This is a genomic window from Pseudomonas oleovorans subsp. oleovorans, from assembly GCF_002197815.1.
Taxonomy (GTDB): domain Bacteria; phylum Pseudomonadota; class Gammaproteobacteria; order Pseudomonadales; family Pseudomonadaceae; genus Aquipseudomonas; species Aquipseudomonas oleovorans.
The window spans coordinates 1-55,421 of sequence record NZ_NIUB01000032.1 but is presented as its reverse complement, the minus strand read 5'-3'; the positions used below and the strand labels follow the sequence as shown (position 1 = coordinate 55,421).

The window sequence follows — 55,421 nt, the reverse complement described above, 5'->3', positions numbered from 1 at the left end:
GAAGGCCGAGTTCACCAAGTCCGGACGTAACAGCGCCATCGTCAAGATGAAGCTGAAGAACCTGCTCAACGGTTCCAAGACCGAGACCGTCTACAAAGCCGACGACAAGATGGAGCCGGTGATTCTCGAGCGCAAGGAAGTGAATCTGTCCTACATCAGCGGTGAGGACTATGTATTCATGGATCCGGAGTACAACTCCTACGAGCTGCGCGCCGAAGATCTGGAAAGCGTTCTGCCGTTCATTGAAGAAGGCATGAACGATGTCTGCGAAGCCGTGTTCTTCGAAGGCAAGGTGATCTCCGTCGATCTGCCGACCACCATCGTGCGTCAGGTTGTCTACACCGAGAACGCTGCTCGTGGCGACACTTCCGGCAAGGTCATGAAGCCTGCCAAGCTGCGCAACGGTACCGAGATCAAGGTTGCCGAGTTCGTCGACATCGACGACTGGATCGAGATCGATACCCGTGACGGTTCCTACAAGGGCCGCACCCAGGCTCCGGCCTGAGCGTAAACTGTACGAGAAACCCGGCCTAGGTGCCGGGTTTTTTGTGGCTGTCACGCGGCGGTTTTCGTGGTGCGCGCGGCGCGCCCTAGGGTCATGATCTTACTGCTGTGGGATGGCCAGGCTGGTTTGCAGTGCCTGATCCCAGGGCGGCGGAAAGCCGAAGCGCTGCTTCAGGAAACTCAGCAGCAGGCGTGTCCGCGGGCTGGCCTCGCGCTCCAGGCGCAGGGCGTAGATGCTTACCGGCTCGATGGGTGGCAGGCCCTGTTCGCAGAACAGCGGGATCAGCTCGCCACGTTGCAGATGCTCGCTGCTCATCCAGGTGGGCAGGTGGGCGATGCCCAGGCCGGCGAGGGCGCTGAACAGCAGGGTTTCGGCGTTGTTGCTGGTCTGGCGCAGGCGCTTGGGCTTGCACAACTGCAGCTTGCCGTCGACTTCAAAGCGCCAGGCGTAGGGGGGCGCCAGGCTGTCCCAATCGAGGCCGTCGTGCTGTTCCAGTTCCAGTGGGCTGCGCGGAATGCCGCGTCGACGCAGATACTCCGGGCTGGCGCAGACGATGCGCGTCATCGACGCCAGCGGCGTGGCCACCAGGCGGCTGTCGGGCAGGGGGCCGATACGCACGACGATATCCACCTCACCCAGGTGTTCGCCCTGCAGGTCGATGAAGCTGTCGATCAGGCGTAGTTGCACGTCCAGGCCGGGGTTTGCGCGCAGGAACTCGGCAATCGCCGGAGCCAAGTGGCGGCGCCCAAAGGGTGAGGGGGCGTCGATGCGAATCAGGCCTTCCGGTGCACTGCTCAACGACACCGCTTCGGCGCGGGCCAGGTGCAGCTCGGCAAGGATACGCCTGGCGCGCTCGGCGAACGCCAGGCCCGCCGGGGTGACGCGTACCGCATGAGTGGTGCGACTGAACAGACTGCTGCCCATGGCGCGCTCCAGGGCGTCGATGCGCCGTGCCACTGCCGAGGGCGTGAGCGGATGGCGCCTTGCCGCTGCGGAGAAGCTGCCGGTCTCCAGCACGTCGAGAAAGAGCTCCAACTGGTCGGTCAGTGCATCGGGGTTCATGGCAGCCTTCTTATGTGAGATAAGCAAAGCCATTGTGCGCTGCTGTGCGTTTCCACGCTAGCCGTGGCTGCTTAACATGCGCCCACTGTCTGGAGGTGTCATGAATCTGTTCGACCTGTTGCTCAATCTATTGCTCGGCCTGGGCCTGGGGACTCTGGGCGGGTTATTTGGCATTGGCGGCGGGCTGATCGCCATTCCGGTGTTGGGCATCGTTTTCGGGCTGGATCAGCAGTTGGCTCAGGGCACCGCGCTGGTGATGGTGGTGCCGAACGTGATGCTGGCGATCTGGCGATACCATCAGCGCAATCGCATCGATCTGCGCTATGCGTTGCTGCTCGGTGTCACCAGCTTCTTCTGTGCCTGGCTGGCCTCGTTGTATGCAGTAGAAGTGGACTCGCGCACCATGCGCTGGGCTTTCGTCGGTTTCCTGCTGGCCCTGGCGGCATACAACCTGCTGCGCATGCTGATGGCTCAGGGGCCGGCCAGTGGCGAGTTGCGTCATCACTGGGGCTGGTTTGGCGTGCTGGGCGGGGTGTCCGGTGCGATGGGCGGGCTGTTTGGTGTGGGCGGCGCGGTGGTGGCGACGCCGGTACTGACCAGTGTGTTCGGCACCACGCAGGTGGTGGCGCAGGGGCTCTCGCTGTCGCTGGCATTGCCCAGTACCGGCGTCACACTGTTTACCTACGCACTGCACGATCACGTCAACTGGTGGATGGGTGTGCCGCTGGCGGTTGGCGGCCTGCTTAGCATCAGTTGGGGGGTGCGCCTGGCGCATTCGTTGCCGGAGCGTCTGCTGCGCAGCCTGTTCTGTGGCTTCCTGCTGCTCTGTGCGCTGCTGCTCGCGCTGGAGTCGGGTGGCCGCCTATAGGCGAAAACCATAGACGATATGCTCGGCCAGGCATTCGGTGACGGGTGACTGGCTGCTGTCGTTGCTCAGCAGCACGATGCTGGTCAGCGGCAGCAGCTGCAGGCCTTCGGCTTCGCCGAGGATGCGCAGGTCGGGGGTGATCAGGCTTTGCAGTTGCGCAGTGACCGCGAGGCCCGCGCGCACCACGGCGAAGATCGCCGAGAGGCTGGGGCTGGTGTAGGCGATGCGGTAGGGACGGCTCATCGCATCCAGCGCGTTGCAGGCCCATTCGCGGCAGAAACACTCGGCGTTGAACATGGCCAGTGGCATGGGGTTCTGTTCATGTGGGCAGAAGCCCTGGGCCACGGCCCAGGCGAAGCGCTCCTGGCGCAGCAGTTGGTCGATCTCCTTGCCGGGCTGGCGGGTGACGATGGTCAGGTCCAGATCCTGGCGCAGCAGCAGTTGTCCCGAAGGCTCGCAATGCACTTCCACCTGCACCAGCGGATAGGCCTGGGCGAAGCGCGAGAGAATCTCCGGCAGAAAACGCATCACGTAGTCGTCCGGCGTGCCGATGCGCACGACACTGACCATATGCGGCTCGCGCAGGGTGTTGAGTACCTCGCCATGCAGCTTGAGGATGCGCCGCGCATAACCCAGCAGCACCTGGCCCTCGGGCGTCAGCCGCACCTGACGGCCGTCGCGCTCGAACAACGGGCGTTGCACCACGTCTTCCTCCAGCCGCTTTATCTGCATGCTCACGGCTGACTGGGTGCGATTGACCGTTTCTGCGGCGCGGGTGAAACCGCCGGTGTCGGCGATGGCAACGAAGTTGCGCAGCAATTCGGCATCAATACTGGGGTGGAAGGCCATTCATCAATCCTCGAGATGGATGCCATAAGAAACATTCGCTGGATTGATCTAAAGCTGGGCCCGACACTGACGCCAACCCCACAGGGAGGGCGAAAAGATGAAAGGTCAGAAAGGTTATGCGTTGGCTCAGGCCATCCACTTCGAACGGTTGCCGTCACTGGTCGGCGTATGGCGTATGCTGCGGCGCTGGCGTCAACTGGCTCACAAGCGGGCACAGCTGGCGCAACTGAATGATGCTGCATTGAAGGACCTGGGACTGTCCCGCGCCGATGTGTTGCAGGAGGCCGAACGGCCGTTCTGGGATGACCCGCTGAGAAAGAGAGTGGTACATGACAGGAGTTGCTGAATGACCGCGGTACGCAAGGGCGCCGATTTTTTCCTGTTCCAACTGATGCTGTTGTTATGCGCCATCTGGGGTAGCCAGCAGGTGGCAATCAAGCTGGCGGCGGGCGATATCGCGCCCATGCTGCAGGTGGCCTTGCGCTCCGGCATCGCCGCCGTGCTGGTCGGCTTGCTCTTGCTGTGGCAGCGCGGATGGCGCGAATGGGTCAGCTCGACGTGGCTGGCTGGACTGCTGGCGGGCGTGTTGTTCGCACTGGAGTTCTTCTTCATCGCCCTTGGCCTGCGCTACACCACGGCTTCGCATATGGCGGTATTTCTCTACACCGCGCCGATCTTCTCGGCGCTTGGGCTGCACTTTCTGTTGCCCAGCGAGCGCTTGCGACGCCTGCAGTGGCTGGGTATCACCTTGTGTTTCGGCGGTGTAGTGATGGCATTTGGTGTCGGTGGCAATTGGGCTGAGGTCGATGCCGGTATGCTGCTGGGCGATGCGCTGGGGCTGTGCGCCGGCATGGCCTGGGGCGCGACCACGGTAGTCGTGCGGGGTTCGCGCCTGTCCGAAGCGCCGGCCGGGTTGACCCTGTTCTATCAGTTAGCGGTGGCGTTCGTGCTGCTGCTGGCGTACGCGCTGGTGGTGGTGGACTTGTCCCAGCTGCGTTGGACGCCTGTGGCCATCGCCAGCATTCTGCTGCAGGGCGTGGTGGTGTCATTCTTCACCTACTTGACCTGGTTCTGGCTGCTGCGCCGCTACCTGGCTTCGAACATGGCAGTGTTCTCCTTCATGACCCCGCTGTTTGGCGTCACCTTCGGCGTGCTGGTGCTGGACGAACCGCTGACCCTGAACTTCATCATTGGCGCGGCGCTGGTGCTGTCGGGCATCACCCTGGTCAGCAGCGAGGCCTGGTTGCGTCGACGTCTGTCCGGCTGGCGTGGCCTGCCGCAGCAACCCTGACGCATGGAGGCTGGAAATTGTCCGCTTATCACTTGGCCCAACTGAACATTGCCTGGATGAAGGCGTCGCTGGAGTCAGCGGAGATGGCTGACTTCGTCGCCAATCTGGAGCGTATCAATGCACTGGCTGAAGGCTCGCCCGGCTATGTCTGGCGTTTGCAGGACGAGGCGGGCGATGCCACGGCAATCCGTCCGTTCGGTGACGAGGTGTGGGTCAACATGTCGCTTTGGCAGGACGTGCAGTCGCCCGGCGATTACGTCTACAAATCGGCACATACCGAGATGCTCAAGCGCCGTCGCGAATGGTTCGAGCGTGTCGAGCAGGCGCACCAGGTGCTGTGGTGGGTGCCCGCCGAGCATCGGCCGAGCGTGGTCGAGGCCGCCGAGCGCCTGGCTCATCTGCGCGAGTATGGCGCGACGGCGCAGGCCTTCACCTTTCGCCACGCGTTCGCCGCGCCGGCCTGAACTCGTCGGCAGCCAAACTGCCTGATAGGCTGTCGCCATGACGCTTTCACTTTCTCTCGCCGAAGCCCGCCGCCTGGCCCTGGCTGCTCAGGGGTTCGGCCGTACTCCACGCGGCGCCATCGCCCACAAGCAACTGCAGGCGCAGATCGAGCGCCTTGGCGTGGTGCAGATCGACTCGGTCAATGCCCTGGTGCGCTCGCACTACCTGCCGGCTTTTTCCCGTCTTGGTCATTACCAGGCCGAGCACCTCGATGAACTGGCCTGGGGCCGGCTGCGGCGCAGGCGGCTGTTCGAATACTGGGGGCACGAAGCCTCGCTGTTGCCGCTCGAGCTTTATCCGCTGCTGCGCTGGCGAATGCGCCGAGCCGCGGATGGGCAGGGCATCTACAGCCAGCTGGCGAAGTTCGGCGTGGAGCGGCGTGACGCGATAGACAGTGTGCTGCAGGCCGTGCGCGAGCGCGGTGCGCTGGGCGCCGGCAGCCTTTCCTCGCGTACCGAGAAGGCCGGCCCCTGGTGGGACTGGAGCGCGGAAAAGATGGCGCTGGAATGGCTGTTCGCTGCAGGTCTGGTCACTGTGGCCGGGCGCCGCGGCTTCGAAAGGCTGTACGACCTGCCGGAGCGGGTCATTCCCGCGGATATGCTGAATCACCCGGATCTCGATGAGGACGAGGCGCAGCGCCGCCTGTTGCTTCGTTCTGCCGATGCCCTTGGCGTCGCGACCGAGCGCGATTTGCGCGACTACTACCGGCTGGACGTCAGTGACAGCAAGCGCCGTATTGCCGAATTGGTGGAGGCGGGCGAGTTGTTGCCCGTCGCGGTGCAAGGCTGGCGGCAGGTGGCCTATTGCCGTGGTGAGCCGCGCATTCCCCGGCGTGTTCGCCATAGCGCCTTGCTGTCGCCGTTCGATTCACTGATCTGGGAACGCGAGCGCACCGAGCGGCTGTTTGGTTTTCGCTATCGCCTGGAGATCTACACCCCGCAGGCCAAGCGCGTGTATGGCTACTACGTGCTGCCGTTCCTGCACCACGAACGCCTGCTGGCGCGGGTGGATCTGCGCAGCGAGCGCGCTACCGGGCGCCTGGCGGTGCATGCCGTGCATCTGGAGGACGCGGTGTTGAGCGAGGAGGCGCGCCTGGCGCTGGGCGATTCGCTGCGCGCGCTGGCCCATTGGCTGGGCCTGGAAGAGGTGTGGCTGGCGCCGAACGTTAATCTGCGGGGCTTGCTCGGTTAGCCGCCGTTTTCCAGCAGGAACCTCAGTTCCTCAACGCGCTGGATATTCAGCTCCATCGGGCAGGTGTAGTACATCGGCGAGCCGACGTGCTTGCCCTGCAGGTCGCACTGGCCGTTGCGGTAGATCAACCAGGCCTTCTGCGCCGTTTCCAGCTGTTCGGCGTCCGCTGGCTGGCTTTCCTGCAGCTTGAGGAACAGCTGCTGGTAGATGCGGTTCATCTCCTTCTTAACCGTTTCCGATACGCCTTCGGCGCAGCCGGCGACGCTGGCATTGTTGATCATTCCACTGGCGTCCAGGCAGGCCTGGTACTGCTTGTCGTAATCACCCCAGGCGCCGAGCGGCAGCAGCAGAGTGAACGGTAGCAAGCCGTTACGCAGTATCGACATGGCAATCTCCCAATGAAACAGGGGCTGCACTGCAGCCCCTGAACATCACCTTTACTTGGCAGCCAGACGGGTGCGCATGTTGGCGGCGCGGTCGCTGGAACCCGGGTGCGAGGAGAACATGCTGCCTTCGCCGCCGCCCAGTTTGGCCAGCTTCTCGAACGCGGTGACCAGGCCTTCACGGGGGATGTTGCGTTGGGTCAGCAGGTCGAAGGAGAAGTTATCGGCGGCGTTTTCCTGGCTTTGCGAGAACTGCGCATTGACCAGTTGCTCACCCAGGGCGCCGAGCTGCGATGCGGACAATGCGGCGATGGTGCCGTTGCCCGACGCGGCTGCCGCATTGCGCGCGGCGGTGGTGGCGTAGGCGGTCTGCATGGCCTTCTTGCTGTGACCGAGGGCGACGTGGCCGATCTCATGGCCGAGCACGCCTTCCACTTCGTTGTCGGTCATCAGGTCCATCAGGCCGCTGTATACGCGCACGCAGCCGTTGGCCATGGCCCAGGCGTTGACCTCATCGGCCTGATACACCTTATAGGTGATCGGCGTGCCGTTGATCTGATGGCCGAGGTTGTTGGCGATCTTGTCCAGGCGCTTGCTGTACGGGCTGTTCGGGCCGGCGATATTGGCTTCGGCATCCATTTCAGCGCAGGCCTGGTCGGACATGCTGCGTACTTCGGCGTCGCTGAGGGTCGCGGCCTGCACGGCCATCAGGCCGGATTGCAGCATGGCGTCGGGGGACATGTTCTGGCAGCCAGTCAGCAAGACAGCACTGGACAGGGCGAAAGCGGAGAGGGTGGTGCGCAGTTGCATGGTTCATCGTCCTTGTTGGGGGGGGGTGGCCGCGAGTCCTTTCCGGCTGGGTGTAACTGGGGCACCTGTCCGGTGCTCGCGATGGGGCAGCATTATGCCGGATACCGCACAGAAGATGTGCGAGCCGGTTCGCGCCCTGGCCACTGGCCAGGGCGCGGCTCGTCAGCGGCGTACCTGCTTCAGCGTTTCGGCGATCATGAACGCCAGTTCCAGGGACTGGTCGGCATTCATGCGCGGGTCGCAGTGGGTGTGGTAACGGTCGGACAGGCCGTCCTCGGTGATCGGGCGCGAACCTCCAATGCACTCGGTGACGTTCTGCCCGGTCATCTCGATATGGATGCCACCGGCGTAGGTGCCTTCGGCCTGGTGCACGGCGAAGAACTGCCGGACTTCGCTGAGGATCTGCGCGAAATCGCGGGTCTTGTAGCCGCTGCTGGCCTTGATGGTGTTGCCGTGCATCGGGTCGGAACTCCACAGCACCTGGCGGCCTTCCTCCTTGACCTTGCGCAGCAGACGCGGGAAGTGCGCTTCGACCTTATCGGCGCCCATGCGCACGATCAGGTTAAGGCGACCGGGATCGTTGTCCGGGTTGAGGGTGTCGATCAGGCGGATCAGCTCGTCCGGGTCCATGCTCGGGCCGACCTTGACACCGATCGGGTTCTCGATGCCGCGCATGAATTCGACGTGCGCACCGTCCAGTTGGCGGGTGCGGTCGCCGATCCACAGCATGTGCGCGGAGCAGTCATACCAGCGGCCGGTGAGGCTGTCGCGACGGACGAAGGCCTCTTCGTAGTTGAGCAGCAGCGCTTCGTGGGCGGTGAAGAAGCTGACCTCGCGCAGCTGCGGCGCGCTGTCCATGCCGACGGCACGCATGAACGCCAGGGTTTCGTCGATGCGATTGGCCAACTGGTGATACTTCTCGGATAGCGCCGAGTTGGCGATGAAATCGAGGTTCCACTGATGCACCTGATGCACGTCGGCAAAACCGCCCTGAGCGAAGGCGCGCAGCAGGTTGAGGCTGGCGGTGGCCTGGTGGTAGGCCTGCAGCAGGCGCTCCGGGTCCGGTACGCGACTGGTGACGTCGAAACCTATGCCGTTGACGATGTCGCCGCGGTAAGCGGGCAGGGTAACGCCATCGATGGTTTCGCTGCCGGACGAACGCGGCTTGGCGAACTGGCCAGCCATGCGTCCGACCTTGACCACCGGGCAGCCGGCGGCGAAGGTCATGACGATGGCCATCTGCAGCAACACCTTGAAGGTGTCGCGGATCTTCGCGGCGGAAAACTCGGCGAAGCTCTCGGCGCAGTCGCCGCCCTGCAGCAGGAAGGCGCGGCCCTGGGTGACCTCGGCGAACTGGCGACGCAGCTCGCGCGCCTCGCCGGCGAATACCAGCGGCGGGTAGCCGGCCAGGGTTTGCTCGACGCGATTCAGGTGCGCGGCATCAGGGTATTCAGGCTGCTGCTGGATGGGTTTGGCCCTCCAGCTTTCGGGGCTCCAGGCGTTCGACATGCTGCGTCTCTAGCGGTTGATCAGGCGGAGACGCATGGTAACCGATAAGCCCCGCAGCTCGTACGTGTATTGGCTCATGACGCCGGAGCGGGCTCGAATGCGCGCGCAGGCCGCATGCGCGGCGATACATCGCGCGCCGGCAGGAAGCGCCCGTAGCGCTGCGCCTTGCCCAGGTCATCCGGGTATTCCAGGCAGCAGTGATAGGCGATGCGACAGTTGATCATCGTCAGCGCGACCGCTGCATCGTTGCGTTTGACCACTCGCATCGCGGTACTGGCAGGCCAGTTCGAAGTAGGCGTCTACTGCATCCAGGCCGCGCGACTGGCCCAGTTGCTTGAAGTTATTACCGACCAGGCTGGGGGCCAGGCATTCGGTCACCCAGCAATCGGAGAAGTCGCGGTGCCACAGGTCCTTGGTCAGCACGGCCTTTGCCTGCTTCTTGAACAGAGCGCGAAATTCCGGCTCCTTGACCTTGGCATAGGGCTCGTCCGGGTCCTTGAAATTGCGCAGGATCTCGCCGGCACCGAATTCCTCGAAGGCATTCACGTTGAGTCCTTCCAGGCGCAGGATGAAGGGCGCTGGCAAGGTCTGCCAGCGGAAGTGGCCGCGCAACACCCTGTTCGCCAGCCAGCCGGAAAGGCGGGTGAAACGGTGCAGCAGCGGCTGCAGGCGGTAGTCCGGGTCGGGCAGACCGTACTGCGAGGGTTTGCCGACCAGGGCGCGCACCAGCAGACCGTCGACCAGCTGTTTGAGACGCGCGGTAGCTTGATCGCTCCGCCGAAGGTATCGGTGGGTTTGCCGAGGATGAACTTGGGCAGGAAGTGATAGCCACGGCGTACCGAAAGGTCGACCGAGGCGGCGCGATGCACTGCATCGACGGCGATATCGCAGGCCGAGTTGCCGCAGCCGACCACCAGCACCCGTTTGCCGGCGAAGATATCCGCGCTCTTGTAGGCATTCGAATGCAACAACTCTCCGCAGAAATCACCGGGTAGGCGCGGCAGGTTGGGCGTATGCAGGGTGCCGTTGGCGATCAGTACACCGTCGAAACGCCATTCGCCCTGCTCGCCGTTGCGCTCGCTGATCAGTTTCCAGCCATCTTGCTCGCGTTGCACCTGCAGCACGCCGGTGTCGAATTGATAATGCTCGTAGATACGAAACAGCCTGGCGTAGTCGCGAAAGTAACGGCGCATCTCGCTGTGGTGCGGGTAGGGCGCCACCTCGGCGCACATGAGGAACTCGCGGAACTCGGTGGTGCCCTTGGAGGAAATCAGATGCGCCGAGTGATACATGCTGCTGTGCGGGTTATCGATATCCCACAGGCCGCCAACGTCGCTGTGCGGCTCGAAGCCGACGAAATCAATGCCGTACTTCTTCAATTGCCGTGCCGTGCACAGGCCCATGGGGCCGGCACCTATGATGGCGTACATGGCGAACCTCGTTATTGTTATGAGTGCAGCGCAAGTGTTGGAATTATTGCGTGACCGGGGGCGGCTGCTTCAATGACAATCGGCGCCTTTAGCCCGGTTGTTGTGGTACGGGATGTCACTGTGGGAGAGGTATCGATGCCAGGGTTGCCACCAGACGACGAATTGCAGCAGCAGGACGAGGTTCTGCTGGCCGAAGTGCGCGATGCCTTCGGGGTGATCCGTGTGGTGCAGATTGGCGCCTATCGCTTTCTCGAGTTCGGCGATGCCATCGAGCAGAGCTGCGTGTTCCAGGGCGATCCGAGCTGGCTGGAATACGACTACACCCGCGCCATGTTGCTGGGTGCGTTGTGTCACGATGCGCCGGAAACCGCACTGTTCCTTGGCCTGGGCGCCGGCAACCTGACCCAGGCCTGCCTGAAGTTCCTGCCCTTGGAGGACGTCGAGGCCATCGAGCTGCGCCCGGACGTACCGCGCCTGGCCATGGAGTTTCTCGGCCTGGACGATGACCCACGGCTGACCATTCGTATCGGCGACGCCACCGAACTGCTCGACAGCGCGGAAACCGCCGACCTGATCTTTCTCGATCTGTACACCGACCAGGGGCCGGGTGTCGGGCATCTGGCCTGGCGCTTTCTCGAGCGCTGCCGCGAGAAGCTCAATCCAGGTGGTTGGCTGATCATCAACCAATGGGCAGGCAACGACGGCAAGCCGCTTGGCGCGGCACTGCTACGTGGCCTCTACCATCGTCATTATTGGGAGTGCCCGGTGAAGGAGGGCAACGTGGTGTTGCTGATCCCTGCCGACCTCGAGCAGCGCTTGAACATGGGACGCCTGCAGATGCGTGCGGGCGAGCTGGCGCCGCGCCTGGGTTATTCGCTGCAGCCGCTGATCGCGGCCTTGCGCCCGGCTACCTGATGCGCCGCCCGGCGTAAAAACTGCGCAAAGCTCTAGAAAAGCCCCTGCAGGGTGACATGTAAGGATAAAAAACAGCACCTTGGTCAGGAATTTCCGGTATGATGCGCGCCGGCCAATTTTCTGGCCACGTTCAGGTAGTGCAACTCGCCCGGGAAATTAACTTCCGGCAGCCAGTCCCCAGCGGACTATCCTTGACGATTCACTTTCATCACGTTTTCGCAAATCCCCGCCGACCAGGCTGCCAGGGTGACCCACAAGGTCTTACACGGCATGCGCAGTTTTGGAACATGGGTCTTTGCGGATGCACTTGAGGCAGACCCATGACCCAGGAAATCGGCGGCTTCGCCGCGCTCGGACTTCACCCCAATATTCTCGCCGCTCTGACCGCCGTCGGTTACGAAGAGCCGTCTCCCATCCAGTCGCAGGCCATTCCGGTGATCCTCGCCGGCCAGGACATGATCGGCCAGGCCCAAACCGGCACTGGCAAGACCGCAGCCTTCGCGTTGCCGATCCTGTCAAAAATCGACCCGACCAAGCGTGAACCACAGGCGCTGATTCTGGCGCCGACCCGCGAGCTGGCCCTGCAGGTCGCTACCGCCTTCGAAACCTATTCCAAGCAGATGCCTGGCTTGAACGTCGTTGCCGTATACGGCGGCGCGCCCATGGGCCCGCAGCTCAAGGCCATTCGCCAGGGCGCTCAGGTCATCGTCGCCACGCCTGGTCGCCTGGTCGACCACCTGCGTCGCGACGAGAAAGTACTGTCGACCATCCAGTACCTGGTACTCGACGAAGCGGACGAAATGCTCAAGCTGGGCTTCATGGATGACCTCGAGGTGATCTTCGAAGCCATGCCGGAAAGCCGCCAGAGCGTGCTGTTCTCCGCCACGCTGCCGCATTCGATCCGTGCCATCGCCGAAAAGCACCTGCGCGAACCGCAACACGTCAAGATCGCGGCCAAGACCCAGACCGTCTCGCGTATCGAGCAGGCGCACCTGATGATCCATGCCGATCAGAAGACCAACGCCGTGCTGCGCCTGCTGGAAGTCGAGGATTTTGACGCGCTGATCGCTTTCGTTCGCACCAAGCAGGCCACTCTGGACCTGGCTGCTGCCCTGGAAGCCAAAGGCTTCAAGGCCGCTGCGCTGAACGGCGACATTGCCCAGAACCAGCGTGAGCGCGTGATCGAGTCGCTCAAGGATGGTCGTCTGGACATCGTCGTCGCGACTGACGTTGCTGCTCGTGGTATCGACGTACCGCGCATCACCCACGTGTTCAACGTCGACATGCCGTACGACCCGGAGTCCTACGTACACCGTATCGGCCGTACCGGCCGCGCCGGTCGCGATGGCCGTGCGCTGCTGCTGGTAACCCCGCGTGAGCGCCGCATGCTGCAGGTGATCGAGCGTGTCACCGGGCAGAAGGTCGGCGAGGTCAAGCTGCCGAACGCCCAGCAGGTGCTCGATGCGCGCATCAAGAAGCTCACCAGCAGCCTGGCGCCGCTGGTGGCTGATGCCGAAGCCAGCCATGGCGATCTGCTCGACCGCCTGACCGCCGATATCGGCTGCAGCCCACGTGCCCTGGCCGCTGCGCTGCTGAAGAAGGCCACTAACGGCCAGGCCCTGGATCTGGCCACTGTCGAGCGCGAGCAGCCGCTGGTGCCGGGCGTTGGTGGTGCTCCGCGTGAGCGTCGTGAACGTGACGGCGAGCGTGGTGGTGAGCGCGGCGAATATCGCGAGCGCCGTGCGCCGGTACCGCTGACCGAAGGTCGCGTGCGTTGCCGCACCGCCCTGGGCACGCGCGACGGCATTGCTGCGAAGAACCTGCTGGGCGCTATCCTAAATGAGGGCGGTCTGGCTCGTGAAGCCATCGGCCGAATCCAGATCCGTGAGACCTTCAGCCTGGTCGAGCTGCCGGAAGATGGCCTGGATCGTCTGCTCGGCAAGTTGAAAGACACCCGCGTCGCTGGTAAGGCGCTGAAGCTGCGTCGCTATCGCGAGGATTGATCCAGCCGGCTGATTGCCGAGGATCAAAAAACGCCGCGCCCCTCACAGGGCGCGGCGTTTTTGTGTGTGCGCTGGCCGCACGGGCTGCCGAACGCCGGCGCCTGAAAGCAAAACGCCCCGAACCAGTCGGGGCGTTTGCGTCGTTCTCGCTGCGATCAGGCGCGGCGGCGGAACAGGGGCAGCGGTTGGTCTGCCGACGCCTGGTAGACCTCACTGTAATCCTCGAAGGCCTTCAGTGCATCGTACGGATCCTTGTCGGCACGCAGGGCGAAGGCATCGAAGCCGACACGCCTGAGGGCGAACAGCTGGTCGCGCAGCACGTCGCCAATGGCGCGTACTTCGCCCTTGTAGCCGTAACGGGTGCGCAGCAGGTAGGCCGTGGAGGAATGACGGCCATCGGTGAAGGCCGGGAATTCCAGGGCGATGACCTGAAAATGCGCCAGGTCATCGGCGATTTCCTCGATCTCGTCACTGGCCTCAAGCCAAACGCCGAGGCCACCGTCGCGAGCCTTTAGGGCGTGAGCATGCTCGCGCCACAGGGCCAGCGGGACGATGATGTCATCGCAGTTGGGAATGACGTCCAGGGTCACGTCCTTGGCCAGCAGGTGCCAGGTTTCGTCGACCACCTGACCGTTCTTAATGATTCGCTGCATAGACGCGCTCCTTGAACGGGTCGATACCGATGCGGCGGTAGGTATCGAGGAAGCTTTCTTCTTCGGTGCGTTGCTCGACGTAGACCTTGATGATCTTATCGATCACATCGGCCATGTCCGCCTCGGCGAAGGATGGGCCGAGGATCTGCGCCAGGCTGGCGTCACGGCCGGCGCTGCCGCCGAGCGATACCTGATAGAACTCCTGGCCTTTCTTGTCGACGCCGAGGATGCCGATGTGGCCGACGTGGTGGTGGCCGCAGGCGTTCATGCAGCCGGAAATGTTCAGGTCGATGTCGCCGATGTCGAACAGGTAGTCCAGATCATCGAAACGACGCTGGATGGCTTCGGCGATCGGGATCGACTTGGCGTTGGCCAGCGAGCAGAAGTCGCCGCCCGGGCAGCAGATGATGTCGGTCAGCAGGCCCACGTTCGGCGTGGCGAAGCCTTGTTCGCGCAGCTCACCCCACAGGGTCAGCAGCTGACGCTGCTCGACGTCGGCGAGGATGATGTTCTGGTTATGGCTGTTACGCACCTCGCCGAAGCTGTAGCGATCGGCCAGATCGGCGATGGCATCGAGCTGCTTGTCGGTGACGTCGCCCGGCGCTACGCCAGTTGGCTTGAGCGACAGGGTCACGGCCACGTAGCCAGGCTTCTTGTGGGCGAAGGTGTTGCGCTGGCGCCAGCGGGCGAAGCCAGGATGCTCGGCGTCCTGCCGGGCGAGCAGGGCATCTTCGTCCTGCAGGGGCAGATAGGCCGGATCAACGAAGTGTGCGGCAACGCGGGCGACTTCGGCTTCGGTCAGGGTGGCCGGGCCATCCTTGAGGTGCGCCCATTCGGCGTTCACGCGCTCGGCGAACACCTCGGGGGTCAGCGCCTTGACCAGAATCTTGATGCGCGCTTTGTACTTGTTATCGCGACGGCCATAGCGGTTGTACACGCGCAGGATGGCGTCGAGATAACTGATCAGGTGTTGCCAGGGCAGGAATTCGTTGATGAAGCTGCCGACGATCGGGGTACGCCCCAGGCCGCCGCCGACGGAAACACGGAAGCCCAGCTCGCCGGCCTCGTTCTTCACTGCTTCCAGGCCGATGTCATGCACTTCGATGACGGCGCGGTCGCTCACGGCGCCGTTGACGGCGATCTTGAACTTGCGCGGCAAGTGGCTGAATTCGGGATGAAAGGTCGACCACTGACGGATGATTTCGCACCAGGGGCGCGGATCGACGATCTCGTCCTTGGCCACACCGGCGAACTGGTCGGTGGTGGTGTTGCGGATGCAGTTGCCGCTGGTCTGGATGGCGTGCATCTGCACGGTGGCCAGCTCGGCAAGAATCTCCGGCACGTCTTCCAGCTCCGGCCAGTTGAACTGCACGTTCTGCCGGGTGCTGATGTGCGCGTAGCCCTTGTCGTAATCGCGGGCGATGCGCGCAAGCGCACGAACCTGAGCGGACGACAGCAGGCCGTAGGGCACGGCGACGCGCAGCATGGGCGCGTAACGCTGGATATACAGACCGTTCTGCAGGCGCAGCGGACGGAATTCCTCGCCGCTCAGCTCTCCGGCGAGGTAGCGGCGGGTTTGATCGCGGAACTGCTTGACGCGATCCTCGACGATCTTTTGATCGTACTGGTCATATACGTACATGAAGGGTCCTGTTTTCAGGCTACTTACTGCCAATCAGCGCGCACGGCCGCGCACTCCCCGAGGAGCCGGGGCACGATACCAGCTCAGGTTTATGCGTAAAAGTGATGTTTGAATATATAAACCTTGGTTTAGGGAATAAGACCGCCCCAGAGCATAACCATATGGTTTGAGCGAAGGCCAAGGCTGGTCTTAAATTCAGTGTGCATCACCCAAAAGCACAAGAAGAGGGGGGAACCATGACCGAGCACACTGAAGTGGAAAGTTCCGACAGCGTTATCGATGCTTGGGCGATCTTTTGCCTGATCCTGATTGCGGTAGGTACGGCGGTCTTCTGGGTCAGCGGACAGTGAGGGCGAAGGCCGACACGCATTAGCGGTCGGCCTTTTGCCATTAACACCTTATACTGCGCCCCGATTATCGAGGAGGGGCGATGTGAGCAGGTGGATGCTGGGTCTGGGACTGTTGTTTTGCTGCGCGTTGGCGTCGGCACAACCGCGCGTGCCGACCATGGTTTTTCTCAACCCTGGCTACGCCAATGAGCGTTTCTGGAGCGATTACAGCCGCTACATGCAGGATGCCGCTGGAGACCTGGGCGTCGAGTTGGAGGTGCTGTACGGCGAGCGCGATCCTGAAAGGATGTTGCGCAATGCCCAGCAGGTTTTTGCAGGTAAGCACCCCGATTATCTGATTTTCACCAATGAACTGTTCCTGGGGCCGGCATTGTTGCGTCTGTTCGAAAACAGCGATGCCAGGCTGTTTGCCCTGCACAGTACCTTGACCCAAGAGCAGCAGGCCCTTATCGGTGGCAGCCGCGAGTACCACCGAAACTGGATAGGTAGCCTGGTGCCCAACGATGAGGAGGCCGGTTATCTGATGGCGCGTGAGCTGATCGCCCTGACCCATGGCAAGCCTGCCGAGTTGCTGGCGTTTGCCGGGGTCAACCGTACGCCTTCGTCAACTCTGCGTCAGGCCGGCTTGCAGCGTGCCTTGAGTGAAGCACCGCATATCAAGCTGATGCAGGCGGTTCATGGTGAGTGGCAGGAACAGCGGGCATACGAGCAGGCGATTGCTCTGTTGCCGCGTTATCCGGCGGTCAGCCTGATCTGGTCTGCCAACGATGAAATGGCCTTTGGTGTATTGCGTGCAGCCAATGAGCTGGGCAGAACCCTGCATTACACGGCCCTGAACAACTCGGAGCGCGTGCTAAAGGCGCGTATCGACGGACGTATCGATATTTTGGCCAGTGGTCACTTTCTTTTGGGCGCCTGCGCTTTGGTGATGCTCAGCGACCACGCGCGGGGGCTGGATTTCGCCGAGCGTGGAGGCAAGGATCAGGTGGCGTCGCTGTTGCGTACTGTCGACAGGGCGCAGTCAAAACAATTGCTCGAACGCCTTGCACAGCCGGATATTGGTATGGACTTTCGCCAGTTCAGCGTGCTGTCGCAGCCTCAGCGTCAGCGTTACCAGTGCTCGATTGCCTCCCTGCTGGAGTGATCAGCCAGTCGCCAGGTGCAGGATAAGTTTCACCACGCCCAGCAATACAACCACGAACAGCGTGGTGAACAGCACGCCGAGCAGAATGAAATGGCTGGGCTTGCCGCGGCTGAAATCACGGCTGCGATTTTTCCCGCTCTGTACGCCAAGGGCGGCGGCCAGCACGCTTTGCAGCATTTCGCGCAGGGTCAGAGGCGCTTGGGGGTCTTTTTCCTGATCGGTCATGGTCGGTCTCTCCTTTGATCCTGCAAGCATAGACTTTGTTGTGCATTCGCCATCCTGAAAAACAAAACGCCGCAGACCTTTGCAGGTTGCGGCGTTTTCTATTGTGCTGAATCGCTCTGCGGCAGGAGCCTCAGACCTTGAAGCGCCCCAGCAGACGATCCTGCTGGCCGACCTGTTCCACCATCGAGGCGCACTGCCGGACCTGTTGCTCGGCACCGCCAGCCAGCTCGTGGCTGATGTCGCGGATGTTGGTGGTGTTGCGGTTGATTTCTTCGGTGGTCGCGCTCTGCTCTTCGGCTGCGGTGGCGATCTGCAGGTTCATGTCGTTGATGCGGGTGATCGCCTCACGGATGCGGCCGAGCATGTCGTTGGCTGCGATTGCGTCCTCGGCGGTCTTGCTGGCGGTATCGCGGCTCTGTTGCATGCGGCTTTCGGCCTGGCGCAAACCACCCGCGGACCTTTCGTCGTTGCTGGTGATCGCCAGGTGGCGCGTCAGGTCACCTTCGCCGCTGTTGATCTCACGCAACGAGGTGCTGAGCAGGCTCAGTGGTTTGAGCAGGCTGTTCATCAGTAGGCCCAGCACCACGAGGCTGATGGCCACGCCGACCACGGTACCGACCACGGCAAGCCAGGTCAGGCGGTTGGCTTCGGCCATCACCACGCCGATGTACCAGTCCATGCCAAGCAGGTTGGGTAGCGGGGTGAAGGAGACCAGCAGGTTCTTGCCGCTGGCCTCGACTTCGTGCAGTTCCTTGCTCAGCGCCGGGCTCTGGCCGTCGAACAGTTCGCTGTAGGACTTGCCGTTGTACTCGGCATTGGGGTGGGAAATGATATTGCCCGAGCGGCTGAGCAGGAAGGCATAGCCGGCGCCATTGAAGTCCAGGGTGTTGATCGCATCGGCCACCGATTGCAGGCGGATATCGCCACCGAACACGCCGAGAAACTGACCCGCGTCGCTGATCCGGGCGACAGCAGAGATGAGGATTTCATTGGTGGTGGAGTCGACGTAGAGTCCGGTCTGCACTGCCTGGTTGCCAGCCTTGCCGGTCGCATACCAGGGGCGTTTACGGCCGTCCCAGTCGGCGCTGGGTTTCCAGTCGTCGCTGTTCTTGATTGGCTTGCCGTCCGCTTCCAGCGCACAGTGGCGCATCGAATACACGCTGATTTTCTTCAGGGCTGTAGCTGCTGTCGATGGTTTGCGACATCAGGTCAATCAGACGCAGTTTGGCGTTTAGCCAATTCTCGATCTGTCTGGCCAGGGCATTGCTCGATTCGACCTGACTGCGCAGGGTGTCGCGGACCTAGCTGACCTGGGATAGCGACAGCAGGCTGGTGGTAAGGAACAGCACGGTAGCGGCCGCGATACCGACCTTGTGGGCGATTTTCATGAATGGGCTCCTGGGCACCAAGACGACGGGGCTGCATCCATGCAAGGCAGTTGTCTGCAAGGCAAATACAGTGCTGGCTTTCGCCAGCGGGACGTGTGGTCTCTCTGTACGCTTTTGTATCGGCTCTTGGTGCTGTTCTTGAGCCTCAGCCGCGCTTTCTGTGCAAGCGACTGGTATTGACCGCATCCACTGCGCGGGCGCGCAGTTGACCGCAACCGCCGTCGACATCCTGGCCGGCCGAATTGCGCACCTTGGTCAGCACGCCACGGCTGTGCAGATAACGCACCATCTCGACGATGCGCTTGCCTTCGGGACGCTGGTAGTCGTCGGCTTCCAGGCTGTTGTAGGGGATCAGGTTGAGCACGGCGAACTTGCCCTTGAACAGGCGCAGGATGTTGTCCATCTCTTCCTGGCTGTCGTTGATGCCCTTGAGCAGGGTCCACTGGTACTGGATCGGGTAGTCGATGGTGCGCGCGTAGGCTTCGCCCAGTTCCACCAGCTCTTCAGGATCGATGCGCGGCGCCTTGGGCAGCAGGCGTTGGCGCAGCTCGGCGTCAGTGGTATGCAGCGACAGCGCCAGGGCAGGGCGCACGCGTTGCTTGGGCAGACGCTCGAACACCCGCGGGTCACCAACGGTGGAGAACACCAGATTGCGCTGCCCGATGCCGCCCTCGGTGCCAAGCAGATCGATGGCCTCAAGCACGTTGTCGAGATTGTGCGCCGGCTCGCCCATGCCCATGAATACCACTTTCTTCACCGGACGAAAGCGCCGCCCCAGGGCGACCTGGGCGACCATCTCGGCGCTGCTGAGCTGGCGCAGCAGGCCGCTCTTGCCGGTCATGCAGAACACACAGGCAACGGCGCAGCCCACCTGGCTGGAGATGCACAGGCCATCACGTGGCAACAGTACGCTTTCCACCATCTGTTTGTCCGCCAGCTCCACCAACAGGCGAGCCGAGCCATCTGCGCCGGGATGCTCGGAGCGCAGCCGGGCCAGTGCGTCTAGTTCGCTGGCGATGGTCGGCAGTGCTTCACGTACCGTCAGGGGCAGGAAGTTCTCGGTCTTCTGATGCTTGGTGCCGGTGTCCAACGGCTTGCCCTGCAGCCAGGCACGGGTAATGCGCCCGATATGCTGGGGTTTGGCGCCAAGGTCGGCGAGGCGTTGGTTGAGTTCGGTGAGCTGCATGGGGCGCGCATGCTATCACTTGGCCGTGGCAGCGACCACGTCGAAGCGCAGTACGCCGATCATCTGCCCGGCTTCGGTGACGACCCGCACCTGCCAGCGGCCTTCGGGGGAGGCCGGGAAGTTGAGTTTGTGCGTCCAGGCGCGATAGCCCTCCTTGCGCCCGCCGTTGATGTCCAGCGCAATGCGGTCGACTTCCCGGCCGTTGTGCTGCCAGACGTGGTAGATGCGTTCGTTGAGGCCGCGTGGGGCGTTGATCGAGGTGTAGGCGTAAAGCCCATCATCGCGCAGCTGTTCCGGGCTGATCTGTTGCAGGCTATCGCCTGGCATGCGTTGTTCGCCATCGAAGCGATCGCTGATCGCCACCTCGGTCAGCCATAGCGTTGCCGGCGGCACCCAGGCCCGCGCTAGCCAGCCGGCGCTGGCCATCGCCAGAGGCAAGGCGGCCAGCAGCACAATGCGTCGCCAGCCGGTGAAGCCGATCAGGCCGGGCAGGCTCGGCAGCGCCAGCAGCGTGGCGATCAGCAGGGCAATGCGGTAGGTCTGCGGGGTGCTGAGGTGAAAGATGATCGGCAGCGCGGTCAGCATCACCGCGAACAGCGCCAGGCTGTGAAAGATCAACAGCAACCAGCGCCTGGGCGCCAGCCAGCGGTAGTAGATCGGGTCGGTGATAGAGGCCAGGGCGGCGAGCGCCAGCAGGCCGCTGAACAGTAACTGCCCACTGTTCCAGGTGGTGGTGATGAAGAAGAACGGCAAGACGAAGAACAGACTTTCCTGGTGGATCATCTGTGTGCCGTAGCGCAGCAGCGGCAATGGCAGTTCGAAGCCGAAGCGCCGGGCAATACGCTCGCGAAGCAGATTTTCCAGAATGAGCCAGACCCAGCTGACTACCAGCACCACGCCCAGGACCTTGGCCAGATGCGCCTGGCGGTCGACCAGCAGAAAGCTGGCCACACCCGAGCAGAAGCCGAACAGGGCGACCAGGCCGGGATAGCGCTTGAGCAGGGTAATCAGGATGGGAATGCGGTCGAGCAGGGCTTTCATGGAAGCAGCGCGGTACTGTGATGGGCGCGCATGCTAGGCAGTGCTGACGGCGTACGCAAGTGACTCGTCGGCGCTGCTGGCGATGAAGCGCCGCTTACGGCACTATTGCGCCCCCGTTTCACCACCGAGTCCGAAAACGATGAAATTCATCCATCAACGCGAGCATCTGGAAGAGGGCGATCTGGTGGTCATCCAGTGTTCGCAGCCCTGCAACATCCGCCTGATGAACGATGCCAACTTTCGCGCATTCAGGAACCGTGGCCGGCACAGTTACCACGGCGGCGCCTTCATCAAGTTCCCGGCGAAGATCCGCGTGCCCTCCAGTGGTTTCTGGAACATCACGCTGGATACCGTCAGTCGTCGTGCGGTGAGCGTGACGCGCAAGCCGCAGATGGAGTACAGCATCAAGATCGTCCGTCGCCCGGGCGCCTGATGCTTGCCGCTGCAGGTGAAGAAAAAAGCTAAACGCTGACTGCCAGGCCGAGGTCACAACTGGTGAGCCTCGAAAAAGGAGAGTCAGCATGCTGAAGTTTCTGGGCGGTACCGTCGGTATCATTTTCATCATCGGCCTGATCGTGGTGGTGGGATTGCTCTCACTGATCTTCTAGCCAATGAATGGCCCCGCTGCGTGCAGCGGGGCTGATCGCATTCAGAGCCTCTTGCGCTGGTTGCCCTGGTGCTGCTCGCAGGTCATGAAGCCCTTGCTGTCGACCCGGCCGTTGACGTCGAAGTCCACGTAATAGGGCTGTTCCAGGCCGTCGACATTCAGCACATAGTTGTTGCAGGTGCCGCCTGTGACGCTGTTGCGCACGTCCGAAGAGGGTGGCCCACCGAGGGTGCGTACCTGTTCCTGAGTCATGCCGTGGTCGACCTGCTTGACCAGTGGCTCATTGCGGAAAGTCAGGTAATCGGCCGGGTTCTCGAAGGTCGAGCAACCGCTCACCGCGGCCGCTACGGCCAGTACTGCAAGGCTGTGCTTGTACATGTCATCGCTCCGTCGATTGAGCCGAAATGGCTCGACATGTTTTGGAGCCGCGCCCGTGCATGAGAGTTCGAGTTTTTCGATGATCGGCGCTAGTCGCGCCTCGTTCGTCGCTGCATGAATGAAAAGAGCCCGCGATTGCGGGCTCTTTCGCATCAGTCGTCGTAGCCCAGGTTAGGCATCAGCCAGCGTTCGCTGACGGCGATGTCCTGACCCTTGCGCTTGCTGTACTGCTCGATCTGATCCTTGTCCACCTTGCCCACGGCGAAGTACTGCGCCTCGGGGTGGGCGAAGTACCAGCCGGACACTGCTGCCGCCGGGAACATGGCGTAGTGCTCGGTGAGGAACACGCCGCTCTTGCCGGCCTTGTGGTAGTCAGCTTCGGGGTCGAGCAGCTTGAACAGTGTGGCTTTCTCGGTGTGATCCGGGCAGGCCGGGTAGCCCGGGGCAGGGCGGATGCCCTTGTACTGCTCGCGGATCAGCGCTTCGTTGTCCAGTTGCTCATCCCTGGCGTAACCCCAGTAGTCCTTGCGCACACGTTCGTGCAGCCACTCGGCACAGGCCTCGGCCAGGCGGTCGGCCAGAGCCTTGACCATGATCGAGTTGTAGTCGTCGCCCTTGGCCTCGTAGGCCTTGGCCAGCTCCTCGGCACCGATGCCAGCGGTGGTGATGAAGCCGCCTATGTAGTCGGTTACGCCGCTTTCCTTCGGCGCGACAAAGTCGGCCAGCGACAGGTTCGGCTTGCCGTCGGGCTTGATGGTCTGCTGGCGCAGGTGGTGCAGGGTGGCCAGGGGCTTGCCGTCGCTACCATAGACTTCGATGTCGTCATGGGCGACCTGGTTGGCCGGCCAGAAGCCGAATACCGCGCGGGCCTTGATCAGTTTCTCGTCAATCAGCTTTTTCAGCATCGCCTGGGCATCGGCGAACAACGCGGTGGCGGCTTCGCCGACCACTTCGTCGGTGAGGATGCGTGGGTACTTGCCAGCCAAGTCCCAGGAGATGAAGAAGGGCGTCCAGTCGATGTACTCGGCCAGGGTCGCCAGGTCGATGTCGTCCAGCACCTGGGCACCGGTGAAGCTCGGCTTGGGCGCGACGTAGCCGTTCCAGTCGAAGGCCGGCTTGTTGGCGATGGCGTCGGCATAGCCCAGGCGCTCGGTGCGCGAGGCGCGGGCCGAGGTACGCTCGCGCACCACCACGTATTCCTCGCGGGTCTTGCGCACGAAGTCGGCCTTCAGCTCCTTGGACAGCAGCTGGGTGGCCACGCCCACGGCGCGCGAGGCGTCGGTCACGTAGACCACCGCGTCGTTGCTGTACTGCGGGTCGATCTTCACCGCGGTGTGAGCCTTGGAGGTGGTGGCGCCGCCGATCATCAGTGGCAGGTTAAAGCCCTGGCGCTGCATTTCCTTGGCGACATGCACCATCTCGTCCAGCGACGGAGTGATCAGGCCGGACAGGCCGATGATGTCGCACTTCTCGGCGATCGCGGTCTGCAGGATCTTCTCCGTCGGCACCATCACGCCGAGGTCGACGATGTCGTAGCCGTTACAGCCCAGCACCACGCCGACGATGTTCTTGCCGATATCGTGTACGTCGCCCTTGACCGTGGCCATGAGGATCTTGCCCTTGGCTTCCGGTTTGTCGCCTTTCTCCGCTTCGATGAAGGGAATCAGGTGGGCAACGGCCTGCTTCATAACGCGGGCAGACTTGACCACCTGGGGCAGGAACATCTTGCCCGAGCCGAACAGGTCGCCGACCACATTCATGCCGCTCATCAGCGGGCCTTCGATGACCTCGATGGGGCGCGCGCATTGCTGGCGGCATTCTTCGGTATCTTCGACGATGAAGGCGGTGATGCCCTTGACCAGGGCATGCTCCAGGCGCTTGCCGACCGGTAGCGAACGCCATTCTTCGTTTTCCACTTCCTTGACCGCGCCGTCGCCTTTGTACTTGTCGGCGATGGCCAGCAGGGCTTCGGTGGCGTTGGGGTTGCGGTTGAGCACCACGTCTTCGACGGCGTTGCGCAGCTCTTTCGGGATCTCGTCGTAGATTTCCAGTTGGCCGGCGTTGACGATGCCCATGGTCAGGCCGTTCTGGATCGCGTAGTAGAGAAATACCGAGTGGATCGCCTCACGTACCGGGTTGTTGCCGCGGAACGAGAAGGACACGTTGGAGACGCCGCCTGAGCTCAGCGCATAGGGCAGGTTGTCGCGAATGAAGGCGCAGGCTTCGATGAAGTCCACGGCGTAGTTGTTGTGCTCCTCGATACCGGTGGCGACGGCGAAGATGTTCGGGTCGAAGATGATGTCTTCCGGCGGGAAGCCCACTTCGTTGACCAGAATGTCGTAGCTGCGCTGGCAGATTTCCTTCTTGCGCGCGGCGGTGTCGGCCTGGCCGACCTCGTCGAAGGCCATCACCACCACCGCGGCGCCGTAGCGCTTGCACAGTTTGGCGTGGTGCTTGAACTGCTCGACGCCTTCCTTCATCGAGATCGAGTTGACGATGCCCTTGCCCTGGATGCACTTCAGGCCGGCTTCGATCACTTCCCATTTCGAAGAGTCGATCATGATCGGCACGCGCGAGATGTCCGGCTCGCCGGCGATCAGGTTGAGGAACCTGACCATGGCGGCCTTGGAGTCGAGCATGCCTTCGTCCATGTTGATGTCGATCACCTGAGCGCCGGCTTCCACCTGCTGCAGGGCGACTTCCAGTGCCTCGGTGTAGTTCTCCTCGCGGATCAAGCGGGCGAACTTGGCCGAGCCGGTGATGTTGGTACGCTCGCCGACGTTAACGAACAGCGAGTTGCGGTCGATGGTGAAGGGCTCGAGGCCCGACAGGCGGCAGGCCTTGGGAATGTCCGGAATGGCGCGGGGTTGGTACTTGGCGACCGCCTCGGCAATCGCCTGTATATGCCCCGGCGTGGTACCGCAGCAACCGCCGATGATGTTGAGAAAGCCGCTGGCTGCGAACTCTTCGACCACCGCAGCCATCTCGGCAGGCGATTCGTCGTACTCGCCGAAGGCGTTGGGCAGGCCGGCGTTGGGGTGCGCAGAGACGTGGGTGTCTGCCTTGTTCGACAGTTCTTCCAGGTAAGGGCGCAGGTCTTTGGCGCCAAGGGCACAGTTCAGACCGACGGAGATGGGGTTGGCGTGGCGCACCGAGTTCCAGAACGCCTCGGTGGTCTGTCCGGACAGGGTACGGCCGGAGGCGTCGGTGATGGTGCCGGAAATCATGATCGGCAACTCGACGCCGTCTTCATCGAACACTTGCTGCACGGCGAAGATCGCCGCCTTGGCGTTGAGGGTGTCGAAGATGGTCTCGATCAGGATCAGGTCGGCGCCACCGGCGATCAGGCCGCGAGTGGCCTCGGTGTAGTTGTCTACCAGTTCATCGAAGGTAACGTTGCGGTAGCCGGGATCGTTAACGTCAGGGGAAATCGAGCAGGTGCGGCTGGTCGGGCCAAGCACGCCGGCGACGAAACGCGGGCGATCCGGGGTTTCCAGGGTCTTGGCGTCGGCCACTTCACGGGCTACCCGGGCACCGGCGACGTTCAGCTCATAGGCCAGGCCTTCCATGCCATAGTCGGCCTGGGATATTTGGGTGGCATTGAAGGTATTGGTTTCCAGAATGTCGGCGCCGGCATCCAGGTAGGCTTTCTCGATGGCAGCGATGATCTGCGGCTGGGTCAGCAGCAGCAGGTCGTTGTTGCCTTTGACGTCGCTCGGCCAGTCGGCGAAGCGCTCGCCGCGGTAGTCGGCCTCTTCCAGCTTGTAGCTCTGGATCATGGTGCCCATGCCGCCATCGAGGATCAGGATGCGCTCCTTCAGGGCTTGCTGGAGGGCTTGGAGGCGGGCGCTGCGATCGGACATGAGAACTACCTGAGCAAAGCAGAAACAAAGGTGGGCGATGATAGCAAAGCTGCAGGGTTCTGGAGCACTAGCGGGCTTTTCATGAATTTCATTCATGTTGCTGGAGGCGCCGTCTCGTTAGAATTGCCAGCATCGCACTCAAGGACGTGGTCATGCTCAAGCCCGCTGCTCTGTTTCTTCTTTTTTTCGCAGCTGGCCTGGCCCGTGCGGAAGCGATTTCCTATGTCGATGACGTCCAACCGATCCTCACCCACAAGTGCGTGGCCTGCCATACCTGCTATGACGCGCCGTGCCAGCTCAATCTGGGCAGTGGCGAAGGCATTGCGCGCGGCGCCAGCAAGCAACTGGTGTACGACGGTACGCGCAGCAAGGCGCAAGCGACCACTCGGCTTTATCTGGATGCACAGGGCGAGACGGCCTGGCGCCAGCGCGACTTTCATTCGGTGCTCGATGGCGGCAACGGCCAGGCTGCGCTGATCAAGCGCATGCTGGAGCTGGGTCGCAGCCAACCGCTCGAGCCCAATGCCAAGCTCCCTGACAACCTCGACATAGCCATCACCCGCAGCAACAGCTGCCCATTGCCGGGTGAATTCGCCGCCTATGCGCAGAAGAATCCCCATGGCGGCATGCCGTTCGCCGTGACGGGGCTGAACGATGACGAGTACGCCACCCTGGAACAGTGGCTGGCCCAGGGTGCGCCGGTCGCCGAACAGGCGCTCAAGCCCAGTGCAGTCGAGTTGCGCCAGGTGGAGCAGTGGGAAAATTTCATGAACGCGCCCGGTGTGCGGCAGGATCTGGTGTCGCGCTGGCTCTACGAGCACCTGTTCCTCGCGCATTTGCACTTCGAGGGCGGTGAGCCTGGGCATTTCTTCCAGATGGTGCGTTCTCGTACCCCTAGCGGCAAACCCATCGACCCCATCGCCACGCGCCGCCCTAATGATGATCCGGGCACCGAGTTCTATTACCGCCTATGGCCGATCCAGGGTGTGATCGTGCACAAGACGCACATCACCTATCCGCTGGGCGACGCCAAGCTGGCGCGGGTGAAGGAGATGTTCTTCGGTGAGGACTGGACGCTGGATGCTGTCCCCGGTTATGGCGCACAACGCCGTGCCAACCCCTTCGAAACCTTCGCCGCGATTCCGGCGCGTGCGCGCTATCAGTTCATGCTGGATAACGCCGAGTACTTCGTGCGCACCTTTATCCGTGGTCCGGTGTGCCGCGGGCAGATCGCCACTGACGTGATTCGCGACAACTTCTGGGCCGTGTTCCAGGCGCCGGAGCACGATCTCTACATCACCGATGCCAATTACCAGCGCGAGGCCACGCCGCTGTTGGCCATGCCCGGCCAGTTCGACGATATCGGCGATCTGCTGGGCTTGTGGCGCAACTATCGCGACAAGCGCAACGACTACGAGAACCTGCGCAAGGACGCTTACGCCGACGCACCTCCTGCGGACTGGGCACATATCTGGAGCGGTAATGACAACGCGCTGCTGTCGATCTTCCGCCAGCACGACAGTGCCTCAGTGCGCAAAGGCCTGCTCGGCGAGATCCCGCAGACCCTCTGGTGGATGGATTACCCGCTGCTGGAGCGCACCTACTACCAACTGGTGGTCAACTTCGACGTGTTCGGCAACGTTTCGCACCAGGCGCAGACGCGCCTGTACTTCGACCTGATCCGCAATGGCGCCGAAGTGAACTTCCTGCGCCTGCTGCCGGCGCGATCACGCGAGGCTTACCTGGATGACTGGTATCAGAACAGCGGCAAGTTGAAGATGCTGCTGGACTACACCTCAATCGATCATCGTTCACCGAGCGCCATTGGCCTGACCGGTGACGATCCGAAGAAGCAGTTCGCCGAACAGCTGCTGCAGCGCTATGCCAAGCTCAACGCGCGTCCTGACCCGATCAACCGCTGCACGGGCGCGCAGTGTTATCGCGACGGTTTGCCCAGGGAGCTGCAAGATGTCGAGCAGACGTTGGCGCGCCTGGCCAGTCGTCCGGCGGGCGGCTTGCGGGTGATCGATCAACTGCCAGAAGCGACGATATTGCGGGTAGAGCTGAGCGATGGCTCGCGCGAGATCTACAGCCTGCTGCGCAACCGTGCGCACAGCAACGTGGCGTTCATGCTGGGAGAGGAGCTGCGCTATCAACCGCGCCTGGACACCCTGACCATCTACCCGGAAGTGCTGAGCAGCTATCCGAATTTCCTGTTCACGGTCAAAGCGGGGGAGGTGGATGCCTTCGTCAAGCAGATGGAAGGTGTCAGCGACGCAAAATCCTTCGAGCAAATAGTCGAGCGCTGGGGTGTACGGCGTAGCCACCCTGAATTCTGGCGCTATTTTCACGATCTCGCCGAGCATGTTCGCGAAACCCAGCCGTTGGAGACAGGCGTGCTGGATATGAACCGCTATCAGAACCTCTAAACGCACCGGAGCGCACGTGAAGTGCGCTCCAGATTGCTTGTTGCATGGCGGCTATGGCTGCGATCAATTCCTACTAATTTAGTTGGGCTTTAACCGGGCGGCGCTCTGGCGTACACTGCGCCCATGTTCGCGAGGAGTTGCCATGAGCGCCATCATCATTACCCAAGCTGCCGAAGATTACCTGGCCGAGCTGCTGAGCAAGCAGGATACTCCGGGTATCGGCATCCGAGTTTTCATCACCCAGCCAGGTACGCCTTACGCGGAAACCTGCATTGCCTACTGCAAGCCGGGTGAGCAGAAGCCTGAAGACACCGCCGTTGGCCTGGCCAGTTTCACCGCCTGGATCGATGGCGTCAGTGAGCCTTTCCTGGAAGACGCAGTCGTCGACTACGCCACCGATCGCATGGGCGGCCAGCTGACCATCAAGGCGCCGAACGCCAAGGTGCCGATGGTCAACGAAGACAGTCCGCTCAACGAACGCATCAACTACTACCTGCAGACCGAGATCAATCCCGGCCTGGCCAGCCATGGCGGCCAGGTGACGCTGATCGACGTGGTCGAAGAGGGCATTGCCGTGCTGCAGTTCGGCGGTGGTTGCCAGGGCTGTGGCCAAGCCGATTACACCCTCAAGGAAGGCATCGAGAAAACCCTGCTCGAGCGCATTCCAGAGCTCAAGGGGGTGCGTGACGTGACCGACCACAGCAATCGCGAGAACGCCTACTACTGATAGGCGTCTTGCACATGAAAAAGGGGCGACTGGAGTCGCCCCTTTTTCATTTCAGGCCTTGAGTACACGTTTGCTGGAGGCGGGGAAGCGTTCGAGCTTTTCGGCCGGGCGAATCGGCCGTTTTACCAGTTCGCCACCGCAGTTCGGGCAGCGTAGCGCCAGGATGGATTCGGCGCAGGAGCGGCAGAAGGTGCACTCGAAGGAGCAGATCAAGGCGTCAACACTGGACGCAGGCAGATCGCAGTCGCAGTTCTCGCAGTTGGGGCGCAGTTCAAGCATGGCGCGAGGCTCGGCAAAGTGGGTGATCGCAGCAGTCTGCAATCGCTGGCGGCCAAGCGCAACGGGCAAATCTGGGGGCGCGCAAGGCGCCCCGACGGGGTTTATTCCGGCATGCTCCAAGGTGCCAGGTCAAAACCCTGGCTGCGCAGCTCATCACGGGAGCGCTGCAGCGCGTCTTCCAGCTGTTGCGGGTCGCTGTAGGTGGCGCTGGACAGCTGGGTGCGGCCGAGCAGGCGGGTGTTGGTGCGGTCGATGACGCTGATGCTGACGACGCCGGTGCCGTCCTGCGGAGCCCAGGCCACGCACTGGAACGGGCGGAAGGCACGATCGGCAATCAGCAGGGCTTCGTTAAAACGCAGCGGTGTGTTCATGGGGTCGGTTTCTCCGAGTTGTTCCCAACAATCAATGGCGGCCAACAGGTTATTGATGTTGGCCTTTCAATCTTGTTGATGAACTCAGCAGACCCCTAAGTCACACATGGCTGAAAAAGGTTTTATTACCGGCGTAGTGTGCCTTGATAAAAACTTTTGGCGTCTCGCCGGCTACAACTTTCTACTGCGAAAGTTCCACCTCTGTTTCTTGCGTAACTGGCCGCCCTGCATACTGTTGGCAAGATGCCATCGCGTTGATCATGAAAACTCTGCAATAACCAGTAGGAACAATGCATATAGAGAAATGATCCATGAAGCGTCAAAGTTCTTGCTAGCTTTACGCTTGCGAGCGCCAAATTGTTGTTTTTATTGGAATTACAAAATAATGGCGCCAAGGATGGAGTATGTTGGAGGCTGTTTCCGTCGCATCCCGGCAATTACTGATGCTCGATCCTTTCGATGCATGCGAAGCGCTGCTTCAACCATTGCAGGCCGCTGGCTGGTCAGTGCGGCACTGCACGCCAGAAACGCTCAATGGCCATGCAGGTGATGCACTCCTGCTTCACCTCGATCAGCGACCGAGTCATGCATTGCTCAAACAGCTGCAACTGACGGGACTGGGTTGCATCGTGCTGGCGGATGCCGAGCGATTGAGGCAGATCGGCAGCGAAGAGCTGATCGGCGAATGGTGTTTCTCCGCGCTGACATTGCCGGGGGCAATGTCCCGCTTACTGGAAACCTTGCAACAGGCGCAGGCAGCCACTCGCTTGCGCAGATTGAAAAGCGGACGACAACTGCCGCAGTACTTGGGCAATTGCGGTGCAGCGCGCAGTCTGCGTCGGCAGCTCGATCGCCTGAGTAGTATCGAAGGGCCGCTACTTGTCAGCGGGGAACGTGGTAGCGGCAAACATCTTCTGGCCCGCTTGCTCCATCAGCGCTCATCCTTTGCTGCCCAGGCCATGCGCGCTATCGACTGCGCCGAGCCTCTTGATGAGGCCGCTCTCGCCGCATCGAGCGTTACCAGTGTACTGCTCGAAAACGCTTCCCTGCTTTCTGCGGCTGACCAGCAAAGGTTGCTGGACTACCTGCAGCGCCATCCTCAAGCACATCTATTGACCCTGGACCGAGGCGAGTTGGTGCAGGCACTGCAGCAGGGACGTTTCAGGCGGGATCTGTTTCATCAATTGGCGGCGCAACAGCTACAAACGCCGAATCTGCGCGAATATCCAGGCGACCTGTCGCTGCTGGCCGAGCATTTCGCCAAACAGCACGGGGCGATAATCGGGCGGCATCATCGGCGTTTCAGTGAAGAGGCGATCACCGCCATGATCAGCCATCCCTGGCCAGGCAATGTGCGTGAGCTGCGCAATCGCGTGGTACGCGCCCTGGTGTTGGCTCAAGGTCGGCAGATTCTTGCAGCCGATCTTGGTTTGCGCCCGGCACAAGCGAACATCGATGCTCCGGTCACGCTGGAGGACTACATACGGCGGGCCGAACGCCAGGCGCTCAACGACGTGCTGGGCCGCTACGCCAACAACATGAGCCAGGCCGCGCGCACGCTCGGGATTTCGCGGCCAACCTTCTATCGCTTGCTGCACAAGCATCGTCTGCGCTGAGACGCATGCTGTAACGCTCGAGAAACACTGCTAAGGTGCCCGTCGAACCTATCGACAAGGAGATTTTCATGCACCCGTTCGACGCCGCGAAGCCACCGAAACTGGCCGTGTTGCTGGGTTATGCCGGGCTGGTGCCATTCGTTGGTGGTGCATTGGGAATCTGGGTGATTCCCCTGGGCTGGCGACCTTTCGTATTGGACGCGCTGCTGGATTTTGCTGCGGTGATTCTGGCCTTTATGGGCGCCATTCACTGGGGTTTGGCGATGCGTGCGGAGGAAACCGATGAAAAGGCCAAGCTGCAACTGGGGCTGTCGGTGATTCCGCCCTTGCTGGGCTGGGCCGCATTGGCTGGTGGACTGCCGATTGGCTTGTCCCTGCCGATTTTCCTTTTTGCCTTTATCGGCCTGTACCTGGCAGACATGCACGCAGTACGCGTAGGGCTGGCGCCGCAATGGTATCCGGCCCTGCGTACGCCGTTGACCCTGGTGGTCTGCCTGAGCCTGTTAGTGGCCTGGGTCAGCGTGTTGATTCGCTAAGCCGAGCAGCGTCGCGACTTGCGCCAGCGCAGCCTGGCGCCGCTCATCCCAGCCACCTGACAGTTCGCAGAAACGCTGCCCGTTACCCTGCAGCCAATCCCGGCAGGCCTGATGAAAGGCCTGGCGCTCGACCAACTGAGGCTGGCAACGCTGGCCGTCTTCGACCCAGGGTACGCCTGCGGGGTCGAGTAACAGATGCTGGTCGTAGTGGCGCGCCAGCAACTCGGCCTCCAACCCGTGCGGACAATCGCCGAACAGGCATTGGCTCCAGAGCATGTTGCTCAGCAGGTGCGTGTCGAGAATCAGCAACTGCGGCCTGGTTGCTCGCGCGGCATCCTCCCAGGCCAATTGGCCGCGAGCGATCTCGGCGATGTCGGCGTAGCAGGTATCGCGCTGTTGTTCGTCGATGAAGTGGCGCACGTACTCGCCCACCACCACGCCACCGAAGCGCGCTTGTATTTGCGCTGCCAGCCAGCTCTTGCCGCTGGACTCGGGGCCGGTCAGCACCAGGACTTTCATGACGCGTGCTGCAACGCCGGGTCGCGGCGCCAGGTGAGCCAGCCACTGATGGCCAGGGCGGTGAAGGCCGCGTAGAGACCTGCAGTCAGGTACAGCTCGCTATACAGGAAGAAGGCCACGTAGCAGATATCGACCATTACCCAGAGCGCCCAGCATTGCAGGCGTTTCTGCGCCATCCACAGCTGCGCCACCAGGCTGAAGGCGGTCAGCGCCGAATCCAGCCAGGGCGAGCTGGCATCGGTGTAAGTGGCCATAAGGTAGCCGAGCAACCCGGCACCGAGCGCGCCGCTCAGCAATCCAGTCAGAACGGCGACCACACCCAGGCGGCTGACCTTACGTCCATCGTGGCGGTCGCCGCCACGGGTCCACAGCCACCAACCGTAGAGTTGCAGCGCAGCGAACAACAGTTGCAAGAGCAAGTTGGAATACAGCCGCCAGTCATAGAACAGCCAGGCGTAGAGCAGCACCATGATCAGGCCGATGGGCCAGCACCAGGGGTTCTGTCTGACCGTCAGCCAGACTGCGACGATGCCGAGCCCGGCAGCAACGAGTTCAAGCCAGGACATCTGGCGCCCTCAAATCAGGAAAGGGTGGCGATTGTACTGATGCAGGCGGCTCAGCACACCAGGCTGTCGGCTTGTCGATGGAGCATCAGCAGCTTGCGGGTAATGGTTTGCTGGATGTCGTCACGCTCGAAGCTCGACAGTCGCTCCAGGCGTGCCAGCTGCAGGCGATGCAGGTGGATATAGGGCATCTGCTGGTCGAACTCGCGCAGGTCGCCCTTCATCAGCACCGGCAGGAACAGATCACCGATTTTCTTCTGGTTGCTGATGATCTGCGCCAGGGCTGGTTTGAAGGGCATGGTCTTGGGCGCCGGCCCGCCATCCTTGATCTGGGTGCTGAGCAGGAGCCCAGGTTTGCCCAGAACCTTGCCCGGCAACACGCACAGGCCCGTCTTGCGGATGGCCTGGCTATCGATACCGTGCAGGGTGTCGTGGAATGCGTAGGGATTAGGCAGCACCACCATCTTGCGCCCGAGGTCGGTGGGGAAGTGCAGGCTGTAGTTGGTGTACAGCTGCCCCACCGACTCGGAATAGACGCACAAGCGGTTCTCGAACAGCTTGATGAAACGTTCGGCCAGCTCGCGGCGGGCCATGCTGTCCAGGTCCCAGATCAGGTCCTGATTCTGTGGTCGACTAAAATCGACCTCCTGATGCTGCATGCTGCTCATGGTCGATTCATACGCGGAATTGCCCAAGCAGACGACTGAGCTGGTCGGCCAGCTGTTTCAGGTGCTGGCTGGCCGCGCTCGACTGCTCGGCAGCCTCGGCGGTGTTGTGGGCCAGCGCTGCCGTCTGCGTGACGTTCTGATTGATGTCCTCCACCACGTGGGATTGCTGCAGGGTGGCGCTGGCGATCGAGGCATTGAGCCCGGTCAGGTTGCGTAGCGACTGGGCGATCTGGGCGAGGCTTTCGCCGGCCTGGCTGGCTTGTTCCACAGTCAGTTGGGAGGCGCGACTGCTTTCGTTGATCACCTTGACTGCGGCCTCGGAGTTGCCCTGAAGACGCTCGATCATGCCCTGAATTTCTGCGGTGGAGGTCTGCGTACGTTGCGCCAGCAACCTCACTTCGTCGGCAACCACAGCGAAACCGCGACCCTGCTCACCAGCGCGGGCAGCCTCGATGGCAGCGTTGAGGGCGAGCAGGTTGGTTTGCTCGGCGATGGAGCGGATCACCTCCAGCACGCTGCCGATCTGCGTGCTCTCGCTGGCCAGTGATTGGATCACCTCGACGGCCTTGTCGATGGTGCCCGACAACTGATCGATCTGGCGCAGGCTCGCTTCGATGTTCTGCTGGCCTTGTCTGGCCTGGTCCTCGGCGGTGTGCATCTCGCTGGAGGCGTGCTCGGCGTTCTTCGCCACGTCCTGCACACCGTAGGTCACCTCGTTGACGGCGGTCGCGACCAGCTCCATCTGCTGGGCCTGCTGCTGGCTATGGCGCTGAGCTTCGCTGGAAATATCGCCGAGATTGCCCGCGGCCTGATCCAGCGAGCCGGCCGACTCGAGCATCTGACGGATAACGTGCCGCAGCTTGTCGGTGAAGGCATTGAAGTGGGCGGCCAGTGCGGTGAGTTCATCGCGGCCATGAGTATCGAGATTACGGGTCAGGTCGCCTTCGCCGCTGGCGATGTTGGCCATGGCGTCGACCGCTGCCTGCAGCGGTTGCACGATACTGCGGGTAATGACGACCACCAGCCCCGTCAGCAGCACGGCGATCAGAAAGCCGATGGTGATGGCTTTCAGTGCCTGAGCCTTGAACTCTGCCTGTACATCATCGACATAGACACCGGAGCCAATGATCCAGCCCCAGGGCTGGAACAGCTCGACATAGGAAATCTTCGGTACCGGGTCACTGGCGCCTGGCTTCGGCCAGCGGTAATCGACCTGGCCGGCACCCTGGCTGCGGGTGATGGCGACCATCTCGTTGAACAGCGCCTTGCCGTCCGGGTCCTTGAAGCTGGACAGGCTCTGACCTTCGAGCTTGGGATTGGTCGGGTGCATGACCATCACCGGCGTCTGGTCATTGATCCAGAAATACTCCTGGCCGGCATAACGCAGCCCGCGTATGACCTCCATCGCCTGTTTCTGGGCCTGTTCACGGTCAAGGCTGCCGGCGCTTTCCAGATCATGGAAATACTTGAGGATGCCCGCCACGCTCTGCACCACATGCTCGGTTTTTTCCGATTTGGCGAGGTAAAGATCGCTGTGTATCTGGCGCAACATATAAGCGCCCTGGAGGATCAGCGTCAGGAGGGCAAGCGCCAGAATCAACCACAGGCGACGGCTGATGGGGAGACTGCGTAAATGGTTCATGGGCGAATACCGGATTGTTGTAATTGTCAGCGTCAGGGCAACCCCGAGCAGTACTGGCGATACTGTCGCATCGGAGCATTATTCACGCCAGTTGTCTGATAGCATTTCGGCCGCCAGGCGCAAAACCTGAGTGATTGGCGAGCCAGGCGCTGTTTCTGCCGGGACGCACGCGCAGGAACCTGCGTAGCGTGTTTATGTCCCACGGCGGGCTGTATTGCATATTCGAGTTTACGCGCGGCGAAGTCGTCGTGCTTTGGGGGAGTTGATGGATATCTGGATGGCCTTTCAGGCTCTGATTCTGGGCATTGTGGAAGGGCTGACCGAGTTCTTGCCGATTTCCAGCACCGGGCACCTGATCGTGGTCGGAGACTTGCTAGGTTTCAATGGCCAAACGGCAACCGCGTTTAAGATCATTATCCAGCTTGGCGCCATTCTGGCGGTGATCTGGGAGTTCCGGGCCAAGGTGCTCGGTGTGGTGGTCGGGCTGCCCAATGAGCCCAAGGCCCAGCGTTTCACCTTCAATCTGCTGTTGGCGTTCATTCCGGCCGTGATCTTCGGCCTGGCCTTCGCCGATCTCATCGAGCACTGGCTGTTCAACCCCATTACCGTGGCCATGGCGCTGATCATCGGCGGCATCATCATGCTCTGGGCAGAGAAACGCGATCATACCATCCAGGCCGAAACGGTCGACGACATGGACTGGAAGCTGGCCCTGAAGGTCGGTTTCGCCCAGTGCCTGGCGCTGATTCCAGGTACGTCGCGTTCGGGCGCTACCATCATCGGCGGCCTGGTCTTCGGGTTGTCGCGCAAGGCCGCGACCGAGTTTTCCTTCTTCCTTGCCATGCCGACTATGGTGGCGGCCACGGTCTATTCGCTGTTCAAGTACCGCGACATTCTGCAGATGAGCGACTTGCCAATCTTCGCCATTGGCTTCGTCAGCACCTTCATCGTGGCGATGATCACCGTGCGTGCCTTGCTCAAGTTCATCACCAACCACAGCTATGCGGTATTCGCTTGGTATCGCATTGCCTTCGGCCTGGTGATTCTGGCGACCTGGCAGTTGCACCTGATCGACTGGAGCACCGCTCAGCCGTGATGGACAACGAGCGCAAGGGACGCCTGAAAAGCTGGGATGATGCCAAGGGCTTTGGCTTCATCCAGCCGGCAAACGGCGGTGCTGACGTTTTCGCGCACATTTCCGTCATGCGCGGTGATCGCCGCCCGCAGCCAGGGGACGATGTGCTGTTCATCGAAGGGCGCGACGAGCGTGGTCGGCCACGTGCCGCGCACCTGCGTCTGGCCGGCGAACTGAGCCTCGACCGCCAGGCCATCCGGCGCAAGCCGAAAACGCCGGACAATGCTGCGTCGGCGCGGCCAAAACCCGCTGCCAAACCTGCACGCAGAGCGGCGACACAGTCGGGAGGCATCCACAGTCCAGGCAGCAAGATCGTCCTGTTTGCCTTGCTCTGCGTATTGCCAGTGCTCGCTGCCCTGCAGCTGTTCGGCAAGGGGCTCTGGTGGCTGGCGCCGCTGTACCTGTCGGCCAGCCTGCTGAGCTTCGTGCAGTACTGGCTGGACAAACGCAACGCCCAGATCGGTGCTCAGCGTACGCCGGAGAACACCCTGCATCTGGTCGAAATGCTTGGTGGCTGGCCAGGCGCGCTAATCGCTCAACAAGTCTTCCGTCACAAGACGCGCAAGGCCTCCTATCAGACGGTTTTCTGGCTGATCGTCGGCTTGCACCAGCTACTCTGGATCGACCTGCTGCTGTTCGATGGCGCCTACGTACTACACCACCTGCCCTCATTGGTGCGCTAGGGACAGCTTGCTGCGGAACTGGCATTGCAGTGTGCCAAGCAGCTATGTTGGCGTTCCAAGCCTGCCAGAGAGGGACCCCGCCTGCCTGGCGAGCACAACGTGGCCATGACAACAAGATTGAAAAGAACCGGCAAACCCGCTGCTACACCGCATCTGAGGCCCCGTATTCGGGTAGCGGGTCTGTGGCTGCTGTGTTGCCTGCTTGGGCCCGTGTACGCCTCTACCGAGGTACAGCTGACGCTGGGCGGGACGCCTGAGTCAGTTGCCTATATCCGACAAGTGCTCGAGCAGACCCTGGCTCTCGGAGGCCATGACGTCACGGTACGCGAGCGTGGCAACCCTCCCATGACGCGCCTGGAGGTCATGCTGCAGCGTGGGGATATCAGCGCCCTGATCCTTGGCCCGACACAGGTGCGTGAGCGCAGGTTCCTGCCGGTGCGGGTGGGCATGACCGACAACCTGGTCAACCAGCGCATTTTGTTCATCCCCAAGGGCAGCCAGGCCTTGTATGACAACGTGCACAGCCTGGAGGACTTTCGCCGCCTGCAGCAGGTGGCTGGCATGGGAGCGGCCTGGGCGGATAGGGCCATCTGGGAGGCCAATGATCTGCCGGTGGTGACCATCGAGGGCGACTGGAAACGGCTGTACCGGATGGTGGCCTCGACGACGCGCCTGATCGATTACCTGCCCCGCGGCGCCCATGAAATGGCGCATGAGTGGACGCAGCATGCCGATCTGGAGGTGGAGCGCCACCTGCTGTTCAGTTACCCACAGGATCATGTCCTCTACGTCTCGCCGGCATACCCTGAGCTGCACAGCCTGCTGCAGACGCTGCTGCCACAGGCGCAGCGCAGTGGGCTGATACGCCGCCTGGCCAGAGAACACTATCGCCAGATTTTCGAGCCACCGATCAGCCTGCAGCAGCGCCGCGTGATCCATCTGCAAATGGCTGCGCCCTTATAGCAGCAACCCCGGCTGCAGACGTTTTGGCAGTTTGCGAACCACCAGTTGGTGCGAGCGCGTCAGCAGTTGGCGCAGCTCGTCGTCGCCGAGCGGCAATTGCCGCGCATTCATGCTGATCCAGCGAGCGCGAGCCAGGTAAGGGGCAGGGCGGATGCCGGGGCGGTCGATATAGCCGAGAAACAGGTCGGCATCGACCTTGAAGGCCAGCCCCTCACCGAGTGAATCGATAATGGCGAACATCTTGTTGCCGGCCACGGAAAACACCCGATTGCCGCCCCATTTGAAATCTTCGCGGGCGCCAGGCAGGGCCAGGCAGAAAGTGATGATGTGTTGCGGCGTCATGGGGCGCTCCTTCACTCGTTCGCGCATATAAAGATCGTAAGCGGGCGCGTGACAGTGCACGATGGTGGCACATGGTCATCGCCTCGGTTTCGTCCGAGGTTTTCAGCCCTGAGCTCAGGCCCATTGATCCTCACAGAATGCCCTCAATGAAGCGTGTTTACATTCTTCGGCTCATCATCTGGATAGTGCTGTCGGTTGTCTGCCTGCCGGATACATGGGCGCTGGAGCGCAGGCTCGATATTGCCCAGCTCGTGCACGACCATCGCTGACGATCCTGGTCGGCAAGTTCGAGGATACGAGCCAAAGCCTGACGCTGGAGGCGCTGCGCTCGCCTGAGATGGCCGAGCGGTTTCAGTATGACGTCGTCGACAGTGCCTCCTTCGCCCTGTGCGCGCTGATGCTGTTCATGCGCCAGATGCTGCAGACCCGGCACACGCAGCCCTGGGCGGATCGTCTGTTGCTGGCGATGATTGCTCTTTACCTGATCACACCCGTGATCTATGCCCTGGTACTGCCGCAGGTCGCGCGCATGGCCATTATGTTCAACCTGCTCACGGCGTTGGCGATATTCGCCATCGCACTCGTCTGTACGCTGAAACGTCAGCGCAGCGCCTATTTTTTTCCTTGCAGCCTTTGGCCTGCTGATACTCGGTGGCGCCACCACCACGCTGCGTGCCATGGGCGTGCTGCCGACCAACGTATTCACCGTCGATGGCCTGCAGTTGGGCTCATCGCTGGAGATGCTCCTGCTGGCCTTTGCCCTGGCCGACCGCATCAACGTCATGGGTCAGGAAAAAATGCGCACCCAGGCGCAACTGCTGCAAACCCAGGCACAACTGGTAGAGACCCTGCAGCGCTCCGAGCGTGAACTGGAGCAGCGTGTGCAGGAACGCACGCAGGAACTGCAGCGGCTCAATCAACGCCTGGAAAATCTCAGCGTGACCGATGCATTGACGAATATCGGCAACCGCCGGCAGTTCGATGCCGAACTCACGCAACAATGGCGACAGGCACAACGCAATGCTACGCCGCTGGCGCTGGCCATCATGGATGTAGACTGGTTCAAGGCCTACAACGACCTCTACGGGCACCCGGCAGGCGATGCCTGTTTGCGTCAGATCGCGCAGACACTGGCGGCGACGCTGGCGCGCTCGACGGATTTCGTTGCCCGCTACGGAGGGGAGGAGTTCGTCTTCCTGGCGTCGGGCACCGAGTTGGGCGGCGCGCTGCAACGGGCCGAAAAACTGATCGCCGCCATGGCTACTCTGAAGCGGCTCGCCCTACGCTCGCGTCACCCTGAGCATCGGTGTGGCCGCAATGCAGGCCACTGCGGGAGGGGATCCGCAGCAGCTTCTGCAACGGGCCGATGCAGCCCTGTACCGGGCCAAACAAGGTGGACGTAACCGCGTCGAGTGCGACCAGAGCGCGTGAAAGGAATTTACGGCGTTGCATAAAAAAGCCCCGGACACGCCAGGCGCGACCAGGGCTAAAGGAGGCGGCGGAGCTGGGCCGCTCCCTGGAGAGAGGGTTCAGGCCGGCGGTTGCCAGCCACCACCGAGCGCCTTGTAGATGGCGACGATGCCGCTGTACAGCTCAACTTCGGCCACTGCCTGGGCGTCTTCGGCGGCCAGGCGCTCACGTTCGGCGTCCAGCAGCACGAGGAAATCCACCGTGCCTTCGCGATAGCGAATCGCGGCCTGATCGGCTGCCGCACGGCTGGCTTCGGCCTGGCGCACCAGGGAAACCAGGCGCTGCTGGCGTTTGGCGTAGTCGCTGAAGGCGTTTGCAGACTCCTCCAGAGCCAGCAACACCTGTTGTTCGTACTGCGACAGCGCGCCATCGGCCTCGGCTTCGGCGCCGCGCAGGCGCGCCCGCACGCTGCCCAGATCGAAGGCCGCCCAGCTGATGCTCGGCGCAACGCCCCAGGCGCGCGCCGCTGAGGCGCCCAGTTGCGAGCCACGACCAGCGGTAAAGCCGAGAAAGCCGGAGAGGCTGACCCGCGGGAACAGCTCTGCCGTCGCCACACCCACCTCAGCGGTCGCCGCTGCCAGCTGCCGTTCGGCCGCCCGGATATCCGGGCGGCGGCGCAACAGTTCGCCCGGGTTGCCGATGGGTAACGCCTTGGCAATCACCGGTAGCGGTTTGGGCGACAGATCGATCTGCAACTGCTCCGGGCGCTGGCCAAGCAGCGTGGCAATGCGGTTCTGTGCACGCACCTGCTGCGCCTGCAGTTGCGGCAGGCTGGCTTCGGTTGCCGCGAGACGGGCATCGGCGCGCAGCACGTCCAGTTCGCTACCGACGCCGGCATCGCGCAACTGCTCGGTGATGGCGCGCGAGTCCTGCTGGTTCTTCAGGTTCTCGCGGGCGATGCTTTCGCGCAGCTGTGCGCCACGCAGGGTGCCGTAGGCATCGACCAGCTCGGCGATCAGGCTGACCTGTAACTGGTAATAATCCGCTTCGACCAGCTCGATGCGTGCCTCGCTGGCTTCCAGTTGATGCTGGATACGGCCGAACAGATCCACTTCCCAGACCATGTCCAGGCCCAGGTCGTAGCGCTCCTGACGGATGCGTTGTTCGCTGGTCGGCGGCTGCTGGGCCTTGCCAAACTCGCCACTGGCGCGGCTGGTGACGGTGGGGAAACGGTCATTGGCCACGTCATCGCGGATCGCCTGCGCTGCACGCAGGCGGTTGAAGACCACGTGCAATTCGCGGTTGTCCTGCAGCGAACGCTGTACCAGCTGGTTCAGCGTCGGGTCGTCGAACTGCTGCCACCAGGCGGCTTCGAAACGGCTGCGGTCATAGTCGGCCGCCTCCAGCGCGGCAATGCGCGCTGGTTCTGTGGTGGGAGCTCGGTAGTCCGGGCCGACAGCGCATGCAGACAGCGCCAGGGTCAGGAGTGCGGGGGCAAAGGCTTTCATGCATGCGACTCCTGCAGACGGGCGGCTTTGCGCGCTTCGCGTTTCTCGACGAAGGCGCGGATCAGGACATAGAACACCGGCGTCAGCAGCAGGCCGAAGAAGGTCACGCCGATCATCCCGGAGAACACCGCCACGCCCATGGCATGACGCATCTCAGCACCGGCACCGGTGGACAGCACCAGCGGCACCACACCCATGATGAAGGCGATCGAAGTCATCAGAATCGGGCGCAGACGCAGGCGGCAGGCTTCCAGCACGGCGGCGACGCGATCCATGCCTTCTTCCTGTTTGTCCTTGGCGAACTCCACCAGCAAGATGGCGTTCTTGCACGCCAGGCCCACCAGTACGATCAAGCCGATCTGGGTAAAGATGTTGTTGTCGATGCCGGACAGGATCACCCCGGTGATAGCGGCGAGCAGAACGGTCGGTACGATCAGGATCACCGCCAGCGGCAGACTCCAGCTTTCGTACTGGGCAGCCAGCACCAGGAACGCCAGCAGCACGCAGAGCGGGAAGATGAAGATCGCGGTATTGCCGGCGAGGATCTGCTGGTAGGTCAGATCCGTCCACTCGAAGGTCATACCGATCGGCAGTTCCTCGTTGAGCAGTTTGGCGATGGCCGCTTCGGCCTGGCCCGAGCTGTAACCCGGCGCGGCGGCACCGTTGATCTCGGCGGTGAGGAAGCCGTTGTAGTGCATCACCCGATCAGGACCTGCGCTGTCATCGACCTTGACGAAGGTCGACAGCGGCACCATCTCGCCACGGTTGTTGCGTACCTTGAGCTGACCGATCTGTTCCGGCTCCAGGCGGAACTGCTGGTCGGCCTGGACGTTGACCTGGTAGGTGCGGCCGAAACGGTTGAAGTCGTTGGCATACAGCGAGCCAAGGTACACCTGCAGGGTGTCGAAGATGTCGCTGATGGCCACGCCGTGGGTCTTGGCCTTTTCCCGGTCGATGGCGGCATCGACCTGCGGCACGTTGACCTGGTAGCTGGTGAACAGCGACATCGGGTTCAGTTCCGGCAACTGGCGGGCCTTGTTGAGGATGTTCTGAGTCTGCACGTACAGCTCGTCATAACCCAGGTTGCCACGATCCTGAATCTGCAGGCGGAAGCCACCAATGGTGCCCAGGCCCTGTACCGGCGGCGGCGGGAAGATGGCGATGTAGGCATCCTGAATATCGGCAAACTGCGCGTTGAGCTCGGCGGCGATGGCATTGGCGCCCATCGACGGATCGGTGCGCTCATCGAACGGTTTCAGCGGAGTGAAGACGATGCCGCTGTTCGGGCTGTTGGTGAAACCGTTGATCGACAGGCCGGGGAAGGACACGGTGTTCTCCACGCCCGGGTGCTTGCCGGCGATTTCGCTCATGCGCTTGATCACTGCTTCGGTGCGATCCAGCGTCGCGGCATCCGGTAGTTGGGCGAAGGCCACCAGGTACTGTTTGTCCTGTTGCGGCACGAAACCGGTCGGGGTGCTGGCGAAGCCCAGGTAACCGAGCACCAGCAGGCCACCGTAGATCAGCATGGCGATGCTGCTGCCACGCAGTACACGGCGGACGGTGCCGACATACCCATTACTGGCACGCTCGAACATGCGGTTGAACGGGCCGAACAACCAGCCGCCGAACAGTTTGTCGAGCACGCGCGAGAAGCGGTCTTTCGGCGCGTGGTGATCCTTGAGCAGGATGGCCGACAGCGCAGGCGACAGGGTCAGCGAGTTGAGAGCCGAGATCACCGTGGAGATGGCAATGGTCAGCGCGAACTGCTGGTAGAACTGCCCGGTGAGACCGGAGATGAACGCGGTCGGGATGAACACGGCGCACAGCACCAGGGCGGTGGCGACGATGGGGCCGGTCACTTCCTTCATGGCCTGACGCGTGGCGTCGAGCGGCGACTTGCCCAGGGCGATGTTGCGTTCGACGTTCTCCACCACGACGATGGCGTCGTCCACCACGATACCGATGGCCAGCACCAGGCCGAACAGCGACAGAGCGTTGAGCGAGAAACCGAGCAGGTGCATGACCGCGAAGGTGCCGATCAGCGAGACCGGTACGGCCACCAGCGGGATGATCGAGGCGCGCCAGGTCTGCAGGAACAGGATCACCACCAACACCACCAGCACGATGGCTTCGAGCAGGGTGTGCACCACAGCCTCGATGGAGCCGCGTACGAAGATGGTCGGGTCATAGACGATCTCGTAGTCCATGCCCTGCGGGAAGCTCTGTTTCAACTCGGCCATGCGCTCGCGCACCGAGTCGGAAATCTCGATGGCATTGGAGCCCGGGCGCTGGAACACCGGGATGGCGACCGCCGGCTGGTTGTTCAGCAGCGAGCGCAGGGCGTACTGGTTGGAGCCCAGCTCGACGCGGGCGATGTCGCGCAGACGGGTGATCTCGCCGTTGTCGCCGACGCGGATGACGATGTTCTCGAACTCTTCCTCGGAGACCAGGCGGCCCTGAGCGTTGATCGACAGCTGGAAACTGTTGCCGGCATCGGAAGGCGGCGCGCCGAGGGCACCGGCGGCGACCTGGCGGTTCTGTTCGCGGATGGCGGTGACCACGTCGGTGGCGGTGAGCCCGCGTGAGGCCACCTTGTTCGGGTCGAGCCAGACGCGCAGCGAGTAGTTGCCCATACCGAACAGTTGCACATCGCCGACGCCGTCCAGGCGCGCCAGTTCGTCCCTGACGTTGAGCGCGGCGTAGTTGGACAGGTAAAGCATGTCGTAGCGCTGATCCGGCGAGGTCAGGTGCACCACCATGGTCAGGTCCGGGGAGGCCTTGTCCACGGTCACGCCGAGACGCTGCACTTCGGTGGGCAGGGTCGGCATGGTGCGGGTGACGCGGTTCTGCACCTGCACATGGGCGTTGTCCAGGTCGGTACCGAGGGCGAAGGTCACGGTCAGCGTCAGGCGGCCATCGATGGTCGACTGCGACGACATGTAGAGCATGCCCTCGACGCCGACGATGGCCTGTTCCAGTGGCGAGGCAACGGTTTCGCCGATCACCTTGGGGTTGGCGCCGGGGAAATCGGCACGTACCACGACGGTGGGCGGCACCACTTCCGGGTATTCACTGATCGGCAGTTGGAACAGCGAGATGGCGCCGCCGATCAGGATCAGCAGCGACAGCACCGCGGCGAAGATCGGCCGCTGGATGAAGAATTGCGAGAAATTCATGGGGGTTCCTCAGGTCGCGCAGGCGTTATCAGCCGCGCGGCGCGCCATCGGCGAGCGCGGTGCGGCTGACGAAGACGACGGCTGCCTGATCGTTACCGAGCTGAGTCGCTCGCGTCAGGGCCTGCATGTGAAAAGTGTCGAACGCATCGTGCAGTGCTCCACCCGCGACGTGCGTCCGCCACCTGCCGGGGCCGGTAACCGGGCCTTCATCACTGGCGTGACTCAGATCGATGGCGCCATCGTGCAGATTCTCGATATCGAGAAGGTGCTGCACGATATCGCCCCAGCACTGGAAGAGGCGCCAGTTGGGCAACTGCTCGATGGCCAGGACGCGCGCTTGTTACAAGGCCGCCGCGTGCTGTTGGTCGACGACTCGCAAGTTGCGCTGCAACAGACCCTTAACGTGCTGCGCCAACTGGGGCTCGACTGCACCGCAGTGCGCAGCGCCCAGGCTGCCCTGCAGCAACTGCATGAATACCATCAGGCCGGCATGCCATTCGAGCTGCTGGTCTCGGACATCGAGATGCCGGAGATGGACGGCTACAGCCTGGTTCAGGAAATTCGTCGCAGCCCCGATATTGCCGACACCTACGTGCTGCTACACACCTCGCTGGACAGCACCATGAATACCGAGAAGGCGCGTTCGGTCGGTGCCAATGCGGTACTGACCAAGTTCTCCTCGGTCGATCTCAGCCAGGCACTGCTCTATGCCTTTCGACAAATGAGCGGGCAGCACTGAGCCCGCCCCTGCAACCCCTTGCCTCTTGACGGCAAGGGGTTGCCTTGCTTTCTTTCTGGTTGATTATAAAATTCAATACTTTCAATTAGTTAAGCGCGCCTCATGAATTGGCATGCGCTTTGAGTCAGTGCGCCTGGCAATTGCAGCTCAGTCAAGGAGCACGGCATGAGCACGATTGGAGGTATTGGCAGTTACGGTGGCATATCCCTGACGGGATTTCGCAACAAACAGAGTGAAGAGCAGGGCGAGCTGTCCCAGTTGGCGCGCAATGTCGAGAAGACCACACGCACGGCGAACGCCGAGTCTGAACGCGAGTTCCGCGCCAGGCAGGCTACGGAGGAGGGCTTTGCTCGTTTGCGCGTCGCCCTGCAGAACGCGTCGGATGGCAAGGTCGAGACATCAGTCAGTTCAGGGCGCGTTGAAAAGCCACTGGGCGACGAGGGCGGTAACGCCGCGCTGGAGGCCTTCAAGGCCTATATGGCGATGACCGGCCGAGAAGATGCGCGACAATATCCTCAAGGAAATAGGCATGACCGAAGAGGAGATCGAGGCGCTGCCACCTGAGCAGCAGAAGGCAGTCGAAGAAGAAATTGTCCAGCGCATGGATGAGCGAGCCAAGATGCAGGCCCAGTCAGAAGGCAATGGTCATTCTTATTAACCCGGCAATCAAATACACCAAGTCATGCTGCGTAGGCGATACGTGGATGCCGGAAATAAGAACGGATTCTTTCAGGGTGTAATTGCAATCGTCTCATGACCGAGCGAACACGCCTTTCCAGTTCGTCCTGATTACGCGCCGGCAAGCCCGTACGAACCTGATGTTTCAAATCACAATTCAGATACTCGTCAGGGTTCAACTCCGGGGCGTAGGCCGGCAAGAAGAACAGTTCGATTTCCTCGGCTTCGACGACCTGAGTAGCCAGCCCGAAGGAGTCCGGCTGTGCATCCACAAGACGTACCGATCCACCACGACCTTTGCCTGTTGCAACCACACCGCTGGCGATCAGCTCTGCGTGAACCTGCCAGTATTGCTCCTCAGTGATCGACAGCCCGTCCTTGGAAAGCTGCTCTTCTATCTCACGGCGAAGAGCCCCATTGCCTTTTGTGGCTCCATCTGCAGGAAGCAACGAAAGGAAGGTGGCCTTGAGGTGTTGGGCCAGATCGGTCATGCGAAGGACTCCACATCCTTGGTGGTTGGATGAGTGCAGCTATACGCCTGTCATCATTCCTTCGCCGTTCCGTCATATCGCTGCCACCGCGATTGGTTGCAATCGCCGCATCGGCCAGGAGGATGCTGCGATGCAGATATGCGTGATTGGAGCGGGATACGTAGGTTTGGTGACGGCCACCTGTTTTGCCGAAATGGGCAATCAGGTGGTCTGCGTCGAGCGAGATCCGCAGCGCGTCGCGATGCTTGCGCGAGGTGAGGTGCCGATCTATGAACCTGGCCTGGACACGATGCTCAAGGCGCAGCTGGCCGCAGGGCAGCTCAGTTTCACTTCGCAGCTGAAGGCCGGCATCCGCCGCGCCGAGGTGATTTTCATTGCGGTGGGTACGCCCAGTGGCGAGGACGGTTCGGCCGATCTGAGCCATGTGCTGGCGGTTGCCGACGAGCTGGGTGAACGGCTCGATCATGCGTGCCTGGTGGTGGACAAATCCACGGTACCGGTAGGCACCGCTGAGCGGGTGGCGCAGCGTATCAACGCCGGCCTGACGCGTCGGCAGCAGCGGGCGCGGGTGACCGTGGCGAGCAATCCGGAGTTTCTCAAGGAAGGTTCTGCAGTCGAGGATTTCATGCGCCCTGATCGGGTGATCGTCGGCTGTGACGACGAGCGTGGGCGTGAGTTGCTGCGCCGGCTGTATGCGCCGTTCCTGCGTAATCACGACCGCCTGTTGTGCATGGGCGTGCGCGCCGCCGAGTTCAGCAAGTACGCGGCTAATGCCTTTCTGGCGACCAAGATTTCCTTTATCAACGAGATGGCGGGCATCTGCGCGCGCCTTGGTGTGGATATCGAGGAGGTACGTCGCGGCATCGGTAGCGACCGGCGCATCGGCACGCACTTCATCTATGCCGGCTGTGGCTACGGCGGTTCGTGCTTTCCCAAGGATGTGAAAGCGCTGATCCGCACGGCGGAGCACGAGGGCATCGAGCCGGGCATCCTGCGTGCGGTCGAGGCACGCAATGCACTGCAGAAGACGCTGCTGTTCCAGGCTTTGCGCGAGCATTTCAATGGCCACTTGCAGGGGCGGGTCGTCGCGCTCTGGGGTCTGGCCTTCAAGCCCGGTACTGACGATCTGCGTGAAGCGCCCAGCCTGGTGTTGCTCGACGCACTGCTGACCGCTGGCGCCAAGGTGCAGGCCTGCGACCCTGCTGCCACGGCAGCTGTTGCTGCACGCTATGCGGCGGCCGTCGAGGCGGGGCAACTGGTGCTGAGCGAATCTCCCTATGCCGTCGCCCAGGGTGCCGATGCGCTGGTGCTGGTGACGGAGTGGAAGCAGTTCCGTCAGCCGGACTTCCCGCGCATTCGCGGTGCGATGCGCATGCCGGTGCTGTTCGACGGGCGCAACATCTATGACGCCGATCAGCTGGCGGAGCTGGGTTTTCTTTATCGCGGCATCGGTCGACCTGCAAGCGGCAGTTGTAAGGCTAGCGCGGCTTGATAGACTGAGCGCGCATTCCAACCATCCCCACTAGGGAGTCCCATGATCAAGAAATGCCTGTTCCCCGCTGCCGGTTACGGCACGCGCTTCCTGCCTGCTACCAAGGCAATGCCCAAGGAAATGTTGCCGGTGGTGAACAAGCCACTGATTCAATATGGGGTTGAAGAGGCACTCGAGGCTGGCCTCAACCAGATTTCCATCGTCACCGGGCGCGGCAAGCGCGCGCTGGAAGACCACTTCGATGTGAGCTACGAGCTCGAACACCAGATCAAGGGCACCGACAAGGAGAAGTACCTGGTTGGCATCCGTCGTCTGATCGACGAGTGCAGCTTCTCCTACACCCGTCAGGTCGAAATGAAAGGCCTGGGCCACGCCATCCTCTGCGGTCAGCCGCTGATCGGTGACGAGCCGTTCGCTGTGGTACTGGCTGACGACCTGTGCCTGAACCTGGAAGGCGATAGCGTGCTGGCGCAGATGGTCAAGCTGTACAACCAGTTCCGCTGCTCCATCGTGGCGATTCAGGAAGTGCCGAAGGACGAGACGTCCAAGTATGGCGTGATCGCCGGTGAGATGATCCGCGATGACATCTACCGTGTCAGCAACATGGTGGAGAAGCCCAAGCCCGAGGACGCGCCGTCGAACCTGGCGATCATCGGCCGCTACATCCTCACCCCGGACATCTTCGATCTGATTCGCAGCACGCCGCCGGGCAAGGGTGGCGAAATCCAGATCACTGATGCGCTGATGCGCCAGGCCCAGCAGGGCTGTGTGATGGCATACAAGTTCAAGGGCCAGCGTTTCGACTGCGGTAGCGCCGAGGGTTACATCGACGCGACCAATTTCTGCTTCGAGAACCTGTACAAGACCGGCAAGGCGTTCTGATACGCCTGCTTATCAGAGCAGCCTTTCGTAGGAGCTCCGCCCCGGGGCGAAGCTTTGCGATGCCTCGTCGTTCCGGTTCGCGGCGGGGCGCCGCTCCTACAGACTCGGTGCATTGATGCTCAAACTGACGCCACCCTTGGGTGGCGTTTTGCATTTCAGGGGATGGGCATTTCCTCGGAGCCAGGCCCGAGCGGCTGGCCGTAGCTGAACTCGACGTAGTTACCGGCTGGGTCGCGTAGGCCGCAGTAGTAGCCGACCGGGTAGGGCTCGTCGCGCGGTGGCCAGATCAGGCAGCCCGCTTGTTCGGCCATGGCGGCGATGCGATCGACCTCTGCGCGGCTGCCCAGGGCGAAGCCGAAGTGGCTGTAGTCATTGGCGGCCAGGTTCCTGTCTTGGCCGCCGGGCATGATCACGAAGATGAACTGGTGCTCCTTGCCGGGCTCGGCCATCCAGACGATGCGTGTGCCCTTGCCGGGGCGCTCGTGGATCACCTGCATGCCACAGAAACGCTGATAGAAGGCAATGCAGGCGTCGAGATCGGGGACGTGCAGGGCCAGGTGAGTCAGGGTAGGGCGCATGGTGTTCTCCTCTGCCTAACAGCTTAGCGCGGGCCTTTACGGTATGCTCCTCGTCTGCCAAGGAGATACCTCATGAGTTACGACTTCGACCTGTTCGTTATCGGCGCCGGTTCCGGCGGCGTGCGTGCGGCGCGCTTCGCCGCAGGTTTCGGTGCGCGCGTTGCGGTCGCCGAGAGCCGCTACCTGGGCGGCACCTGCGTCAACGTCGGCTGCGTACCGAAAAAACTGCTGGTGTACGGCGCGCATTTCGCCGAGGACTTCGAGCAGGCCTCGGGTTTCGGCTGGTCGCTGGGCGAAGCGAATTTCGACTGGGCGACATTGATCGCCAACAAGAACCGCGAGATCGAACGCCTCAATGGCATCTACCGCAATCTGTTGACCAACAGCGGCGTCAGTCTATTCGAGGGGCATGCGCGCATCGTCGATGCGCATACCGTCGAAGTGAACGGCCAACGCCACAGCACTGAACGCATCCTGATCGCCACCGGCGGCTGGCCGCAGATTCCCGATATTCCCGGTCGCGAACACGCCATCAGCTCCAACGAAGCCTTCTTCCTCAAGCAACTGCCCAAGCGCGTACTGGTGGTGGGCGGCGGTTATATCGCCGTGGAGTTTGCTTCGATCTTCCATGGCCTGGGTGCAACTACCTCGCTGCTGTATCGCGGCGACCTGTTCCTGCGTGGCTTCGATGGTGCGGTGCGCGAGCACCTGCGCGACGAGCTGAGCAAGAAGGGCCTGGATCTGCAGTTCAACGCCGACATCGCCAGCATCGAGCGCCAGGCCGATGGCAGCCTGGCCGCGACGCTCAAGGATGGTCGCGTACTGGAGGCCGATTGCGTGTTCTACGCCACCGGCCGCCGGCCGATGCTGGACAACCTCGGCCTGGAAAACGTCGAGGTCAAGCTGGACAAGCGCGGCTATGTCGAAGTCGATGACCTGTTCCAGACCTCCACGCCGTCGATTCTCGCCCTTGGCGACGTGATCGGCCGCGTACAGCTCACGCCCGTGGCGCTGGCCGAAGGCATGGCCGTGGCGCGCCGATTGTTCAAGCCCGAGGAATACCGGCCGCTGGATTACAGCATGATCCCCACCGCCGTGTTCAGCCTGCCGAACATCGGCACCGTTGGCCTGAGTGAAGAGCAGGCCATCGCAGCCGGGCACAAGGTGAAGATCTTCGAGAGCCGCTTCCGCCCGATGAAGCTGACGCTGACCGAGAACCCGGAACGCACGCTGATGAAGCTGGTGGTCGATGCCGACAGCGACCGTGTGCTCGGCTGCCATATGGTCGGCCCGGAGGCCGGCGAGATCGTCCAGGGCCTGGCTGTTGCGCTGAAAGCCGGTGCGACCAAGCAGATCTTCGATGAGACCATCGGCGTGCACCCGAGCGCCGCCGAGGAGTTCGTCACCCTGCGTACGCCGGTCAGCCGCTGAGGACAGCATGGAAAAGCTTTTCTATGTCGCCGACCTGTTCGGCGTGGCGGTATTTGCCATCACCGGGGCGCTGATGGCGGGGCGCAAGTCCATGGACCTGTTCGGCGTGCTGGTGATGGCCATCGTCACCGCGCTGGGCGGCGGCACGCTGCGCGACCTGATTCTGGACAACCACCCGGTCAGCTGGATTCGCGATGACACCTACATCCTGGTCGCCTCCCTGGCGGCGCTGGGCACGGTGGCCTGGGTGCGTATGACCCGGCCGATTCACGAGAAAGGTCTGTTGATCGCCGACGCCTTCGGCCTGGCCGTGTTCACCGTGTATGGCACCGAGCTGGCGCTGCAGCACGGCACGCCGATCAGTACCGCGGTGATCATGGGGGTGATGACCGGTGTGGTTGGTGGGGTGATTCGCGACGTGCTGTGCAACGAGATTCCGCTGATCTTCCAGAAGGAAATCTACGCCACGGCCTGCATCGCCGGCGCTCTGACCTTTATCGGCCTGCGTGCCCTGGGCACGCCGCACTGGCTGGATACCGCAGCGGCAATGTTCGTAGTGCTGGCAGCGCGCCTGGCGGCGATCCACTGGCACCTCGGGTTGCCGCGTTTTCATCTGCTGGACAGGCATTGAGCATGATCGAGAGACTGGACCATCTGGTACTGACGGTGGCGGATATCGATACCACCGTCGACTTTTACCAGCGCGTGCTGGGCATGCGCCACGAGCGTTTCGGCGCCGGGCGCAGTGCTCTGGTATTCGGCCAGCAGAAATTCAATCTGCATCAGGCCGGGCGTGAGTTCGAACCCAAGGCGATCAAGCCGACACCAGGCGCCATCGATCTGTGCCTGATCACCCTGTGGCCGCTGGAGCGCGTAATGGCTCATCTTGCCGAGCAGGGCGTGACGGTAGAGGAGGGGCCGGTGGCACGCACCGGCGCCGTCGGGCCAATCGAGTCAGTGTATTTTCGCGACCCGGACGGCAATCTGATCGAAGTGAGCCGTTATCTCGCCTAGAGGGCGGCTTGTCGCTGGCTGCGGCACCTCGGCATCCGCGTGCTGAGGTCGAGGTGTCGCACTTCGCAAAATTGCAGCAGCGAAACGGCGCCGGTGTTCGTCATCTGATCGATCAATGCACCTTCTCCTACACCCGCTAGGTGGAGATGAAGGGCCTGGGCCACGCCATTCTGACCGGTCGCCCGTTGATCGGCGACAAGGCGTTCGCCGTGGTGCTGGCCGATGACCTGTGCCTGAACCTGGAAGGCGACGGCGTGCTGGCCCAGATGGTCAAACTCTACGAACAGTTCCGCTGTTCCATCGTCGCCATTCAGGAAGTACCGATGGAGGAGGTTTCGCGCTACGGCGTGATCGCCGGCGAAGCGCTGCGCGACGACATCTTCCGCATCGAGCGGATGGTGGAAAAACCCAACCCCGAAGATGCACCGTCGAACCTGGCGATCATCGGCCGCTACATCCTCACGCCGGATATCTTCGAGCTGATCGAGCAGACCGAATCGGGCAAGAGCGGCGAGATCCAGATCACCGACGCGCTGATGAAGCAGGCCCAGCAGGGCTGTGTGCTGGCCTACAAGTTCAAGGGTCGCCGCTTCGATTGCGGTTCGGCCGAAGGCTACGTGCAGGCCACCAACTTCTGCTTCGAGAATCGCCACAAGACTCATCCGGTGATGACTGCGAGCCCGCAGCTGAAGGCCGTCTGAACACCAGCGAAAGGAGGAGCGAAGGATGAACGACAAGACCCTGCCGCCTCAGCATCAGCAGCGGCAACCTGGTGTCGAACACGCCATGCACCCTGAGCCGATCTACCTTGCCGATGATTACCGCGCTGCCGGCAAGCTGACCGGCAAGGTGGCGATCATCACCGGCGGCGACAGCAGTATCGGCCGCGCCGTTGCCGTGCACTACGCCCTGGAAGGCGCCAAGGTTGCATTGGTTTACCTGAACGAGGATGAAGACGCGCAGAAAACCCTCGACGAGGTAACGTACCACGGCGGCGAAGCCATCGCCCTGGCCGGTGACGTGGGCGACGGCGGCTTCTGCCAGTGCGTGGTCGACGCCGTGATCGCCAAGTGGGGGCGCCTGGATATCCTCATCAACAACGCCGGCGAACAGCATCCCGAGCACAATCTCGAAGCGCTCGACGAGGCGCAGTGGGAGCAGACCTTCCGCACCAACATCTTCGCCATGTTCCACCTGACCAAGGTCGCGCTGGAGCATCTGCAGCCGGGCTCGAGCATCATCAATACCAGTTCGGTGACGGCCTACAAGGGCAACCCGATGCTGCTCGACTATTCCTCGACCAAGGGCGCGATCACCTCGTTCACCCGCTCGCTGTCGATCAACCTGGCGCCACGTGGCATTCGCGTCAATGGCGTTGCACCCGGGCCGATCTGGACGCCGCTGATCCCGTCCACCTTCAGTGCCGAGAAGGTCTCCGAGTTCGGCGCCGACACGCCGCTGGGGCGCCCCGGACAACCTGCAGAGGTTGCCCCGGCATTCGTTTATCTGGCCAGCAACGATGCCTCTTATGTCACCGGGCAGATGCTGCATGTCAACGGCGGCAGCGTGGTCAACGGCTGATGAAAAAAGCCTGAACGACTCGTGACAGAGCCTGCCACATTTATGTAGAGGCAATAACGCCTCGCGAGTCACCACTGCTCTGTCAGCAGCTGCAGGAGCACAGCAGCCGCAGTGTGGAGTTCGAAAGAGTCATACTACGCACGCAGCTGTAGCGGCAACTGCAGGAGAGGGCGGTTCAGCCCGTTGTGCAGGCTGTCGAAGAGAAAAGTGCGCAGACGGTTCGGCGTTACTCGCGTTATGGCTTAAAGTAACCGGTCGCGAAAGAACCGTCATGGCCATAGCCATGAAGGGCTTTCATTCTTTACAAATAAGTGTGTGGTGAAGATGAACAAGCCTTTCATTTCGCTGTGCCCTGAAATTACTCGGGCACATGCGCTGACGCTGATGGAGTGGTTGCAGGATGAGCGCGTCACCTGCTATCTGAGCGACTCGCGTCATGTTTCCCGTTCCATCGCGGAAGTCATCGATCGGACGCAGTTGCCGATCCTGACCCATCTGTTCAACCGGGGCGGTCGTTTCTTTATGGCCTATAACCGGCATGACGAGCCGGTGGGCTTTGTCCGTCTGATCAAGACGGGCCTGGAGTGCGAGATCGTCCTGGCCATCGGAGACAGCGACAAATGGGGCCGAAATCTCGGCGCCCGCACGATCCGCGAAGGCATGAAACTGGCCTTTCTCGACATGCGCGCCGAGAAGCTTATCGCCAAGATCCACCCGGACAACGTGCGCTCGCTGAAAGCTTTTGTGCGCAGCGGTTTTATGCTCGAGAACGAAACGCCGACATTGAAATCGTTTTCCATGACGGCGGGGAGTTATCGCCAGCTCCTGCGCGAAAGTGCCGGTACCGACGTTACAGGAATCCAAATCACTGAAATCGACAAGGCCAGGCTCGAGAACCTAATCGCACTCGAGGAGGGGCCGGCCATTGTCGAGCTCGAACATGAGCTCGAGCGTGCCGTTGTCGTCAAGCCAGAGGAAGTGGCACGCAATGTCGTCACGATGAACTCCAAGGCCTTGCTGCAACTGGACGACGAGATCGAAGTGGCCTTGGTCTATCCCGAAGACGCCGACAGCTGCGCCGGCAAATATTCGGTGTGTTCCGATATCGGCGCGGCCATTCTCGGCTACCAGGAGGGAGACGCCATCGACTGGCGGATTTCCGATCGGACTCTCCGGATCGAGATCAGTAAAGTGCTTTATCAACCGGAAGCTGCGGGCGATTACCACCTGTAATCGCTCCTTTGGCTCATCGTTACTTCATCAGGCATACATTTTTTGATGCCTGATGAGGGCGGGCCATCTGTTCTGAAGGCCGTAGGGAATTCGACCTGAGAAGCGATTGACCTGGGATCGTTGAAAGCGGATCTCCTGTGGCGCTTGTTGAAAAAAGAGAGCAAGGTTTTCATAAATAAATCAATAGCATAGGCGTTAAATAGTTTAAAAAGTAGACTGCGCTGGCGAAAACTCCGCTCATAGTCTACTTTTTGATCATGTTTGCGTAGTGTTATGGGAATTATCTATGACCGACCAGCTAACTCCTGGAGAACTCGTAGTCGCGAAAGGAAAGCTCGCAAAAGTTCAGCAAATATTCAGCCCTAAGAACATCAGGGTAATCGTTAGCGCATCTGGCGAAGCGTTAATGGTTTCTATGCGCGACATCGAAAGAATTGATTTAAATGCAGGGATAACGCCCGATAATAATGACACCGTATGGGATATAAATAACTATACGGAAGATGCGCTATTGCTGGCTGCTGCGCGTTTCAATGTAATTAAGCAGTGGAAAGCAGGTGAAGTAACTACCAGTCAGGCTTGCTTGCTGCTTAATTCATCGCGAAGCTATTTTTTTAAAATGGCTAGGAGCTATGACGAAAGCATCGGCCCGCTATCATTGGTTCTCCAGAGGCGGGGAGTTAAGAAAGGTATGTAACCGCTCCATAAACCCCGTCCTGGCGGACGGGTTTTTTCAGGAAGCAGAGGCAGAAGCTGGCGAGCAGTTCCACGGCAGCAGCGCTTCGTAATCCTCGACACTACTGGCGGTCGGCAGGCGTTCAAGGATGTGGCGCAACCAGGCGTAAGGCTCTTGCCCGTTGGCTTTGGCAGTTTCGATCAGGCTGTAGATCTGCGCGCTGGCGGTAGCGCCTTTCGGCGTGTCGCTGAACAGCCAGTTC

53 protein-coding genes and 6 pseudogenes (1 of these 59 running past the window's edge) are annotated in these 55,421 nt (G+C 61.8%); 32 read left to right on the top strand and 27 right to left on the bottom strand.

Going from position 1 to position 55,421, the window contains the following annotated elements:
- A protein-coding gene (efp, locus tag PSOLE_RS17660) for an elongation factor P (protein ID WP_074858794.1) crosses the window boundary here: on the top strand, positions 1-505 show its 3' portion. Its footprint begins 68 nt before the window's first position; only the last 505 of its 573 coding nucleotides appear in the window; its start codon lies beyond the left edge, outside the window; the stop codon is at positions 503-505.
- A gap of 99 nt (positions 506-604) precedes the next feature.
- Here efp and PSOLE_RS17655 read toward each other — a convergent pair whose 3' ends face one another.
- Positions 605-1,567, bottom strand: a complete 963-nt coding sequence (locus PSOLE_RS17655) for a LysR family transcriptional regulator (protein ID WP_074858791.1) — start codon at positions 1,565-1,567, stop codon at positions 605-607.
- A 100-nt stretch (positions 1,568-1,667) separates the two neighbouring features.
- Here PSOLE_RS17655 and PSOLE_RS17650 point away from each other — a divergent pair, with 100 nt between their 5' ends.
- Entirely contained in the window at positions 1,668-2,435 is a 768-nt protein-coding gene (locus tag PSOLE_RS17650) for a sulfite exporter TauE/SafE family protein (protein ID WP_074858788.1), read from the top strand.
- On the opposite strand, the gene PSOLE_RS17645 is transcribed toward PSOLE_RS17650, so the two are convergent.
- Positions 2,430-3,284 (bottom strand): LysR family transcriptional regulator, encoded by an 855-nt coding sequence (locus PSOLE_RS17645; RefSeq protein ID WP_074858784.1) that lies wholly within the window; start codon positions 3,282-3,284, stop codon positions 2,430-2,432. The two genes, PSOLE_RS17650 and PSOLE_RS17645, sit on opposite strands and share 6 nt — an antisense overlap.
- A 97-nt stretch (positions 3,285-3,381) precedes the next feature.
- Between PSOLE_RS17645 and PSOLE_RS17640 the strand changes: the two genes are divergently transcribed.
- Genes PSOLE_RS17640 through PSOLE_RS17625 form a run of 4 tightly spaced genes read left to right on the top strand, consistent with a single transcriptional unit; the run spans position 3,382 to position 6,270 of the window.
- The gene (locus PSOLE_RS17640) at positions 3,382-3,630 is read left to right on the top strand and encodes a DUF1127 domain-containing protein (protein WP_074858781.1); all 249 of its coding nucleotides are present in this window, start codon (positions 3,382-3,384) and stop codon (positions 3,628-3,630) included.
- Positions 3,631-4,575: a DMT family transporter gene (locus PSOLE_RS17635; protein WP_074858778.1), complete on the top strand. Its 945-nt coding sequence runs from the start codon at positions 3,631-3,633 to the stop codon at positions 4,573-4,575. It begins immediately after the preceding gene.
- Positions 4,576-4,592: 17 nt separating this feature from the next.
- Positions 4,593-5,039, top strand: coding sequence for a DUF3291 domain-containing protein (locus tag PSOLE_RS17630; RefSeq protein ID WP_074858775.1), 447 nt, complete (start codon positions 4,593-4,595; stop codon positions 5,037-5,039).
- 37 nt (positions 5,040-5,076) lie between these two features.
- Positions 5,077-6,270: a winged helix-turn-helix domain-containing protein gene (locus PSOLE_RS17625; protein ID WP_074858772.1), complete on the top strand. Its 1,194-nt coding sequence runs from the start codon at positions 5,077-5,079 to the stop codon at positions 6,268-6,270.
- On the opposite strand, the gene PSOLE_RS17620 is transcribed toward PSOLE_RS17625, so the two are convergent.
- From PSOLE_RS17620 to PSOLE_RS17600, 5 genes and pseudogenes are all read right to left on the bottom strand, one after another.
- A complete protein-coding gene (locus PSOLE_RS17620) occupies positions 6,267-6,656 on the bottom strand; it encodes a lysozyme inhibitor LprI family protein (RefSeq protein ID WP_059392101.1) in 390 nt (129 codons plus the stop codon). The two genes, PSOLE_RS17625 and PSOLE_RS17620, sit on opposite strands and share 4 nt — an antisense overlap.
- Before the next feature lie 51 nt (positions 6,657-6,707).
- A complete protein-coding gene (gene loiP / locus PSOLE_RS17615; RefSeq protein WP_017676950.1) occupies positions 6,708-7,463 on the bottom strand; it encodes a metalloprotease LoiP in 756 nt (251 codons plus the stop codon).
- A gap of 162 nt (positions 7,464-7,625) precedes the next feature.
- Positions 7,626-8,972 carry a class II 3-deoxy-7-phosphoheptulonate synthase gene (locus PSOLE_RS17610; RefSeq protein WP_074858769.1) on the bottom strand — a complete coding sequence of 449 codons (1,347 nt, stop codon included), beginning with the start codon at positions 8,970-8,972 and terminating at the stop codon, positions 7,626-7,628.
- 174 nt (positions 8,973-9,146) lie between these two features.
- The gene (locus PSOLE_RS17605) at positions 9,147-9,518 is read right to left on the bottom strand and encodes a hypothetical protein (RefSeq protein WP_174575453.1); all 372 of its coding nucleotides are present in this window, start codon (positions 9,516-9,518) and stop codon (positions 9,147-9,149) included.
- 120 nt (positions 9,519-9,638) lie between these two features.
- Positions 9,639-10,402 (bottom strand): annotated as a pseudogene (locus PSOLE_RS17600) (flavin-containing monooxygenase); the annotation flags it as partial.
- 135 nt (positions 10,403-10,537) lie between these two features.
- On the opposite strand from PSOLE_RS17600, the gene PSOLE_RS17595 reads away from it, so the two are divergent.
- Both PSOLE_RS17595 and PSOLE_RS17590 read left to right on the top strand, forming a co-directional pair.
- On the top strand, positions 10,538-11,317 hold the full coding sequence (locus PSOLE_RS17595) for a spermidine synthase (protein ID WP_074858766.1): 780 nt from the start codon (positions 10,538-10,540) through the stop codon (positions 11,315-11,317).
- Between the two features lie 320 nt (positions 11,318-11,637).
- On the top strand, positions 11,638-13,320 hold the full coding sequence (locus tag PSOLE_RS17590) for a DEAD/DEAH box helicase (RefSeq protein WP_074858763.1): 1,683 nt from the start codon (positions 11,638-11,640) through the stop codon (positions 13,318-13,320).
- A 155-nt stretch (positions 13,321-13,475) separates the two neighbouring features.
- On the opposite strand, the gene PSOLE_RS17585 is transcribed toward PSOLE_RS17590, so the two are convergent.
- Together PSOLE_RS17585 and PSOLE_RS17580 are read right to left on the bottom strand one after the other, a co-directional pair.
- Positions 13,476-13,973, bottom strand: coding sequence for a DUF934 domain-containing protein (locus PSOLE_RS17585; RefSeq protein WP_003460226.1), 498 nt, complete (start codon positions 13,971-13,973; stop codon positions 13,476-13,478).
- The gene (locus PSOLE_RS17580; protein WP_074858761.1) at positions 13,957-15,615 is read right to left on the bottom strand and encodes a nitrite/sulfite reductase; all 1,659 of its coding nucleotides are present in this window, start codon (positions 15,613-15,615) and stop codon (positions 13,957-13,959) included. The genes PSOLE_RS17585 and PSOLE_RS17580 overlap by 17 nt, the downstream gene beginning before the upstream one ends.
- A 444-nt stretch (positions 15,616-16,059) precedes the next feature.
- On the opposite strand from PSOLE_RS17580, the gene PSOLE_RS17575 reads away from it, so the two are divergent.
- Positions 16,060-17,109, top strand: coding sequence for an ABC transporter substrate-binding protein (locus PSOLE_RS17575; RefSeq protein ID WP_003460219.1), 1,050 nt, complete (start codon positions 16,060-16,062; stop codon positions 17,107-17,109).
- On the opposite strand, the gene PSOLE_RS17570 is transcribed toward PSOLE_RS17575, so the two are convergent.
- The 4 genes from PSOLE_RS17570 to PSOLE_RS17555 form a co-directional block, all read right to left on the bottom strand.
- Positions 17,110-17,334, bottom strand: a complete 225-nt coding sequence (locus PSOLE_RS17570) for a DUF2970 domain-containing protein (protein WP_003460218.1) — start codon at positions 17,332-17,334, stop codon at positions 17,110-17,112.
- A 130-nt stretch (positions 17,335-17,464) separates the two neighbouring features.
- Positions 17,465-18,484, bottom strand: coding sequence for a PDC sensor domain-containing protein (locus PSOLE_RS24975; RefSeq protein ID WP_280177067.1), 1,020 nt, complete (start codon positions 18,482-18,484; stop codon positions 17,465-17,467).
- Between the two features lie 383 nt (positions 18,485-18,867).
- A complete protein-coding gene (locus tag PSOLE_RS17560; RefSeq protein ID WP_003460216.1) occupies positions 18,868-19,908 on the bottom strand; it encodes an RNA methyltransferase in 1,041 nt (346 codons plus the stop codon).
- A gap of 15 nt (positions 19,909-19,923) precedes the next feature.
- Positions 19,924-20,949: a DUF5924 family protein gene (locus PSOLE_RS17555; RefSeq protein WP_074858758.1), complete on the bottom strand. Its 1,026-nt coding sequence runs from the start codon at positions 20,947-20,949 to the stop codon at positions 19,924-19,926.
- Positions 20,950-21,088: 139 nt separating this feature from the next.
- Between PSOLE_RS17555 and PSOLE_RS17550 the strand changes: the two genes are divergently transcribed.
- Positions 21,089-21,382 (top strand): DUF1883 domain-containing protein, encoded by a 294-nt coding sequence (locus PSOLE_RS17550; RefSeq protein ID WP_003460213.1) that lies wholly within the window; start codon positions 21,089-21,091, stop codon positions 21,380-21,382.
- An 88-nt stretch (positions 21,383-21,470) separates the two neighbouring features.
- Complete coding sequence (locus PSOLE_RS25285) at positions 21,471-21,557, top strand: small membrane protein YohP (protein ID WP_442873392.1); 87 nt, start codon at positions 21,471-21,473, stop codon at positions 21,555-21,557.
- A gap of 41 nt (positions 21,558-21,598) precedes the next feature.
- Here the strand turns inward: PSOLE_RS25285 and osmE are convergent, their stop codons facing one another.
- Both osmE and metH read right to left on the bottom strand, forming a co-directional pair.
- Positions 21,599-21,934, bottom strand: a complete 336-nt coding sequence (gene osmE, locus PSOLE_RS17545; RefSeq protein WP_003460211.1) for an osmotically-inducible lipoprotein OsmE — start codon at positions 21,932-21,934, stop codon at positions 21,599-21,601.
- Positions 21,935-22,086: 152 nt separating this feature from the next.
- A complete protein-coding gene (gene metH, locus PSOLE_RS17540) occupies positions 22,087-25,797 on the bottom strand; it encodes a methionine synthase (RefSeq protein ID WP_003460210.1) in 3,711 nt (1,236 codons plus the stop codon).
- 152 nt (positions 25,798-25,949) lie between these two features.
- Here metH and PSOLE_RS17535 point away from each other — a divergent pair, with 152 nt between their 5' ends.
- Positions 25,950-28,226, top strand: coding sequence for a fatty acid cis/trans isomerase (locus tag PSOLE_RS17535; protein ID WP_074858754.1), 2,277 nt, complete (start codon positions 25,950-25,952; stop codon positions 28,224-28,226).
- Between the two features lie 142 nt (positions 28,227-28,368).
- A complete protein-coding gene (nfuA, locus tag PSOLE_RS17530) occupies positions 28,369-28,953 on the top strand; it encodes a Fe-S biogenesis protein NfuA (protein ID WP_003460205.1) in 585 nt (194 codons plus the stop codon).
- 51 nt (positions 28,954-29,004) lie between these two features.
- On the opposite strand, the gene PSOLE_RS17525 is transcribed toward nfuA, so the two are convergent.
- The gene (locus PSOLE_RS17525; RefSeq protein ID WP_003460203.1) at positions 29,005-29,232 is read right to left on the bottom strand and encodes a DUF1272 domain-containing protein; all 228 of its coding nucleotides are present in this window, start codon (positions 29,230-29,232) and stop codon (positions 29,005-29,007) included.
- Positions 29,233-29,333: 101 nt separating this feature from the next.
- Positions 29,334-29,603, bottom strand: coding sequence for a hypothetical protein (locus tag PSOLE_RS17520; protein ID WP_003460201.1), 270 nt, complete (start codon positions 29,601-29,603; stop codon positions 29,334-29,336).
- A gap of 404 nt (positions 29,604-30,007) precedes the next feature.
- Between PSOLE_RS17520 and PSOLE_RS17515 the strand changes: the two genes are divergently transcribed.
- Both PSOLE_RS17515 and PSOLE_RS17510 read left to right on the top strand, forming a co-directional pair.
- Entirely contained in the window at positions 30,008-31,219 is a 1,212-nt protein-coding gene (locus tag PSOLE_RS17515) for a sigma-54-dependent transcriptional regulator (RefSeq protein ID WP_003460199.1), read from the top strand.
- 68 nt (positions 31,220-31,287) lie between these two features.
- Positions 31,288-31,755: a DUF3429 domain-containing protein gene (locus tag PSOLE_RS17510; protein WP_003460198.1), complete on the top strand. Its 468-nt coding sequence runs from the start codon at positions 31,288-31,290 to the stop codon at positions 31,753-31,755.
- Here the strand turns inward: PSOLE_RS17510 and PSOLE_RS17505 are convergent.
- Genes PSOLE_RS17505 through PSOLE_RS17490 form a run of 4 tightly spaced genes read right to left on the bottom strand, consistent with a single transcriptional unit; the run spans position 31,723 to position 35,147 of the window.
- Entirely contained in the window at positions 31,723-32,274 is a 552-nt protein-coding gene (locus PSOLE_RS17505) for an AAA family ATPase (protein WP_003460195.1), read from the bottom strand. The genes PSOLE_RS17510 and PSOLE_RS17505 overlap by 33 nt on opposite strands.
- The gene (gene pnuC / locus PSOLE_RS17500; RefSeq protein ID WP_003460193.1) at positions 32,271-32,840 is read right to left on the bottom strand and encodes a nicotinamide riboside transporter PnuC; all 570 of its coding nucleotides are present in this window, start codon (positions 32,838-32,840) and stop codon (positions 32,271-32,273) included. The genes PSOLE_RS17505 and pnuC overlap by 4 nt, the downstream gene beginning before the upstream one ends.
- Before the next feature lie 50 nt (positions 32,841-32,890).
- On the bottom strand, positions 32,891-33,505 hold the full coding sequence (locus tag PSOLE_RS17495; protein WP_074858751.1) for a hypothetical protein: 615 nt from the start codon (positions 33,503-33,505) through the stop codon (positions 32,891-32,893).
- Between the two features lie 7 nt (positions 33,506-33,512).
- Positions 33,513-35,147, bottom strand: coding sequence for a methyl-accepting chemotaxis protein (locus PSOLE_RS17490; RefSeq protein ID WP_003460190.1), 1,635 nt, complete (start codon positions 35,145-35,147; stop codon positions 33,513-33,515).
- Positions 35,148-35,412: 265 nt separating this feature from the next.
- Here PSOLE_RS17490 and PSOLE_RS17485 point away from each other — a divergent pair, with 265 nt between their 5' ends.
- The 3 genes from PSOLE_RS17485 (at position 35,413) to PSOLE_RS17475 (ending at position 37,928) form a co-directional block, all read left to right on the top strand.
- Positions 35,413-36,243, top strand: a complete 831-nt coding sequence (locus tag PSOLE_RS17485; RefSeq protein WP_003460188.1) for an undecaprenyl-diphosphate phosphatase — start codon at positions 35,413-35,415, stop codon at positions 36,241-36,243.
- A complete protein-coding gene (locus PSOLE_RS17480) occupies positions 36,240-36,965 on the top strand; it encodes a DUF1294 domain-containing protein (protein ID WP_003460187.1) in 726 nt (241 codons plus the stop codon). Before PSOLE_RS17485 ends, PSOLE_RS17480 begins: the two co-directional genes overlap by 4 nt.
- A 210-nt stretch (positions 36,966-37,175) precedes the next feature.
- The gene (locus PSOLE_RS17475; protein ID WP_242444914.1) at positions 37,176-37,928 is read left to right on the top strand and encodes a hypothetical protein; all 753 of its coding nucleotides are present in this window, start codon (positions 37,176-37,178) and stop codon (positions 37,926-37,928) included.
- Here the strand turns inward: PSOLE_RS17475 and PSOLE_RS17470 are convergent.
- Positions 37,923-38,270, bottom strand: coding sequence for an MmcQ/YjbR family DNA-binding protein (locus tag PSOLE_RS17470; RefSeq protein WP_003460185.1), 348 nt, complete (start codon positions 38,268-38,270; stop codon positions 37,923-37,925). The two genes, PSOLE_RS17475 and PSOLE_RS17470, sit on opposite strands and share 6 nt — an antisense overlap.
- A gap of 214 nt (positions 38,271-38,484) precedes the next feature.
- On the opposite strand from PSOLE_RS17470, the pseudogene PSOLE_RS25050 reads away from it, so the two are divergent.
- Positions 38,485-38,832: pseudogene (locus PSOLE_RS25050) on the top strand (hypothetical protein); the annotation flags it as partial.
- A 115-nt stretch (positions 38,833-38,947) separates the two neighbouring features.
- Positions 38,948-39,670 (top strand): annotated as a pseudogene (locus PSOLE_RS24760) (diguanylate cyclase); the annotation flags it as partial.
- A 129-nt stretch (positions 39,671-39,799) separates the two neighbouring features.
- Here PSOLE_RS24760 and PSOLE_RS17460 read toward each other — a convergent pair.
- The gene (locus tag PSOLE_RS17460) at positions 39,800-41,188 is read right to left on the bottom strand and encodes an efflux transporter outer membrane subunit (RefSeq protein WP_074858745.1); all 1,389 of its coding nucleotides are present in this window, start codon (positions 41,186-41,188) and stop codon (positions 39,800-39,802) included.
- Complete coding sequence (locus tag PSOLE_RS17455) at positions 41,185-44,364, bottom strand: efflux RND transporter permease subunit (protein ID WP_074858742.1); 3,180 nt, start codon at positions 44,362-44,364, stop codon at positions 41,185-41,187. The genes PSOLE_RS17460 and PSOLE_RS17455 overlap by 4 nt, the downstream gene beginning before the upstream one ends.
- On the opposite strand from PSOLE_RS17455, the gene PSOLE_RS17450 reads away from it, so the two are divergent.
- The 3 genes from PSOLE_RS17450 to PSOLE_RS24965 all read left to right on the top strand — a co-directional run bounded on the left by PSOLE_RS17450 (position 44,363) and on the right by PSOLE_RS24965 (position 45,761).
- Positions 44,363-45,103, top strand: a complete 741-nt coding sequence (locus PSOLE_RS17450) for a chemotaxis protein CheV (protein ID WP_244597269.1) — start codon at positions 44,363-44,365, stop codon at positions 45,101-45,103. The two genes, PSOLE_RS17455 and PSOLE_RS17450, sit on opposite strands and share 2 nt — an antisense overlap.
- 165 nt (positions 45,104-45,268) lie before the next feature.
- Positions 45,269-45,667 carry a hypothetical protein gene (locus PSOLE_RS17445; RefSeq protein WP_169713327.1) on the top strand — a complete coding sequence of 133 codons (399 nt, stop codon included), beginning with the start codon at positions 45,269-45,271 and terminating at the stop codon, positions 45,665-45,667.
- Positions 45,633-45,761: a hypothetical protein gene (locus PSOLE_RS24965; RefSeq protein WP_255311608.1), complete on the top strand. Its 129-nt coding sequence runs from the start codon at positions 45,633-45,635 to the stop codon at positions 45,759-45,761. The genes PSOLE_RS17445 and PSOLE_RS24965 overlap by 35 nt, the downstream gene beginning before the upstream one ends.
- 22 nt (positions 45,762-45,783) lie before the next feature.
- Here the strand turns inward: PSOLE_RS24965 and PSOLE_RS25280 are convergent, their stop codons facing one another.
- A complete protein-coding gene (locus PSOLE_RS25280; protein WP_082065027.1) occupies positions 45,784-46,272 on the bottom strand; it encodes a transposase in 489 nt (162 codons plus the stop codon).
- Between the two features lie 130 nt (positions 46,273-46,402).
- Between PSOLE_RS25280 and PSOLE_RS17435 the strand changes: the two genes are divergently transcribed.
- Positions 46,403-47,764, top strand: a complete 1,362-nt coding sequence (locus PSOLE_RS17435) for a UDP-glucose dehydrogenase family protein (protein WP_074858805.1) — start codon at positions 46,403-46,405, stop codon at positions 47,762-47,764.
- A 42-nt stretch (positions 47,765-47,806) separates the two neighbouring features.
- The gene (gene galU, locus PSOLE_RS17430) at positions 47,807-48,646 is read left to right on the top strand and encodes a UTP--glucose-1-phosphate uridylyltransferase GalU (RefSeq protein WP_003460169.1); all 840 of its coding nucleotides are present in this window, start codon (positions 47,807-47,809) and stop codon (positions 48,644-48,646) included.
- Between the two features lie 155 nt (positions 48,647-48,801).
- Here galU and PSOLE_RS17425 read toward each other — a convergent pair whose 3' ends face one another.
- Positions 48,802-49,224, bottom strand: a complete 423-nt coding sequence (locus tag PSOLE_RS17425; RefSeq protein ID WP_003460167.1) for a VOC family protein — start codon at positions 49,222-49,224, stop codon at positions 48,802-48,804.
- 72 nt (positions 49,225-49,296) lie between these two features.
- Between PSOLE_RS17425 and gorA the strand changes: the two genes are divergently transcribed.
- The 7 genes and pseudogenes from gorA (at position 49,297) to PSOLE_RS17390 (ending at position 55,180) form a co-directional block, all read left to right on the top strand.
- Entirely contained in the window at positions 49,297-50,655 is a 1,359-nt protein-coding gene (gene gorA / locus PSOLE_RS17420; protein WP_074858739.1) for a glutathione-disulfide reductase, read from the top strand.
- Between the two features lie 7 nt (positions 50,656-50,662).
- Positions 50,663-51,286: a trimeric intracellular cation channel family protein gene (locus PSOLE_RS17415; RefSeq protein ID WP_003460159.1), complete on the top strand. Its 624-nt coding sequence runs from the start codon at positions 50,663-50,665 to the stop codon at positions 51,284-51,286.
- Between the two features lie 2 nt (positions 51,287-51,288).
- Positions 51,289-51,669 (top strand): VOC family protein, encoded by a 381-nt coding sequence (locus tag PSOLE_RS17410; RefSeq protein ID WP_003460157.1) that lies wholly within the window; start codon positions 51,289-51,291, stop codon positions 51,667-51,669.
- Between the two features lie 92 nt (positions 51,670-51,761).
- Positions 51,762-52,370: pseudogene (locus PSOLE_RS17405) on the top strand (UTP--glucose-1-phosphate uridylyltransferase); the annotation flags it as partial.
- Positions 52,371-52,386: 16 nt separating this feature from the next.
- A pseudogene (locus PSOLE_RS17400) lies at positions 52,387-53,250 on the top strand (SDR family oxidoreductase); the annotation flags it as partial.
- A gap of 271 nt (positions 53,251-53,521) precedes the next feature.
- Positions 53,522-54,483, top strand: a pseudogene (locus PSOLE_RS17395) (GNAT family N-acetyltransferase).
- A 286-nt stretch (positions 54,484-54,769) separates the two neighbouring features.
- The gene (locus PSOLE_RS17390; protein WP_039964592.1) at positions 54,770-55,180 is read left to right on the top strand and encodes a hypothetical protein; all 411 of its coding nucleotides are present in this window, start codon (positions 54,770-54,772) and stop codon (positions 55,178-55,180) included.
- 36 nt (positions 55,181-55,216) lie between these two features.
- On the opposite strand, the gene PSOLE_RS17385 is transcribed toward PSOLE_RS17390, so the two are convergent.
- Positions 55,217-55,421: transposase domain-containing protein (locus PSOLE_RS17385; protein WP_140418993.1), on the bottom strand; the 205-nt coding region annotated here is incomplete at its 5' end.

Coding starts and splice junctions, on each gene's coding strand:
- PSOLE_RS17505 (WP_003460195.1), bottom strand. CDS start 32,274: ATGAAAGTCCTGGTGCTGACCGGCCCCGAGTCCAGCGGCAAGAGCTGG.
- PSOLE_RS17555 (WP_074858758.1), bottom strand. CDS start 20,949: ATGAAAGCCCTGCTCGACCGCATTCCCATCCTGATTACCCTGCTCAAG.
- PSOLE_RS17550 (WP_003460213.1), top strand. CDS start 21,089: ATGAAATTCATCCATCAACGCGAGCATCTGGAAGAGGGCGATCTGGTG.
- PSOLE_RS17610 (WP_074858769.1), bottom strand. CDS start 8,972: ATGTCGAACGCCTGGAGCCCCGAAAGCTGGAGGGCCAAACCCATCCAG.
- PSOLE_RS17390 (WP_039964592.1), top strand. CDS start 54,770: ATGACCGACCAGCTAACTCCTGGAGAACTCGTAGTCGCGAAAGGAAAG.
- PSOLE_RS24965 (WP_255311608.1), top strand. CDS start 45,633: ATGACCGAAGAGGAGATCGAGGCGCTGCCACCTGAGCAGCAGAAGGCA.
- PSOLE_RS17650 (WP_074858788.1), top strand. CDS start 1,668: ATGAATCTGTTCGACCTGTTGCTCAATCTATTGCTCGGCCTGGGCCTG.
- PSOLE_RS17575 (WP_003460219.1), top strand. CDS start 16,060: ATGCTGGGTCTGGGACTGTTGTTTTGCTGCGCGTTGGCGTCGGCACAA.
- PSOLE_RS17590 (WP_074858763.1), top strand. CDS start 11,638: ATGACCCAGGAAATCGGCGGCTTCGCCGCGCTCGGACTTCACCCCAAT.
- PSOLE_RS17450 (WP_244597269.1), top strand. CDS start 44,363: ATGGGGGTTCCTCAGGTCGCGCAGGCGTTATCAGCCGCGCGGCGCGCC.
- PSOLE_RS17655 (WP_074858791.1), bottom strand. CDS start 1,567: ATGAACCCCGATGCACTGACCGACCAGTTGGAGCTCTTTCTCGACGTG.
- galU (WP_003460169.1), top strand. CDS start 47,807: ATGATCAAGAAATGCCTGTTCCCCGCTGCCGGTTACGGCACGCGCTTC.
- PSOLE_RS17640 (WP_074858781.1), top strand. CDS start 3,382: ATGAAAGGTCAGAAAGGTTATGCGTTGGCTCAGGCCATCCACTTCGAA.
- PSOLE_RS17645 (WP_074858784.1), bottom strand. CDS start 3,284: ATGGCCTTCCACCCCAGTATTGATGCCGAATTGCTGCGCAACTTCGTT.
- PSOLE_RS17515 (WP_003460199.1), top strand. CDS start 30,008: ATGTTGGAGGCTGTTTCCGTCGCATCCCGGCAATTACTGATGCTCGAT.
- PSOLE_RS17635 (WP_074858778.1), top strand. CDS start 3,631: ATGACCGCGGTACGCAAGGGCGCCGATTTTTTCCTGTTCCAACTGATG.
- pnuC (WP_003460193.1), bottom strand. CDS start 32,840: ATGTCCTGGCTTGAACTCGTTGCTGCCGGGCTCGGCATCGTCGCAGTC.
- PSOLE_RS17535 (WP_074858754.1), top strand. CDS start 25,950: ATGCTCAAGCCCGCTGCTCTGTTTCTTCTTTTTTTCGCAGCTGGCCTG.
- PSOLE_RS17460 (WP_074858745.1), bottom strand. CDS start 41,188: ATGAAAGCCTTTGCCCCCGCACTCCTGACCCTGGCGCTGTCTGCATGC.
- PSOLE_RS17625 (WP_074858772.1), top strand. CDS start 5,077: ATGACGCTTTCACTTTCTCTCGCCGAAGCCCGCCGCCTGGCCCTGGCT.
- PSOLE_RS17620 (WP_059392101.1), bottom strand. CDS start 6,656: ATGTCGATACTGCGTAACGGCTTGCTACCGTTCACTCTGCTGCTGCCG.
- PSOLE_RS17560 (WP_003460216.1), bottom strand. CDS start 19,908: ATGCAGCTCACCGAACTCAACCAACGCCTCGCCGACCTTGGCGCCAAA.
- PSOLE_RS17570 (WP_003460218.1), bottom strand. CDS start 17,334: ATGACCGATCAGGAAAAAGACCCCCAAGCGCCTCTGACCCTGCGCGAA.
- PSOLE_RS17455 (WP_074858742.1), bottom strand. CDS start 44,364: ATGAATTTCTCGCAATTCTTCATCCAGCGGCCGATCTTCGCCGCGGTG.
- PSOLE_RS17585 (WP_003460226.1), bottom strand. CDS start 13,973: ATGCAGCGAATCATTAAGAACGGTCAGGTGGTCGACGAAACCTGGCAC.
- PSOLE_RS24975 (WP_280177067.1), bottom strand. CDS start 18,484: ATGCGCCACTGTGCGCTGGAAGCGGACGGCAAGCCAATCAAGAACAGC.
- nfuA (WP_003460205.1), top strand. CDS start 28,369: ATGAGCGCCATCATCATTACCCAAGCTGCCGAAGATTACCTGGCCGAG.
- PSOLE_RS17470 (WP_003460185.1), bottom strand. CDS start 38,270: ATGACGCCGCAACACATCATCACTTTCTGCCTGGCCCTGCCTGGCGCC.
- PSOLE_RS25280 (WP_082065027.1), bottom strand. CDS start 46,272: ATGACCGATCTGGCCCAACACCTCAAGGCCACCTTCCTTTCGTTGCTT.
- PSOLE_RS17435 (WP_074858805.1), top strand. CDS start 46,403: ATGCAGATATGCGTGATTGGAGCGGGATACGTAGGTTTGGTGACGGCC.
- loiP (WP_017676950.1), bottom strand. CDS start 7,463: ATGCAACTGCGCACCACCCTCTCCGCTTTCGCCCTGTCCAGTGCTGTC.
- PSOLE_RS17445 (WP_169713327.1), top strand. CDS start 45,269: ATGAGCACGATTGGAGGTATTGGCAGTTACGGTGGCATATCCCTGACG.
- PSOLE_RS17595 (WP_074858766.1), top strand. CDS start 10,538: ATGCCAGGGTTGCCACCAGACGACGAATTGCAGCAGCAGGACGAGGTT.
- PSOLE_RS17580 (WP_074858761.1), bottom strand. CDS start 15,615: ATGTACGTATATGACCAGTACGATCAAAAGATCGTCGAGGATCGCGTC.
- osmE (WP_003460211.1), bottom strand. CDS start 21,934: ATGTACAAGCACAGCCTTGCAGTACTGGCCGTAGCGGCCGCGGTGAGC.
- PSOLE_RS17495 (WP_074858751.1), bottom strand. CDS start 33,505: ATGAGCAGCATGCAGCATCAGGAGGTCGATTTTAGTCGACCACAGAAT.
- PSOLE_RS17410 (WP_003460157.1), top strand. CDS start 51,289: ATGATCGAGAGACTGGACCATCTGGTACTGACGGTGGCGGATATCGAT.
- PSOLE_RS25285 (WP_442873392.1), top strand. CDS start 21,471: ATGCTGAAGTTTCTGGGCGGTACCGTCGGTATCATTTTCATCATCGGC.
- PSOLE_RS17485 (WP_003460188.1), top strand. CDS start 35,413: ATGGATATCTGGATGGCCTTTCAGGCTCTGATTCTGGGCATTGTGGAA.
- gorA (WP_074858739.1), top strand. CDS start 49,297: ATGAGTTACGACTTCGACCTGTTCGTTATCGGCGCCGGTTCCGGCGGC.
- PSOLE_RS17525 (WP_003460203.1), bottom strand. CDS start 29,232: ATGCTTGAACTGCGCCCCAACTGCGAGAACTGCGACTGCGATCTGCCT.
- PSOLE_RS17415 (WP_003460159.1), top strand. CDS start 50,663: ATGGAAAAGCTTTTCTATGTCGCCGACCTGTTCGGCGTGGCGGTATTT.
- PSOLE_RS17490 (WP_003460190.1), bottom strand. CDS start 35,147: ATGAACCATTTACGCAGTCTCCCCATCAGCCGTCGCCTGTGGTTGATT.
- PSOLE_RS17425 (WP_003460167.1), bottom strand. CDS start 49,224: ATGCGCCCTACCCTGACTCACCTGGCCCTGCACGTCCCCGATCTCGAC.
- PSOLE_RS17510 (WP_003460198.1), top strand. CDS start 31,288: ATGCACCCGTTCGACGCCGCGAAGCCACCGAAACTGGCCGTGTTGCTG.
- metH (WP_003460210.1), bottom strand. CDS start 25,797: ATGTCCGATCGCAGCGCCCGCCTCCAAGCCCTCCAGCAAGCCCTGAAG.
- PSOLE_RS17520 (WP_003460201.1), bottom strand. CDS start 29,603: ATGAACACACCGCTGCGTTTTAACGAAGCCCTGCTGATTGCCGATCGT.